The organism is Aminobacter sp. J41, from assembly GCF_000526635.1.
Classification (GTDB): Bacteria; Pseudomonadota; Alphaproteobacteria; order Rhizobiales; family Rhizobiaceae; genus Aerobium.
The window spans coordinates 168,494-225,612 of sequence record NZ_JAGL01000001.1 but is presented as its reverse complement, the minus strand read 5'-3'; the positions used below and the strand labels follow the sequence as shown (position 1 = coordinate 225,612).

Genomic DNA, 57,119 nt, shown 5'->3' with positions numbered 1-57,119 from the left:
ATCAATCTCGACCTGATCGCCACCGTCGAGCGCCTGCCGCGTCCGGGCGAGACCGTGCCCGGCGAGACCTTCGCCACCGCACCCGGCGGCAAGGGCGCCAACCAGGCGCTTGCCGCACGGCGGGCGGGCGCGGAGGTGAAGATGGTCGGCGCCGTCGGCAACGACGCGTTTGCGGGCGAAGCGCTGGCGCTGCTGCGCGATGGCGGCGTTGATCTTTCGAAAGTGCGCACGACGGAGACGGCAACCGGCATCGCCTCGATCCTTGTTGGGGCCGACGGCGAAAACATCATCGCCGTGGTGCCGGGCGGCAATGGCGAGGTGAACGAGGATGACGTTGCCGCCGCCGGCCTTGCGGCTGGAGACTATCTGCTGCTGCAGCACGAAATTCCGCTTGGGACCGTCGAGGCGGCACTCACAGCCGCGCGGCAGACGAGCGCGATCTCGCTCCTTAACACGGCACCGTTCCGGAAGGAGGCGGCAGGCCTTCTCGGCAAGGCCGACTATGTGATCGCCAACGAGACGGAGTTTGATCTCTATGCAGAGGCGCTCTGCCTTGGCGGCGCCGACCGCGAAGCTCGAATGCGCGACTTCGCTGAAACGACCGGGCGCACGGTGGTGGTCACACTCGGCGCCGAGGGCGTGGTGGCCGCGACGCCAACCGACTTCCTGCGAGCCGAAGGACTCACGATCGATCCGGTCGACACCGTGGGCGCGGGCGACACCTTTTGCGGCTACCTTGCCGCAGGCCTTGCCAGCGGACTCAACCTTGCCGATGCGCTGCGCCGCGCGGCGGTCGCTGGCTCGCTTGCATGCCTCAAGCCCGGCGCGCAACCGGCGATTCCGTTTGCCAAGGACGTCGACGCGGCTGCCTGACGGGGCCGAGACTTTCAGAAGCGCTGCCGCTCGGATCCTCCCCCGCACCGCGGGGAGGGGAACCACCGAAGGTGGTGGAGGGGGCTCGTGGAGCGCGGCGTTGAAGATGTCCGGCAGACCCTTCCATCAACAGCGCGGTAGTTGACAACTGGCGGGGTGGGGCGGAAGCCCTCAAAAATCCCGAAGGAGACCTGTTACTGCAGCACTGGCAATGTCAGTGAGACAAGTCCTGCCCGCACCATTGCGCCTTGCGGCCGGCCCAGCGCTGGGCAAGGCCCTCGCGCACGAGGATCTCGCCCGCCTCGCCGGCAGACGTCTTCACCAGCGCCAGCGTGCGGCCGTACTTGTCCTTGCCGTGGCGCTCGAGCCGGAAATTCCGGCTACCGAGGATTTCGGAAAGCCGCTCGGTCGCGCGGCGGGCGAGCTCGCGCTCGCGCTGGCATGAGCCGTTGATCTCCGGCGCGTCGATGCTCTCGATGCGCACCTTCTCGCCATCGATCCAGAACGTGTCGCCGTCGACGACACAGGTCACGCGCCTGCCGCCGCCGCAGATCGGCATTGGCCGCATCAGACCGACCAGCGTCACCTGTTGCTCGCCATCACCCTTGCCGCCCGTCGGCTGCAGCGACAGATCCGTCACCGTCCCGGCGTAGCGGTCCCACAGCGCGGGGCCCGCCAGCACCGCGATGCCGAGCGCCAGCCCGACGAGCCGCGACCACAGCCGTGACCGGCGGCGCGAACGATACGAGCCCAGCCGGGACGCCCGGCGATTTTGCTTGCCTGCGCGCATGGATCGCTCCCTGAGACGAGAGCGGTACCAGCACGAGGTTGCCCAAAGCTTATCCGGAGGATGAAAATTCCGCGCAACCGGTGCGGCAGGCGATAACTCCCCGCGCCCCTTGATTTTCCACCTGTGAACCTCGATATCGGGCGCAACTCTGTTAAATCATTCCAGAACAGGATCAGGCGATGAGCGAACAGCCAAAAGACGAACGCGCGCCCGAGGAAAACACTGCGGCGAAGAACGAGTACGCAGAGACGGCAGCGACCGGTGAGGCTTTTCAGGCCGGCGAGGCCGGGCAGGGCGAGGCTGCCGACTACGAGGTGGTCGTGCGCCTGGTGAAGGAGAACGAGGAGCTCAAGGACCGCGCGCTGCGTATTGCCGCCGAGATGGAAAACCTGCGCCGCCGCACCCAGCGCGACGTGCAGGATGCCAAGTCCTACGCGATCTCGAACTTCGCCCGCGACATGCTGCAGGTGTCGGACAATCTCGAGCGCGCGCTGGCGGCCATTCCCGCCGAGGCGAAGGAAAGCGGCGATGCCGGCTTCAAGGCGCTGATCGAGGGCGTGGAGCTGACCGGCCGCGCCATGCTGTCGGCGCTCGAGCGCCACGGCGTCAAGCGCATCAACCCCGAAGGCGAGCGCTTCGACCCGAACTTCCACCAGGCGATGTTCGAGGTGCCGAACCCGGAGATCCCGGCAAACACCGTCGTCCAGGTGGTCCAGACGGGCTACGTCATCGGCGACCGCGTTCTGCGCCCGGCCATGGTCGGGGTCTCCAAGGGCGGCCCGAAGCAGCCGGCTCCGGCAGCCGATCAGTCCGCAGGCGTCGAGCCGGGTCCGGTCAACGGCAACGCCGAAAAGGACGCCTAACTTTCCTTTCCGCGCGGCTTCCGGTAACCAGAACAGCAGGAGGCCGCGATGGACTGGATCACCCTGCTCGATTACGCCGGCATTGCCGTCTTTGCGGCCACCGGCGCACTCGCAGCATCGCGCAAGGAACTCGACATCATCGGGTTCCTTTTCTTTGCCGGGCTGACCGGCATCGGCGGCGGCACCATCCGCGATCTTGTCCTCGACGTGCCGGTATTCTGGGTGCAGAACCCCGACTATCTGCTCGTCTGCGGCGTCGTCGCCATCATCGTCTACTTCACCGCCCACCTGATCGAGTCGCGCTACAAGCTGCTGTTGTGGCTGGATGCCGTCGGCGTTGCCGCCTATTGCGTGTTCGGCGCCTGGAAGGGCCTGGTCGTCACCGGCTCGGCGCCGATCGCCATCGTCATGGGCATGCTGACCGCGGCTTTCGGCGGTATCCTGCGCGACCAGATCGCGGGCGAACCGTCCGTGCTGATGCGGCCGGAGATCTACATCACGGCCGCACTGGCGGGCTCGGTGGTGTTCACCTTCCTCGAGCTTGTCGGACTGCCGATCGCGGCCTCGACGACGCCGGCATTTTTGGTCGCGCTCGCCATCCGCGGCGGCGCACTCTGGTACGGCTGGTCGTTCCCGCCCTATCGCAGCCGCCCGGGCAGAAGGCCAGAGGATATTCCGTGAGGGTGAGCGCGGCGTGACGTCTTGCTCCCTTGGTCCGCTTCTTTTTTTCGAGGCGCTGCCTGTGGAATCGTTCCGGCATGGACCCTCGGGTCAAGCCCGAGGGTGACGATGGGATAAGCGTTTTGGAACAGCGCCGTACCGCTGTCACGATGCCCGCAGCGTTTCAGTTCGCGGGACGTCCGCAATTTCGCGAAACCATCCAAGCTTCGTCATCCTCGGGCCTGACCCGAGGATCCATGCCTGAACATTTCCCGTAGAAACGAGCCGTCACCACCTGCACGCCCGGATCCTCCCCCGCTCGCGGGGGAGGGGAACCACCGGAGGTGGTGGGGGGGGCTGCTGGCGGAGCGTCAGAGGCTTGGCGGGCACGACGGGGCGCAAAGGTGGTTATGTTGTCAGTGCCATTGCGGCGCATGTTGCGTCGGGAAGGCGTATGGGAGCAGCTGGCGCTCCGTGAGCCCCCTCCACCATGCTGCGCATGGTCCCCCTCTCCCATAAATGGGGGAGGATCCAGGGCGTGCCAGTGGGATTACCGGTGCCCAGACGAAGGGATTGTCACCCTGTACAAGATCGCGAATTCGGTCTGCGGATCTTCTTGCAGCAACCAGCGCAACCCAAGTTGAGCGCCAAGCGCCACAGCGTCTGGCCCCTTCTACAGCAGCCCGCGCTGTTGTGCTTCCTCGCGCAAATTCTGCATCGGGCGCGGGCCGACCTGCTGGATGACGAGGCCGGCGGCCAGCGAGCCCAGCGCGCCGCAGTCGGCGAGGCTGCGGCCCGTGGTGTAGCCGAACAGGAAGCCTGCCGCGTAAAGGTCGCCGGCGCCGGTGGTGTCGACCAGCTCGTCGATCTCGAGCGCCCTGACCTCGACCGTCTCGTCGCCGCGCACGACGACCGAGCCCTTTTCGGAGCGCGTGACAGCGGCAAGCTTGCAATCCTTGCGGATCGCATCGAGCGCGGCTTCGAAGGATTCGGTCTGGTAGAGCGACTTCAGCTCGCTCTCATTGGCAAAGACGATGTCGACGATGCCTGCGCGCATCAGGTCCAGAAACTCGTCGCGGTAGCGGTCGACGCAGAACGGGTCGGACAGCGTCATCGCCACCTCGCGGCCGGCGGCATGCGCGTGGGTGGCGGTGAGGCGAATGGCATCCTTGGCGCGCGGCGGATCCCACAGATAGCCTTCGAAATAGGTGACGAGCGCGCCCTTGGCCTTTTCTTCCTCAACATCGTCCGGACCAAGCTCGACGCAGGCGCCAAGATAGGTGTTCATCGAGCGCTCGCCGTCGGGCGTGACGAAGATCATCGAGCGCGCCGTGGGCGGCTCGGCCGTCAGCGGCTTCGTGTCGAAGGCAACGCCTTGCGCGCGAATGTCGTGGGTGAAGATGGTGCCGAGATGGTCGCTGCTGACCTTCCCGAAATAGGCGGCGCGGCCGCCGAAGCTGGCAACGCCCGCCGCCGTGTTGCCGGCGCTGCCGCCGGACGTCTCGATCGCCGGGCCCATGCGGCTATAAAGCAGTTCGGCGCGCTCGGCATCGATCAGGTTCATGGCACCCTTGATGATGCCGTTGTCTGCGAGAAAGGCTTCATCGCAGCGGGCGATGATGTCGACAATGGCGTTGCCGATGCAAAGCACGTCGTACTGGCTCATGTAGCTCTCCGGGAATTCCCGCAAACGGCCGTTTGAGGGCATGAATTACCTGAGCGGGTTTAAACCGTGATCCCGCAATTGCAAGGTTCCTGCACCTGAAAGGTTCCGGGGCGCGTCATTCCGCATGGTTATGCGCAACGCGCAAAGACTATGCGGCGCGGCTCTTCCGTTGAGGAAGGAGGCTTGCTGCCCTTATCCGGGCACCCAAGCACGACGGCCGGCACGCATCCTCCCAAGGTCAAGCCGCAGCCGCGATCTCCCCAAGGGCGCTGTGAACCTCTGCGGCGCCCGCTTGGCCGGCCCGCAACGAGCCTGAGCGCGGGCCGGCCGGCACCGGGATCCCGCAAGCCTGCCGGCCAAGTGCGACCAGTCCCGATCCACCCCATCTCAAGGGATCAAGATGAAAGCCTTAATCATCAGCCTTGTCCGGCCGCTTCGCCTGCTGCGCCTGAAACAGCGGAGGCCGCAATGAGAGCCGCCGCCATTCTTGTCCTGTGCGCGTCGCTTGCCGCGTGCAGCCAGACCGCCACCGAGTCGGCCGCCTACACCAGCGAGCCGGCAAAGCCTGCCCGCACCGCCGCTGCGGAAAAGCCCAAGCCTTCACCCGTTGCCGCAAAGGCAGCCGCCTGCGATGAAGCCATCAAGCGCCAGAGCAGTGCCCAGATGATCGGCGGCGCGCTGGGCATGGTGGGCGGCTTCGGCGGATGGGGTGGGCGTGGCGGCGCGGTAGCCGCAAGCGTTGCCTCCAGCGCCGGCGGCATGATCGCCAATGCGCAGGCGCGGCAGGCGGAAGCTGCCGTCATGCGCGACTGCAACCTCTCCTATCAGGGCTACTAGCATGCGCTGGCTGATCCCGATCGCCGCCATGGTGGCGCTGGCTCTACTGCACTCTTCGCCAGCACTCGCCTTTTCGAGCCGCGAGGCCGGCCTCGTTGTCGAGGTGCTCGAAGAACTCGCGAGAGCGCGCGGCGAAAGCGTCTATTACGATGAGGAAGCCGCCGACGACTGGTACGAGTTCGACAGCGAGGAAAGCGGGCTCATCCCGGCGGCCGGCTTTTCTCGGCCAAGCTGGCGCGAGGCGTATGAGCGGACGCTGAAGGGCCTGATCGCGCTCGTCCCCGAGGACGAGTTCGAGGAAATCAGCAGGGGCCTCACCGAAAAGATCGGGCGCATTGGCGGCCTTAGCGACAGCCAGCGCGCGGAGATCGTTGCCGAGATGAAGCAGGCTGCCGAACGGCTCGCTGGCGTCCGGGCGGAAGGCGCGGCCTATGCCGAGGCGGTGAAACCCTACGAGCAGCGCATGCGCGATCTCGCGGGGTTCTAGACAGGCACTGCAACCTTGCCGGGAGGGGGCGGGCCGCCTATCTCCTTTCCGACAAAGGAGAGCCCATGATCGTTGAAGCCGCGAGCGCCGCCGCCGCCCGACTCTTCACCCGCGAGTTCCGCGCCGTCCTCTGGAAGTCGCTCGGCCTGACGATCCTGGCGCTGATTGGCCTGTGGTTCGTCATCACCGGCGTGTTCGAGGCCTTCGCGCTGCCTTCGCTGCAGAGCCTGCTGCCGGATCTGCCCGACTGGACGAGCTGGTTCGGCTGGATCGCGGCGATCCTCGCCGGCATTGCGCTGGCGCTCGGGCTCGGCCTGTTGATTGCGCCGGTAACGGCCCTGGTCGCGGGCCTCTTCCTCGATGATGTCGCCGAGATCATCGAGAAGGAGGATTATCCGCAGGACGGACCAGGCCGCGCGCTCCCCCTCGCAACCTCGATCCTGGTCTCGACGAAGTTCCTGTTGCTGGTCGTCGCCGGCAACCTGTTTGCGCTGCTGCTTCTCCTCATTCCCGGCATCAACTTCATCGCCTTCTTCGTCGTCAACGGCTACCTGATCGGCCGCGAATTCTTCGAGTTCGCCGCCATGCGCTTCCGCAGCGAGGCGGAGGCAAAGGCACTGCGCCGCCGCAACGCAGGCACCGTGTTCCTCGCCGGTCTCATCATTGCTGGCGTTCTGTCGGTGCCGGTCGTCAACCTGATCGGCCCGCTGTTTGCGGCGGCGATGATGGTGCATCTCCACAAGGCCGTTTCGGCGCGTGAGGCGCGCGAGGTCAGGCCCGGCGGTTGAACGGCTGGGCTTTCGTTGCTAGCCTCATGGAGTCAGAAAAGGAGAGGCTGGTGCGGTTGGCCCAGCCCCCACAGGCGGAACCTGTGGGTCCTGGCAGCCTGATCGGGCGAGCCCCATGACCCTGGACGCAGCCGCAATTCCGCGGCGGCGAATGGAGGTTATGGCCATGCAGCAGCAAATTTCTGTCATCACCCTCGGCATTGCCGAACTCGCGCGCTCGCGCCGCTTCTACACCGAAGGTTTTGGCTGGCAGCCGGTGTTCGAAAACGAGGACATCATCTTCTACCAGATGAACGGCTTTGTCCTCGGCACCTTCCTGATCGCCTCGCTCGAAGAGGACATGAACCGGGACCGGCTCTCCACCCGTGGCGCCTTTGCGCTCGCTCACAATGTCGCCACCCGCAACGAGGTGGAGGCGGTGATGCGGCGCCTGCTGGACGCCGGCGGGACGCTGCTGCGCGCGGCCGACGCGCCGCCGCACGGCGGCTTTCGCGGCTATGTCGCCGACCCCGACGGCCACGCCTGGGAGGTTGCCTACAACCCGGCATGGCGGATCAGCCCGGAAGGGTTCGTCACCTTTGGCGTCTAGGGCGCATCTGCCCGCCTGAGTTGACGCAGGGGAAGAACTGCGGGAACCTCCCGTCCGCGCAACGGACGGGAGGAATGGCCGTGCTGACGGACCTTGGCCTTGCAATCCTGCATCATGTCGTCGTCTTTTCGATCTTCGCGGTTTACGCAGTCCGCGTGGCCTTCGTTCGTCCCGGCCTCGACGGCGAGGGCACTGCGCGGCTGGCGAAGTTCGATGCCGCCTATGGCGGGCTCGCGATGCTCGCGCTCGTCGTCGGCTTTGCCCGCGTCTTCCTCGGCCTCAAGGGCTGGGACTATTACGGCGGCTATTGGGTTTTCTGGGCCAAGGTCGCCTCGTTCGTCCTCGTCGGGCTGTTTTCGATCAAGCCGACCCTGCGTTTCCAGAAGTGGCGAAAGGCAAATCAGCCTGTTTCTTCTTCCCAAATCGCCCTTGTCCGTCCCTGGCTTCGCGCCGAAGGCGCCGCCCTGCTGGCAATCCTCGTCTTCGCGGCGATGATGGCGCGCGGGGTGGGTTATTAGGTGGATAGGGGCGTAGTGGAGTAGGGGCTTAGGGGCTTTTAGGGCGAGAAGGTACCTCCTGTTTTCCCAGCAAGCACTTCCGCCGAAGACGGCCGCAGCCCCGGGATCCTCCCCCATTTATGGGGGAGGGGGACCATGCGAATCATGGTGGAGGGGGCTGATGGGCACGCCGCATCCACGACGAGGGCATCGCCGAGCACCGCCCGGCCGAGCAAATCTCCGACGATCCGCTGCCGCGCGAGCACCGCCCTCGGATTGCTGTTCGTTTCAATACGAGCGCGGGCTTTGTCACCAACGATCCCGCCGGGGATCGCGTGGTCGATATCCGCTTTTGCATCGCCCTGCGGCTGCAACGTTCACGCATGGATGCCACGGTCGAGCCGTGGCATGACGACCTTGAGAGGTCTCGAACGGACATTGGCGTCCCGCCCGCGCCACCGCTTCGCTCTCACGCTTCAACTTCGTCATCTCCGCTAAGCCCGCGAAGCGGGCGCGAGCAGGGGATCCATGCCTGAACGTTGAAGCCTGGTGCGGCGGGCACTGCTTGCACCGCCGTGTTACGGAGGTGTTCAGGAGTGGATGCCACGGTCGAGCCGTGGCATGACGACCTTGAGAGGTCTCGAACGGACATTGACGTCCCGCCCGCGCGGCTGCTGCTTTGCTTAACGCTTCAGCTTCGTCATCCCCGCCAGGCCCGCGGAGCGGGCGCGAGCAGGGGATCCATGCCTGAACGGTGAAACGGAACCGGCGGCGCAGGACTACGCACTCAACGAAACCTCGTCTCGTCGCCTCCTAAACACCGCCCAAAACCAAGAAACCGGGCATTGCTGCCCGGCTTCTTGTTGCGACGTCAATGTGTTGCCTAGACGGTTCGCGGTAGATTCCTGTCAGATGACGACCACCTTCGCGCCGATCTCGACGCGGTTGTAGAGGTCGATGATGTCCTGGTTCATCAGGCGCACGCAGCCGGAGGAGACGTTGCGGCCGATCGAGTTCCATTCCGGCGTGCCGTGCAGGCGGTAGCCGGTGTCGCCGCGCTTGTTGAAGAGGTAGAGCGCGCGGGCGCCAAGCGGGTTGCTGAGGCCGCCCGGCTGGCCGTTGCGCCACTTGGCGAGTTCCGGCTGGCGCTTGATCATCTCGGCGGGCGGCGTCCAGGTCGGCCACTCGCGCTTCATCGCGACGCGCGTGGTGCCGCTCCACTCGAAACCTTCGCGGCCGACGCCGATGCCGTAGCGCATCGCCTTGCCGTCGGCCATGACGAGGTAGAGGAACTTGTCCTTGGTGTCGACGATCACCGTGCCCGGCTTCTCGTCCGTCCTGTAGCGGACCACCTGGCGATGGTACTGGCGCGGCACCTGGTGAATCGGGATCGACGGCAGCTGGTAGCCGGCATCGCGCTTTGCACCGTATTCTGCGGTAAAGATGCTGAGTTCGCCAGCGGTGCAACCTGCCAGTGCAGCAGTCGCGCTCAGCGCTCCCAAAAGAAATGTCCGTCTCGACTGCATGTGTCGCCTGAATGCGTAGGGCCAATTTGCGGCCCGATTCGAGCCACATTCCTGTCATGGTTTCCATATTGCGGGCGCCAGAAATTGCCAAGTGACAGCTGCGTCGGTCACGCTCCGTGACGCATTGTTTCTTTCGCGCTATTGCAAAATAGCAACTATTGCGTGCGGTAAGGGGCTCTCGCGGAAAGTATTTCCTGACGCTGCGTCATTGTTCGCCCCTGACGGGAAGTGGCAGTTTTTCACCTCAGCCCGGCTTTGCAACGAAGGCCCGCCAGTGGCATGTTCGGGCCATGCCGATCATTTCACCTGTTCCCGTCAATCCGCTTCTCGACGGACGCCAGTCCGAGCGCGCGATGCTGGTGCGCCGGGGCGTGCAGCGCCTGCTGCTCGAGATGAGCATCACCTCGCTGCCGGAGCTTTGTCTGCCTAACGGCCGCCGCTCCGACCTCCTCGCCATGACGAGAAAGGGCGAGATCTGGATCATCGAAATTAAATCGTCGGTCGAAGATTTTCGCGTCGACCGGAAGTGGCCGGAATACCGCGACTATTGCGACCGCTTCTTCTTTGCCACGCACCCGCAGGTTCCGGCGGAGATTTTTCCGGAAGAGTGCGGCTTCATCCTCTCCGACGGCTATGGCGCCGAGATGCTTCGCGAGGCGCCGGAACATCGCCTGCCGCCGGCAACGCGCAAGTCACTGATGCTGCGCATAGCCCGCGCCGGTGCGGCGCGGCTCACGGCAGCCGAAATGGCCGGGGTGTCGATCCCGGCCCTGGACGATGAGGATTGAGCTCTAGCGCGGCGCGCGCTTGGCAAGGATGCGCTGCAGCGTGCGGCGGTGCATGTTGAGCCGGCGCGCCGTTTCCGAGACATTGCGGTCGCACATCTCGTAGACGCGCTGGATGTGCTCCCAGCGCACGCGGTCGGCTGACATCGGGTTTTCCGGCGGAGCAACCTTTTCCGCTCCGGTGCGGGTGAGCGCCGCGTAGACGTCGTCGGCGTCGGCCGGCTTCGACAGGTAGTCGATGGCGCCGAGCTTTACGGCGGTGACGGCCGTGGCGATGTTGCCATAGCCGGTCAGGATGATCGCGCGGGCATCCTCACGCTTTTCGCGAAGTGCCGCCACCACGTCGAGGCCGTTGCCGTCGCCAAGCCGCATGTCGACCACGGCATAGGCCGGCGGGGCGGCCTTAACCTTGGCGATCGCGTCTTCGACCGACTCTGCGGTGTCGACGATGAAGCCGCGGCCTTCCATGGCCCGTGCCAGTCGCGTCAGGAACGGCCTGTCATCTTCGACGATGAGCAAGGTCCGGTCCTCGCCCAGGATCTGCGTCACGTCGGGGGATACTTCCTCAGTCATGCCTGCCGCTCCGATCTTCCTGTTCTTTAGGCGATCTAGCGCCTCTTCATGCTTTCGTCCAACTCAATAGCTCGCTTCGGCCGCGGGGGTGCGCGACAGGAACGCTTCGCGCGGCCAGGTAACCCTGACCACCGCGCCTTTTCCGGGTTCGCTCGAATTGCCGAAGCTGACGCTCGCGCCCGAGCGCTCCAGCAGCGTCTTGGCGATGAACAGGCCGAGGCCGAGCCCGCGTCCGCCCTCGGCGGGCGACCGTCTTGACATGTAGGGTTCGCCGATGCGGTCGACAATCTCGGCTGGGTAGCCCGGCCCGTCGTCGACCAGCTTGAGCTCGACGCGCCGCTCGTTCCACTGCCAGCTGAGTTCCACCTTCTCGCGGGCAAAGTCGACCGCGTTCTCGACGAGGTTGCCGAGGCCGTAGATCACGCCGGGATTGCGCCGTCCGACCGGCTCGGAACCCTGGCAGTTGCCCGGCTGCAGCACGATCTCGATGCCGAATTCGCGGTGCGGCGCAATCACCTCCTCGATCAGCGAGGTCAGCGGCAGGCGCGCCATGTGCACCTCGCCCTCGCTCGACAGGCTGGTGAGGCGCTTGAGGATGTCGCGGCAGCGTTCCGATTGGCTGCGCAGCAAGGTCACGTCCTCGCGGAAACGGTTATCGTCGCCGAGCGCGCGCTCCATTTCCTTGGCGACCAGCGCGATGGTGGCGAGCGGCGTGCCGAGCTCGTGCGCGGCGGCGGCGGCAAGGCCGTCGAGCGCCGACAGGTGCTGCTCGCGTTGCAGGATGAGTTCGGTCGCGGCGAGCGCGTTTGCCAGCAGGCGCGCTTCCTCCGCCACCCGGTAGGCATAGACGGCGGTGAACGCGATCGACGACACCACCGCCACCCACATGCCGAAGATGTAGATGAACGGCATCTTGAGCGTTTCGCCCGGCGTCCACGGCAGCGGCAGGTGGAAGAACATCAGGATCGTCGCCATGCCGACGACGAGGAGGCCCAGCAGCATCGTCCAGCGCGCCGGCAGCGACGTCGCCGAAATCACCACCGGCACCGTCATCAGCAGCGAGAACGGGTTGGTGAGGCCGCCGGTCATGTAGAGGAGGCCCGCCAGCTGCAGCGCGTCGAATAGCATGATCGCGAGCGCAGCTTCCGGAGGCAGGCGATGCGTCGCCGGATAGCGGAAGGCGAGGAACAGGTTGAGCCACGCCGACAGCGCGATCAGCGCGAAGCAAAGACTCACCGGCAGCGGGAATTCGAGCAGGTAGGCGACGAGGAGGACCGCGGCGCTCTGGCCGACGATCGCAAGCCACCGCAGCCGGATCAGCGTGTTGAGGCGCAGATGGTGTATCTGCTGGGGGTCTGGCTTGCCCATATTCGTCAGCATGTCCAAGGGTATACGCGTGCGCCTCGGCCACGCCAAGTGCGGAAACGTTACTGGCCGCGCGGTTTTGCCCGCGCTGTCGGGGCTGCCTCCAGCGGATTTTCCGGCCACACATGCTTCGGATAGCGCCCGCGCATGTCCGCGCGCACGTCGGCCCACGAGCCGCGCCAGAAGCCAGGCAGGTCCTGGGTCGTCTGGATCGGCCGGTGCGCCGGCGACAGCAGCTCCAGCGTCAGCGGCACGGTCCCGTTGGCGATCGAAGGATGCTTGTCGAGGCCGAACAGCTCCTGCACGCGGATCGCCAGCACCGGCCGCTCCTCGTCGTAGCGGATCGGCAGCGAGTTGCCGGTGGGTGCGGTGAAGTGCGTCGGTGCGAGCTCGCCGACCTTGCGCTGCAGCTCGTAGGGCACCAGCGACATCAGCCCGTTGGTCAGCACCTGCTGGTCGATCCGGGCAAGCGACGCTTCGCCGGACAGGAACGGCAGCAGCCAGTCGTCGAGCTTTTCGATCAGCGCCGCGTCGCTCATGTCAGGCCATGGGTCGCCCAGGCCCTTGTGCAGCCAGGCGAGGCGCCGGCGCAGCGTCTCCGCGCCCTTGCCCCATTCGAGGATGGCGAGCCCGTGGGTTCGCACCGCCTCCACCACCGCCTTGTCCGCCTCCGGGCCCTTTGGCGGGGGCAGCTGCCTTTCGGCGAGCCGGATCGCGCCAAGACGCGTCGTCTCGCGTACGCGCACCGAGCGGCGCTCCGGGTCGAACACGCTTTCGGTCACGGTTTCCAATCGGTCGGCCAGCACCCGCCGCACCTCGTCTTCGGTCACGGCGCAGGCGGCGGCGATGCGTGCATTCTGCGCCTTGCCCTGCAGGTCGGCGACGACGAGAAACTCCTCGCGCGCCAGCGGCTCCGTCGGGTCGAGCATCGCCCCGCGCCCGTTCGCCAGCACGAAGCGGCCATATTCGCCCCGCGCCTTCGCGACGCGATCGGGATAGGCGAGGAGCAGGACCGCGCCGGCAGAGGTTTCCTGGCTGGCGCTGTTGCGGGCAGCAGCGTCCCTGGTACCCCCACCCCTAGCCCCTCCCCACAAGGGGGAGGGGGATTTTGAGGTACCACCTGAACCCGTTACGTTACCCGTTTCGGCGGGCCCACCTGATAAGTTCTCTCCGTCCGCACCTTGCGGTGACGATTGCCAACGTTCCCCTCCCCCTTGTGGGGAGGGGTTCGGGGTGGGGGTATTTCCCCGCGCCGACGCCTCCGCGCCTCGCGCCAGCTTCTCCGCCATGCCCTTCGCGGCCTGTGCGCGCGGACTGCGGTCGTTGCGGAACGAGGAAATCCGCCGTTCGAGATCAACCGAATTGCCGCCAAGGCCACGCTCGGTCAGCAACACCGCGAGCTGCGCCGCAAGCCTCCCGTCGGGCGCTTCCGTCACCATGTGCGCGAGACGGGCGGGCAGGGCGAGCTTGCGCATTGCTTCGCCGGTCGGCGTGATGCGCCCGTTTTCGTCGAGCGCGCCGAGTTCGCCAAGCAGGCTGCGCGCTTCGGCAAGAGCCGGCGCCGGCGGCTTGTCGAGGAAGGAAAGCGTCGCCGGATCGCTGACGCCGAACGCTGCCGCGTCCAGCACCAGCCCCGACAGATCAGCCTCGAGAATCTCCGGCGGGCTGAAGGCAGGCAGTGCGGCCGTCTGCTCCGCACGCCAGAGCCTGAGCGCCACGCCCGGCTCGGTTCGTCCCGCACGTCCGGCGCGCTGGTCGGCTGAAGCGCGCGAGACGCGCACGGTCTCAAGCCGCGTCAGTCCTGTGGCGGGCTCGTATTTCGGCAGCCGCGCAAGGCCGGAGTCGATTACCACCCGCACGCCGTCGATCGTGATCGAAGTCTCGGCAATCGAGGTGGCGAGCACCAGCTTGCGGCGCCCCGCCGGCGCCTTGCGGATCGCCGCGTCCTGCGCCTTGCCGTCGAGCCCGCCAAAGAGCGGCGTGATGTCGACATTGGCGGGAAGCCTGCCTTCCAGCAGCTCCGCCGTGCGCTCGATCTCGCGCTGGCCCGGCAGGAAGGCGAGCACGCTGCCTTCCTCCTCGGCAAAGACCATGCGGCAGGCCTCCGCCATTGCATCTTCGATGCGCTGGTCGGCCGGGCGCTCGCGGTAGCGGATCTCGATCGGGAAGCTGCGCCCCGCGCTTTCGATCACGGGAGCCTCGCCGAGTAGGTTTGCGACCCGCGCGCCGTCGATGGTGGCCGACATCACGAGGATCTTGAGTTCCGGCCGCAGCGCCGCCTGCACGTCGAGGGCGAGCGCCAGGCCGAAGTCGCCGTCGAGCGAGCGCTCATGGAATTCGTCGAAGAGGATGGCCGAGACGCCGGTGAGTTCCGCGTCGTCGAGGATCATGCGCGAGAGGATGCCCTCGGTGACGACGAGGATGCGCGTCTTGGCCGAGACGCGGCTGTCCATGCGCATGGCATACCCGATTGTTTCGCCGGGTTCCTCGCCGAGCATTGCCGCCATGCGGCGCGCGGCGGCGCGTGCGGCGAGCCGCCTTGGTTCGAGGAGAAGGATCCTGCCGTCCCCCCGCCATGCTGCATCGAGCAGGGCGAGCGGGACGAGGGTGGTCTTGCCGGCGCCAGGCGGCGCGACGAGGACTGCGGATTCGCGCTCAGACAGAGCGTCGAGCAGCCGGGGCAGAACTTGCGATACGGGCAGGGACGGTAGTTGCTTCGCCATGACGCGCCGGTATGCCCGAAGTCGAAGCCGCCTTCCAGCCATTCTGGACGCCGCGGTACCACTCGATGTACCAGGCAACGGCGAACTGCAGCACGATGCCGGCAGCAACGATCGCGATGTCGACCTCGAGGTTGGTCACGAACACCATGCGCCAGGCCTGTGCCGCCATCGACAGGATGGTGCCGGTGACGAATACGGGAAGCGCGTGGCGGCCCATGATCGACAGCGGATTGTTTTCCGGCAGGCGGGCAAGGCCGTTCACCCACGGCAGGCTGACGACGAGATAAGCGATCGACAGGACGTGCAGCAGGCGCGGCAGCGACAGGTAGGTCTTGTCGAAGCCGGTGAGCACAGCAGGCAGGCCCATAGAGATGTCGACGCCCCACAGCGGCAGCTTCACCCAGACGAGCGCCAGCACGGCATAGGCAGCGGCGATGCCGATCAGCAACGGGTTGCGTGGCAGCTTGCCGCCGCGCTTGACGTAGGTCATGCCGGCAAGGCCGATCACGAACAGGAACTGCCACGACAGCGGGTTGAGGAACCACACGCCGTCGTTCGGGTAGTTGAGTGGGCCGACCTTGTAGATGCCGGCGAGCAGCCAGACGAGGCCCGAGGCGGCCACCATCGCCAGCTGGCTGAAGCGGCCGATGATCAGGAAGACCGGCAGGAGCACCAGCACTGCCGCGTACATCGACAGGATGTTGTTGTAGCCCAGCTGGTGACCGAGCGTGACGATACCGAACAGCGCCGCGGCGGTGTCGTCCATCACCGGACCGATGTTGATCTTTTCGAGCAGCTCCGGCGCGGCAAATTGTAGCGCGAAGTAGGAGAAGATGCCGAGCGTCGCCATCGTCGTGCCGAGCTGCGCCATGTAGAGGACGCCCGCCCGGCGCCACATCTTCAAGGTCAGCGGCAATGCGCTCTGCCAGTTGAACTTCAGCCCATAGGCGAAGGCGGCGGAGATGCCGGAGATCAGCACGAAGGCTTCGGCGGCGTCCGAGAAACCGAAGTTCTTCGTCGTCAACGATTCCAGTGGGTTGCCGGGAACGTGATTTATGAAGATGGTGATCAGGGCCACCGCCCTGATGACGTCAATCCGGGTATCTCGCACGCTTCTCTTCCAGTTGTTCATGCCCGTAAATTGGCGGGCATTGATATGGTTCCGGCTGAACAACTTTGTCGCAGTCGGGGCGAACTTAGAATCGTTCTAAGTTATTGATCTATGAGTGTTTTCATCAGCTTTTGATTGACAGCGGCGTGCCGCGGGGCTTTTATGGCGGCGCGTCAGACGACGCAACCCTTTGATGTCCGGGCCTTGAACCCGGTTGATTGGAGGTAGCAGTGATGGATCGCGTAATGGTGCGGCAGCGCCGCATCGCAGCTCGGCTTTCGCCCTTCCTTGCAACGCTGGCTTTGACAGCCGCGGCCTTCCTCCTTCCTCCCGCTGACGACGGGAAGTCAGCAAATGTCGCAGCTGATGCAATTCGGCTTGCGGCAACTTATATCCCGGCCGACGCCGCTCCGGTTCCTGCCGGACAGCACTGAGTGTATTGAGCCCGGCCGCGCCATTGCGCGGCTCAGCCATGAGTAGGCAAATGCTGGTCTGCCACTGCAATCTCATTACCGCCAAGGAAATCGAGGAGACGATCGTCGCCCTCCTCGACGAGGACCCATGGCAGCTCATCGTGCCTGCAAAGGTGTACCATCGCCTGAAACAGCGTGGACGCTGTTGCGGCTGCTTCCCAAATGTGGTGGAAACGATCATTCGGGTCACCGAAGAGTATCATCTGCGCCATGGCGCGGGTGAAAGTGAGATCGTACCATTCCTGGACCGTGTACGTGGATTGCGCGGCCAATTTGGAGGCATGAGCCATGAAGGGCGAAAGTCAGATCATCGAGCGGCTTAACGAGGCGCTTTTCCTCGAGCTCGGCGCAGTTAACCAGTACTGGCTGCATTACCGCCTTCTGGAAGACTGGGGTTACCTCAAGCTTGCTAAGAAGGAGCGCGAGGAATCGATCGAAGAGATGCACCACGCGGATAAGATCATCGCGCGCATCATCTTCCTCGAAGGCCACCCGAACCTGCAGAAGGTTGGACCGCTCCGCATCGGCCAGAACGTCAAGGAAGTTCTTGAGGCGGATCTTGCCGGCGAATACGACGCCCGCACCTCCTACAAGCGCTCGCGCGAAATCTGCAACGAGCTTGGCGACTACGTCACCATGAAGCTGTTCGAGGAACTGCTTGCCGACGAGGAGGGTCATATCGACTTCCTCGAGACGCAGCTGCAGCTCCTGGAAGAGCTTGGTGAAAAGAAGTACGGCCTGCTCAACGCATCCTCCGCGGACGAAGCGGAATAAGAGACCGGCTTACGCCGCCTCGGGCGCAAGTTCCGGGGCGGCGTCAAGAACCACAGGCGCGCCCTGTGGCTCAGTCAGGGCGCCGAGGCCGCCCGCACGTAGCAGCGATGCAAAGCGCCCGCCATCCCGCTCGGCAAGCTCGCGGAACGCGCCCATCTCGACGATGCGGCCCTTGTCCATGAAGATCACCAGGTCGGCGTCGCACACGGTCGAAAGGCGGTGGGCGATGACGAAGGTCGTGCGGTTTGCACGCAGGCGGTCGATTGCCTCCTTCACCTTCATTTCCGTCTCGACGTCGAGCGCGGACGTCGCCTCGTCGAGGACGAGGATCGGTGCGTCCTTCAGGATCGCGCGGGCGATTGCGATGCGCTGGCGTTCGCCGCCCGACAACTGCGATCCGCGCTCGCCGACCATCGTGTCGTAGCCCTCGCTCTTGGCGAGGATGAAGTCTTGTGCTGCGGCCGCGACGGCAGCGGCATGGACCTCGCCATAGCCGGCATCCTCGCGGCCGAGCCGGATGTTCTCCTCGATCGTGCGGTTGAGCAGGCCCGCGTCCTGAAACACGGTCGCGATCTGGGCACGCAGCGAAGCGCGCGTGATCGTGCGCGTGTCCATGCCGTCGACACGGATCGTGCCGGACTTGGGATCGTAGACCCTCTGCAGGAGGTTGATGAGCGTCGACTTGCCGGCGCCGGTTGGGCCGACGATGGCGACGGTCTTGCCGGCCGGAACGTGGAACGAGATGTTCTCCACGCCCGAGCGCGAGTCAGGGAACTGGAACGAAACGTTCTCGAAGGTAACGTCGCCGGCAACGCGGCCGATCGGGCGGGTACCCAGCGGCTCGCGGCGCTCCCCGCTTGCATCTTCCATCGCATAGAAGGGCTCGAGCTTTGCGCGGGCCTCGAACACCTGCGTGACAAACGCGGTGATCTGGTCGAGGCGGCCGATCAGCAGCGTCGCAAAGCCCGCAAAGGCGACGATGTCGCCGATGTTGAGCTGGCCCTTTTCGACCAGCAGCGCGCCGATGATCAGCACCACCATCATCGAGATGGTGGCCGACAGGCGGTGCAGGGCGCTGGCCAGGGCCCACCAGTTGAGCACCGGGAACTGCGCGTTGATGAGCTCGGCCGTGTAGGCGCGCAGCGACTGCGTCTCCTGCGCAAGACGGCCGTAGCTCTGCAGCACCGAGACATTGCTGATCGAGTCGCTGACATGCTCGAACACGCGGTGGTAGTGGCGCTCGACCTGCGCCTGCCCGTCACGGGTCTTCTCCATCACCAGCCGGCCGATCATCACATAGGTGACGCCCAGCGCAACCAGCACCAGCGCCATCCGCCAGTCGAGCGTGAGCGCGGTGGGGATGAGGAACAGCAGCGCGACTGCCGTCGACAGATGCTGGCGCATGAATTCCAGCCACAGCGAGAACAGCGTTTCGAGCGCGCGCAACAGGGTGTGGAGCGAATTCGAGGTGCCGTGCTTGTGATGCCACGCCAGCGGCATGTTGATCACCTTCTCGAAGGACGCGGCCATGACCTCGGTGCGGCGGCGGTGAGCCAGCCGGTCGGCGGCACGCGCAACCAGAACGAAGGCAACGACGTTGAATACGCCGAGACCCGCCCACAGGCTGATCTCGGACATAACGCTCCGCTCCTGGGCAATGGACTCGATCACACGGCCGAACAGGATCGGCTCAGCGATCATGATCGCTGCCAGTACGACATTGGCGATGCAAATGGCCGTGACCTGCCGCTTGTCGGCGGCGAGATAACTCAGGGCTCGGCTATAGATTTGCAGGAGTGTCACGCAAAGAACCTCGTGTCTTGCTGCATCGCAGCATCGGCGGCGGACGCTACGCCTTGGCACATTCGGCCACAATGCGAAAAGCGCGATTCCGTTGCGTCATCTCCAACAACAACGGCGACACGTCTTTACGTTTCGTGATCTGGTAACAAACTGAAATCGTTATGAAAATGGCAAGATTGCGGCGGGCATCAGCCCGCCGAGGTCACAATTGCCTCATGCACGCCGCTCTTTTCGAGCCGGATAGTCTCCACGGCGTGCTTGTTGACCTCGATATGAGGCTCTTCACCTTTTCTTACCGTGATGCGGTAGACGGCATCGGCAATGCGAAGACGGACGCTGAATCCCTCCCAGCTCGCCGGCATCGACGGATTGATCGTGAGCTCGTCGCCGCGCCGCTCGATGCCGAGGATGCCTTCCACCGCCGCGCGGTGCAGCCAGCCGGCGGAACCGGTGTACCAGGTCCAGCCGCCGCGCCCTGCCTTGTCGCCCACCGAGTAGACGTCGGCGGCAACGACATAGGGCTCGACGCGATAGCGCTCGGCTTCTTCCGGCGTCAGCGCGTGGCTGACCGGGTTCAGCATCTCGAACACCCGCCAGGCCTCGTCGGCCCGTCCAAGGCGGGCAAGCGCGATCACCAGCCAGGTGGCGGCGTGCGTGTACTGGCCGCCATTCTCGCGCACACCCGGCGGGTAGCGCTTGATGTAGCCGGGTTCCTTGTCGGTGTTCTCGAACGGCGGCGTGAACAACTTCGCGATCCGCAGCTCGCCGTCGACCAGCAGTTCCACTGCCTTACCGACCGCCTTTTCCGCGCGCTCGGGATCAGCCTCCCCGGAAATCACCGCCCAGGACTGCGCGATCGAGTCGATCATGCACTCGTCGGCTTCTTTCGAGCCGAGCGGAGAGCCGTCGTCGAAATAGCCGCGGCGGTACCATTCGCCGTCCCAGCCGGCGTCTTCCAGTGCCTGCTTCAGCCGCCCGGCATGCGCCTCCCAGGCGTCGGCGCGCGCCTTGTCGCCGCGCTCGGCCGCGATTGGCGCGAAGTCGCGCAGCGTCTTCAGCAGGAACCAGCCGAGCCAGACGCTGGTTCCCTTGCCGGCCTCGCCGACACGGTCCATGCCGTCGTTCCAGTCGCCGCCGAGAATCAGCGGCAGCCCGTTCTCGCCGGTGCGTTTCACGGCAAGGTCCAGCGCCCGCGCGCAATGCTCGTAGAGGCTCGCGCTCTCGGCCGAAGGCTCCGGCGTGAAAAAGGCGTCGTGCTGGCCTTCCTTGAGTTGCTGGCCCTCGATGAAGCGAATGTCCTCGTCGAGGATCGCCCGGTCGCCGGTCGTCTTGATGTAGTGCTGGGTCGCGTGCGCCAGCCACACCACGTCGTCCGAGATCATGGTGCGCACGCCCGCGCCCGTGCGCGGCAGCCACCAGTGCTGCACGTCGCCTTCCGGGAACTGCCGCGAGGCCGCGTTGAGGATCTGCTCCCTGGCCAGCGATGGGTCGTAAAGCAGCAGCCCCAGCGTGTCCTGCAGCTGGTCGCGGAAGCCGAACGCGCCGCTTGCCTGGTAGAAGGCCGAACGCGCCCGCAGGCGGCAGGCCAGCGCCTGATAGGGCAGCCAGACATTGACCATGGCGTTGAACGCCGGGTCGGGTGTTTCGACCTGCAGCGCGCTCGAGAACTGCTCCCAGGCGTCACGGTTGGCGCTCACCCGTTCGTCGAAGTCGACGCCAAGGTGGCGCTGTGCCAGCGCGACCGCTTCCTCCTGCGAACCGGCATCGCCGAGCACGAACATCACCGAAGCGGTGCCGCCCGCCGGCACCTCGACGTCGCACGAAAGTGCCGCACAGCTGTCGGAACCCGCCTCGACCGCGCCGGAAAGCTCGGCGCCCGCAAGCGGTGCCGCCGGCATGCGGCTAGAGCCGCCCGCGCCGATGAACTCGGCCCGGTCGCAGGTAAAGCGTTGGTCCTTGCCGTTGGTGGCGAGAAACGCCACCCGGTCGCCGAAGTCGAGGTGATAGGGGTTGCGCGCAATCACTGTGCCCGTCCCGCTGTCATGGCCCGGCACGATCAGCGGCGCGGACTTCGCCCGGTTGGTGCCCATCACCCACTCGGCATAGGCATAGACGCGCAGCTTCGCCGGCGACGAACCCGTATTGCGGATCGTCAGCCGCTGCACCTTCACCGGATCGGTGGGGTCGACGAGCTGCGTCAGTTCCGTCGCCAGCCCGCCGCGGTGGACGCTGAAGCGCGACATGCCGCGCGCGTGCCGTGCCTCGCAGACGAGGGCCGGGTCGCGCAGCACGCAGGCCAGCGGCGAGAACGCTTCGCCGCTTTTCAGGTCGTGGATATAGATCGCCTCGCCGGGGCGGTCGGTCACCGGGTCATTCGACCACGGTGTCAGCTGGAAGTCGCGGCTGTTGCGGCTCCAGGTGAACGACGAACCGTCCGCCGAGGTGTGGAAGCCGAACTCGCGGTTGGCGATGACGTTGATCCAGGGCTGCGGCGTCGTCTGGTTGCCGGACAGGCGCACGACATATTCGCGGCCGTCATCGGCAAAACCGCCGAAGCCGTTCCAGAAGGCAAGGTCATCGCCGCTCGCCCGCTGCGGCAGCTTGGCGGCGCGGACGATTGCCGGCACGCGTGCCGGTGCCATCAGCCGCGCATTCTGGCCGGCGCGCTCGATCTGGTCGAGGATCTGGCCGTTGCGCGTGTGCATGACGACGCGCGCCGCCGCGATCAGAGTCTTGTACGACCAGTCGTCCATCAGGTCGCGGCGCACGGCGAAGATGTGCTGGCGCGGGCCAAGCTCGCGGCCGCGCAGCCTTGCGTTCTCGCACAGCTGCTCGATCGCCTGCTGCAGGTCCTGCACGTAGGACGAGGCCTGCTCGTTGACGATGACGAGGTCGACGACGACGCCGTGCGCGCGCAGGTATTCCTGCATCCGCAGCGCCGAGGCGACGATGTTGAGGTCCGCGAGCTCGCTGATGCGCAGCGCGAAGATCGGGAAGTCGCCCGAAATCGCCATCGGCCACAGGTTCGACTGCGAGCCGAGGCCGGAGGCGATGTTGTCGGCTGTTGCGCGCAGCGTCGGGTCGGCGAACAGCAGGTGACGTGCCAGCTTCTGCACGCCCGCGGCTTCGGCGAGGCTCAGGCCGACATGGCGCGTCTGCACCTGCGAGCGCGTCCAGGCCAGCATCGCCTGGCGCTGGTAGCTGTCCGGCTGGCGGAAGCGCAGGATTTCGCGGCCGATGTCGGTGCGGTTCGCTGCCGTGATCGTCCAGAAGGTCAGCGCCACCTTGCGCCGCGCGGGAACGCGCACCTTGGCGCGCAGCGCAACGATCGGGTCGAGCGTGTAGCCGGCAGCGCCGGTCAGCCTTGCGCCCGGATCGAAGGCCGCAGCATTGACGATCGAGCGGCCGCGGCCGATGAAGTTGCGCCGGTCGGTCTCCGCCTCCACCTCGCGCGCGACCCCCTCGACCGAAGTGACGAAGTGCGCCAGCGCGATGGTCGGGTCGGAATTCGAGCGCCGCTGCCGCTCGGCGAAGATCGTCGACGTTGCATGGTCGATCTCCGTGCGCACGAACATCTTCGAGAACGCCGGATGCGCGTTGTCGGCGGCGTCAAAGTTCAGCGCCAGTTCGGCAAACGAAGTGATCTCGACATGACGGTCACGATCGCTCTCGTTGAACAGGGTGAGGCGGCGTGCCTCGCCGTTGCCCTCCTGCACCGCGATGCACTCCACTTCCGAGCGCAGCGTGCCGACCGACTTCATGAACACCGCCTTGTCGTCGTGGAAGGTGGTGACGCAGTTCTCGCCGTCGATCCGCTTCGGCGCTGGGGTCGCCGACCACCATTCGCCGGTGTCGGGATCGGAGATGAACAGGAACGTGCCGGTCTGTTCTTCGAGCGCGTCGCCGTTCCAGCGCGTGACGGCAACCTCGTCGGCGCGGCTGTAGCCCGCGCCGGTCGAGGTGACCATGACGTGGTAATGGCCGTTGGACAGGAGGCCGACTGCCGGCTGCGCGTTGATCGGGTCGATGATCGTGCGCGAATCCGGCCGTTCGTCGACCAGCGCCGGCTTGATGCGCTCGGCCGTGTCGGCGCGGATTGGCATCTCCGGCACGTCGCGCGGCGCCTTTTCCTGCAACAGCAGCTCGGCTGCCTTAATGACCGGGTCGGAGTGGAAGCGCTCGCGCATCCGCCCCTCGAACACCACGTTGTCGACCGCGACGATCGACATGCCGTGGTGGTGGGCAAAGTAGTTGCGCACGACGGCGCGGCGATGGCCTTCCGGCACGCGTTCCGGCGTGAAGTCGACGGCGTCGTAGTAGCCGTAGCGGCCCATCGCGCCCAGCGCCTTCAGCCGCTTCAGGTTCGCGACCGCATCGTCAGGCCGGAACTGCGCCGCAAGCAGGCTTGCATAGGGCGCGATGACCAGATCCTGCGCGAGGCCGCGCTTGAGTCCCAGGCCCGGCACGCCGAAATTGGTGTACTGGTAGGTCATCTCGCGGTCGCGCGCGTGGTACGCGGCTTCCGAAATGCCCCACGGCACGCCGCGCGAGCGCGCATAGGACATCTGCTTGGCGACGATCAGCCGATTGGACTGGGTCAGCAGGCCGCCGGCAGGCTCCTGCATCACCAGCGGCGGCATCAGGTACTCGAACATCGAGCCCGACCACGACAGCAGCGCGCCGGAGAAGCCGATCTCGGTGACCGGGCGGCCGAGCCTGAACCAGTGCTCTGTCGGCAGGTCGCCCTTGGCGATGCCGAACAGGCTGGTGAGGCGCGCTTCCGAGGCGAGCAGGTCATAGCAGGCCTCGTCGAGCTGGCGTTCCTCGACGCGGTAGCCGATCGAGAGCAGCTTGCGGTCCTCACGCAGCAGGAACGAGAAGTCCATCTCGAACGCGAACTGGCGCGCGCGGTCGCGCAGCGAGGCGAGCTTTTCGCGCAGGCGCGGGGTGCCGTTGCCGGCCGTGTGCGAGTCGTTGAGATGCGCCTCGCAGACCTTTTCCAGCTTTCCGGCCCATAGTGACAGTTCCTGCGATGCCGGCGAGCCGATCTCCTCGTCGAGGCCGCGCGCCAGCCGCACGATGTCGGCGGCGAGAACCGTCAGGTTGATGGTGCGGATGGCAGCCGTCTCCGGCTCCGAGCGGATCGTGTTGACCGCGCGGCGCATGCCCTCGATGCGCTCGGCAAGGCGGTGGCGCAACGGGCGCAAGAGGCGCCGGTCGTCCGGCAGCCTCTCGAGTTTTTCCTCGAGGATGCGGGTGACGTCGATGATGCCCTCGAAGTCGCCCTGAAGGTGTGCCGCCAGCGCATGGGTCCAGGCATCGCACGCCGCCGCCACCGCGATGAGGTGGCCGGCGAGGTTGCCGCTGTCGACCGAGGAAATGTAGAGCGGATGCAGCGGCTTCAGCGTCCGCGTCTCGTACCAGTTGAAGAGATGGCCCCGGTAGCGCTCCATCTTCTCCATGGTCGCCAGCGTTCGGTCGAGCCGGTCGGCGGTTTCGTTGAGGCTGATCCACCCGAAGTCGCGCGCCGCAACGGTCGAGAGCAGGTACATGCCGATATTGGTCGGCGACGTACGCGCCGCCACCACCGGCTGTGGCACTTCCTGGAAGTTGTCCGGAGGCAGCATGTTGTGCTCCTCCGTCACGAACGTCTCGAAGTAGAGCCAGGTTCGGCGGGCGGCGTCGCGCAGGAACGCCTTGTCGTCAGGCTGGACCACCAGCCGGTCCTCGGTCTCGGCCGACTGGCTGACGAACCAGGCGAAGGCGGGCGAGCCCACCCACATCAGCGCGAAGAACGCCGCGATCCACGCGCCGGTGGTGCCGCCGAGCAGCGGTATGACCGCCGCGATCAGCGCGACGGGAACCGCGCCCGACATCTGGAAATAGTGGCCGATCAGTCCCTTGCCGCTGGCGCTGCGCGCTACGCTCGATGCCGTGCGCCATTCGAGCAGCTGCTTGCGCGAGACGAACAGGCGGTAGAGCGTGCGCACGATCGCGTCGGCATAGGACGAAGCCTGGTGCGCCATCAGGATGATCTTCGAGGCGACCAGCGCGCTCGAGAAGCTGATGTCGCGGCCAAGCGAGGCAAAGTGCGCCTTGATCCTGGATTCCGTGTCGCGCGGCACCAGCGAGTCGACGATGTGGTAGGTCGCCGACAGGAACAGGCTGAGGATCAACAGCGCCTGCCACTGCGCGGCCTGCGTGAACGGCAGAACCGTCCAGCCGGCAATCGATGCGGCCACCCACAGGATTGGCAGCAGCGAGCGGCGCAGATTGTCGATCATCTTCCAGCGCGACAGGCCGGAAATGCCCGATGCCGGGTTGAAGATCCACGGCAGCAGCTGCCAGTCGCCACGCACCCAGCGATGGTGGCGAGCAGCATCGACCAGGTAGCGCGTCGGATAATCCTCGATCACCTCGACGTCGGTGACGAGGGCGGCGCGCGCGAACGCGCCTTCGATCAGGTCGTGCGACAGGATCGCGTTTTCCGGGATGCGGCCGTCGAGCGCCGTTTCCATCGCGTCGATGTGGTAGAGGCCCTTGCCGGTAAACGTACCTTCGCCGAACAGGTCCTGATAGGTGTCGGAGACCGCGAAGACATAGGGGTCGATGCCGCGGTTGGCCGAAAACACCCTCTGGAAGAAGGAAGACTCCTCGCCGCTGGTGAGCGAGGCGGTCACGCGCGGCTGCATGATGCCGTAGCCCGTCACCACGCGCTTCAACTTGGGGTCGATCACCGGCCTGTTCAGCGGGTGCATCATCTTGCCGACGAGCTTGGCGACCGCGTCGCGCGTCATGCGCGTGTCGGAGTCGAGCGTCATCACGTGGACGACGTCCGACGGCAGCGGCGAGGCGGGCGGGAAGAAGGTGGTGTCCTTGTCGCCGCGCAGCATGGCGTTCAGCTCATGCAGCTTGCCACGCTTGCGCTCCCAGCCCATCCAACAGCCTTCCGACGGGTTGTAGAGCCGCTTGCGGTGCAAGAGGTAGAAGCGGTCGTAGCCCTCCTTCGGGTAGCGCGCGTTCAGCGCGGCCATCTGGTTTTGCGCATGTTCCAGCAGCGCCTTGTCCGCCGGGCTCTGCTCGTCGTCGCTGTCCGGCCAGTCCGACAGGATCGCGAAGTGCAGCTCGCCGGTCATGTTGGCGAGGTAATGCACCTCGAGGTCGCGCACCGCCTCATCGACATCGTCACGGCTGCCGAACATGGTCGGCACGGCAACCAGCGTGCGCGCCTCCGCGGGCACACCCTGCTTGTACTCGTATCCGATCAGTCGCGTTGGCTTAACGAAGGTCGAGACGATGGTGTTGAAGAGGCCCATCGCCGCTTCGGAAGCGGGCAGGGCAAAGAGCAGGACAAGGAGGGTGGTGGTGCCGGACGAAAATCCCGCCGAGGTGAGCGCCCAGGCCGTCGCGGCGAGCAGCACCAGCGTGATGATGGCCACCGGAGCGACCATTCCAAGCCAGCCGATCCGTCGGTAGGCGCGGTAGAACTTCAGTGAAAGAGGGGGCTGGTATCCGACCCGCTGCTCGAACTCCTCGAGGTCCGGCCCGGCAAGCACCGAGCCAACGTCGACGTTCTTCTCGCCGGCGAAGTCGAGCGCGGCGCGGGTGATCGTCGCCTCGTCCTTGCCGGAGCGCTTGGCGAGTTCCTCGATCGCGCGGCGGTAGGCATCGCGCGACTGAAAGTCGAGCGCGTCGAAATCGGTGTGCTCGCGCAGCAGGCGGTCGACGCTGGACACCGTCTCGAACCAGTCGGTCCAGTCGATGTCGTCGATCAGGCGCAGGCCCTTGATGATGTTGCCGGTGGTGACATTGCCGGCGGAAAGGTTGGCGTGCTCGGCAAGCGTTGCTTCCTCGGCGTCAGTGCCGGAAGCCTCCAGCTCGTTCTCGAGCCAGCCGAGCGCCGCGCCCGACGAGACGGAGCCGTCGCGCAGGCGAAACAGCAGCTGCGTGGCGAAAACCCGGTCCTTGGCGTACTGCCTGTGGTTGTTCAGCACCTGCGTCGAGTGCTCGGCCGGAAGCACGGCGATCTGGTCGGCAAGCGCATTGGCGGCAAGGCGCATGTCGCGCGCGCCCGCGACGCGCAGCGCCAGCCGGCGCAGGTTTTCTACCAGCACGAAGCGCAGGATCGACGGCAGCGCCCACAGTTCGCCGATGCGCAGCGGCTGCACGTCCTGAAAGCCCTCGACGATCTCGCGAAAACCTTCGAGCGAGATCGCGCTGTCGGTATGGGCGACATAGGCCCAGGCAATCGCCAGCACGCGTGGGATGCCTGCACCCTCGAGTTCCGGCAGCTCCTGATAGAAGCGCGGCGGTAGATCGCGGCGAATGCCCGCGATCGCGGCTTCCACCACGTGCGAGTTGTCGAGCAGCCAGTTGGCTGCCGGCGTCAGCTGTTCGCCGGCCTGCTGCGCGCGCGCGAGCGTCTGCGCGACCTCGCGGATATGGCCGGCATTTTCCTTGGTTCTCTGTCGTGGATCGAAGTTCTTGACGCCAACGACCAGCGCCGAGCCCCCTTCAGCGACAGCGCGGCCGAGAGCCCGCAGGTCGCCCTGGTGCTGGAAGCTGGATCGAATTGGTACCTCGCCCCGCGTGGACGAGGGAACGGTTTCCTGCCCTTGTACAGGACCGGCATGCATGTTCATTGACAATAACTCTCGAAACCCGTGGCCCACCGCGGCCACCAGCCTGCATCGCTCACACGACTACGGAACGCCCTTTAAACGATTGATTGGGTCAAGTGTTCCGCAGGCGGAATGGGCCGCCATCAATTTCGATTACGTGGTCTTTTACGATGCGTGAGCTTTCGTGCGCATGCTTCTCATCCCCATCCGAGTCTTGCCCCAAACTTGGAAAAGCAGGCGTTAAAGCCTATATTCAGTGCGGTTCAGGTGCGCGATTCGACCGTCCACAGCGCACCTTTTTTATGAACGGCACGATTGGATTTATATGAGCGACCAGACCGAGAACGTCAACGGCGGGGCAGCCGAGTACGGCGCGGATTCCATCAAGGTTCTCAAGGGCCTGGACGCCGTCCGCAAGCGGCCGGGCATGTACATTGGTGACACCGATGACGGCTCCGGTCTCCACCACATGGTCTACGAGGTGGTCGACAACGCCATCGACGAGGCGCTGGCGGGCTACGCGACGCGCGTCACCGTGACCCTCAATCCCGACGGTTCGTGCACCGTAACCGACAACGGTCGCGGCATTCCGACGGATATTCACTCCGGCGAGGGTGTTTCTGCGGCCGAGGTCATCATGACGCAGCTGCACGCCGGCGGTAAGTTCGACCAGAACTCCTACAAGGTGTCCGGCGGTCTGCACGGCGTCGGCGTTTCGGTCGTGAACGCGCTGTCGACCTGGCTTAAGCTGACCATCCGCCGCGGCGGCAAAATCCACTCAATCCAGTTCTCGCATGGCGTCCCTGACGCGCCGCTCGCCGTCATCGGCGAAGCCGGCGAGGAAACCGGCACGGAAGTCACCTTCCTGCCGTCGCCGGAAACCTTCACCAGGACCGAGTTCGACTATACGACGCTGGAAAACCGCTTGCGCGAGCTCGCCTTCCTGAACTCGGGCGTGCGCATCATCCTCACCGACGCGCGCCATGCCGACGTCAAGCAGCAGGAGCTGCACTACGAGGGCGGCCTCGAAGAGTTCGTGAAGTATCTCGACCGCACCAAGAAGCCGCTGATCGCCCGCCCGATCTACATCACCGGCGAGCGCGACGGCATCACCGTCGAGGTCGCGATGTGGTGGAACGACAGCTACCACGAGAACGTGCTGGCCTTCACCAACAACATCCCGCAGCGCGACGGCGGCACCCACCTTGCCGGCTTCCGCGGCGCGCTCACGCGCCAGGTCACCGGCTATGCCGACTCCTCGGGCATCTCCAAGAAGGAAAAGGTCTCGCTTTCGGGCGACGACTGTCGCGAGGGCCTGACCGCCGTTCTGTCGGTCAAGGTGCCGGACCCGAAATTCTCGTCGCAGACCAAGGACAAGCTGGTCTCGTCGGAAGTCCGCCCGGTCGTTGAAAGCCTCGTCAACGAGGCGCTCAGCACCTGGCTTGAGGAGCATCCGACCGAAGCGAAGGTGCTCGTCGGCAAGGTCGTCGAGGCTGCCGCCGCGCGCGAGGCCGCCCGCCGCGCCCGCGAACTTACCCGCCGCAAGGGCGCGCTCGACATCGCATCGCTGCCCGGCAAGCTCGCCGACTGCCAGGAGCGCGATCCGGCCAAGTCCGAACTCTTCATCGTCGAGGGTGACTCGGCAGGCGGCTCGGCCAAGTCCGGCCGCTCGCGCAAGAACCAGGCGATCCTGCCGCTGCGCGGCAAGATCCTCAACGTCGAGCGCGCGCGCTTCGACCGCATGCTGTCGTCCGACATGATCGGCACGCTGATCACCGCGCTCGGCACCGGCATCGGCAAGGACGAGTTCAATCCGGAAAAGCTGCGCTACCACAAGATCATCATCATGACCGACGCGGACGTCGACGGCGCGCACATCCGCACGCTGCTCCTGACGTTCTTCTTCCGTCAGATGCCGGAGCTGATCGAGCGCGGGCACCTCTATATTGCCCAGCCGCCGCTCTACAAGGTGACGCGGGGCAAGAGCACGCAGTACATCAAGGACGAGCGTTCGTTTGAAGAATTCCTCATCAACACCGGCCTTGAAGACGCGGCGCTTGAGCTCGCCGGCGGCGAAGTCCGCGCCGCTCAGGACCTGCGCAGCGTCATCGACGACGCACTCTCCGTCCGCACCTTGCTCAACGGCCTGCACACGCGCTACTCGCGCCAGGTGGTCGAGCAGGCGCTGATCGCCGGCGCGCTCAATCCGGAAATCCTCCACAATCCGAGCCGCGCCGCCGACGCCGTCGCCCATGTCGCCGAGCGTCTCGACATGATCTCGGAAGAAACCGAGCGCGGCTGGTCTGGCCGTGTCAGCGTCGGCGCCTCCGGCAACATCGATGGCCTGATCCTCGAGCGCACCGTGCGGGGCGTGAAGGAGACGGTTACGCTCGACGCCGCGCTGCTCGGCTCCGCCGACGCGCGCGCGCTCGACCGCTACACCGCGCGCCTGCAGGAAATCTACGAGCGCAGCCCGCTGCTTCGCCGCCGCGACGCTTCGGCCCAGATCTCCGGTCCGTCGGCCCTGCTCGACTTTATCTTCGCGGTCGGCCGCAAGGGCCTTACCATGCAGCGCTACAAGGGTCTTGGCGAGATGAACGCCGAGCAGCTGTGGGAGACGACGCTCGACCCGAACGTCCGCTCGCTGCTGCAGGTGAAGATTTCCGACGCGACCAACGCCGACTCCCTCTTCGCCCGCCTCATGGGCGACGAGGTCGAACCCCGCCGCGACTTCATCCAGGAAAACGCGCTGTCGGTGGCAAATCTCGACGTGTGATCGGGGCGGGCTGCGGCGGCCTTCTTCTCTGCCGCTGCCATCTCCTGCCGCTTCTCCGCCTTCCGGAGATCTCGATATGCAAGCGGGCTCCTCGGAGCCCGCTTTTGTTTTGGGCTTGTGGCATCAGGCCAATTCATTCGGTTGGTACCCCGCGCGAGCGCACACGCTCTGCTACCCGCGTGTTCGGGCTCCGGTGGTTCACGACATGTGGCACGAACCTTCCCCGGAGCCCCTTGTTCTCCGGAACCGCTCCATGAGCCCCCTCCGGCGCTTCGCGCCACCTCCCTCGCGTTGCGGGGGAGGATCCGGGTCGTGCAGGTGGAAATGACGGCCCCTTGACTGGAAGCTTGGCCGATCACCGGTACCTCAGATCAGGATGAACACAGCGCTGCTCAATAACTCGGCCTGAGGATCCTCCCCCATTTATGGGGGAGGGGGACCATGCGAAGCATGGTGGAGGGGGCGTCGTGAAGCGCTGCGTTCCCAATTCCCCGCCGTCGAGCACCGGCGCTCTCGCCGAACACTCTTTCTTCTTGCCCGTCTACGCCGCTGTGGCGTTCCGGCATGGATCGTCGAGGCAGGCCCGGCGATGACGAAGTGGGAGATGTAGCGGATCGATGACGACCGCCCGCGAGGCGGCGATGGCGTTTGTGGGGAGCGGTCAGGTCGCTCGCGATCTGCCTGGGAGATCCCATCTTCGCCAGGAGGAAGGGCCCGGGGGGCGAAGGAGGAGGGGTCGGGGGCACAGGAGGGTGACGGAGGGGAAGGAGGGGGTACGGGAGACGCCGGCACAGCCTAGACGAACGCGCACACCATCTCAGCTTCGTCATCCTCGGGCTTGACCCGAGGATCCAGGCCTGAACGGCTCCGCTTACGCGGCGGGGGAGGACTTGGCGCTAACGCCGCCCAATGCTCCCGTTCCTTCCGTCCCCTTGCAGCCTCCTTCCGCCACTGCACCACCTGCCCGCTTCACCCCACCCTGAGCTCCGACAACACCTCGATCGAGCGGTCCTCGCGGACTTCCTCGAGCGGGCGGCCGTCGGCGCGAAGGCGCTCGTCGCGGGCAAGGTTGAGGTGGACGATCTCGTCCTCGTAGCGGGTCAGCACCGCCGTCAGCCAGCGGTTCACGAGATAGTCGGGCGTTGCCATCTCGACATTGAAGCGGTCGAGCAGCGCGTTGGTGGCATTGGCATCGCGCCAGTCACCGCCCACCACCCAGTGGTTGACGGTAAACAGACGCGTCAGCTTGCCCTGGCCGGTGACCCCCACGGCAACAAGGTGCACCGGCTCGCTGTCGCGCCCTTGTGGGCGCACGAAGCAGTGAAAGTGCCCGTGCTCGCCGAGCCGGGCACTGTCGTCATGGCAGTGGTAGTACCACTGCGCGCCGGTTGCCGGATCGAACACGTCCGGTTGCGGATAATGCTTCCAGGTGACGAGCCCTTCGGCGGGCAGCGTGCGCAGCAGGACCGACGTGCCCGACTTGGCAAGCACGTGCTCGCAATAGGCCATCTCCTGCGCCGCGCGCTGCTTCGCCTCGTCGCTCATCAGAGCACGCCTGCCGAGCAGGGGTTGATGTCGGAAGCCGGTGCCGGCTCGGGGGCAGGCGCGGCCGGAGCCGCCGAACCGCCGCTGAACTGGTCGGCAAGGTCGTCATAATTGCGCTGGCCGGGCGCCGGAGCAGGCGCCGCGGCCGCGCACGGGTTGAACGACTCCTGCGCCGCGGTCTTCGGGGCAGGCGCCTCGCTGGTCGCATAGTCGGCCGCGACGGCGCCGACCGCCACCAGCAGCGCACCGGCGAATAGGGCAGTGTTCTTGGTGTTGCTCATCTTACTTCTTGAACCCGTCGAGACCGAACAGCGGGCGGGCAGCGATGCCCGCAAGGCTTCCAATATAGGCCATCACGAACCAGACCCAGCCATGCAGGCTGCCGGAGGCGATGCCGCTGAACAGGGCGCCGATGTTGCAGCCGAACGAAAGGCGCGCGCCATAGCCCATCAGCAGGCCGCCGATGATGGCCGCCAGCCACGAGCGGAACGGCACCTTGACCTTCGGCGCGAACTTGCCGGCAAGCGAGGCAGCGAGCGCCGCACCGAGGATGACGCCGAAGTTCATCACCGAGGTGACGTCGAACAGCACGCTCTGGCTCAGCACCCGCGCTTGCGCCGGAGCCTTCCAGAACGTCCAGGAGGCAACGTCGATGCCGGCGGCCTGCGCGAGCTTTGCGCCCCACAGGCCAAAGCCGTAGGTCACCGACCACGGATGGCCGGCAAGCAGCAGCGTGAAGATGTTGCCGAGCGCGAGCACCAGCGCCGCAAGCACCAGCGGCCACGGGCCGTGCAGGAAGGTCGACGGCGTCAGGCTGGCGAGGCCGGAGAAGATCGACTCGACATTACCGTGGCGGCGCTTTTCGATCAGCGCCAGCACGCCGACGATCAGCGCGATGCCGATGAGCGTGACGGCAACGCCGCCGATCGGCCCAAAGGTTTCGCCGAAGCGGATGACCGGGAGCGACGGCAGGGTCAGCCAGTAGGGCAGGTGCAGCGTGCCGATGGTCGCGCCCGCGATGAAGCCGATGAGCGTCACCAGCATGCGCGCGCTGCCGCCGCCGACGGTGAACAGCGTGCCCGAGCCGCAACCGCCGCCGAGCTGCATGCCGAGGCCGAACATGGCGGCGCCGAGGATCACCGAGACGCCGACCGGCGCCCATGCACCGACCACGCTCTTGTCGAGCGGCACCAGTCCGCTCATCAGCGGAATGAAGACGATCGAGGTCAGGCCGATCATGATGAACTGCGCGCGCATCGAGCGGCTGCGCTTTTCGGTGGCGAAGCGCTTCCAGCCGCCGGTGAAGCCGAACGAGGCCTGGTAGAGCGCAAGGCCCAGCATGCCGCCGACGAGGAACAGGAGCGCCTGCGTCGTGCTGACGATCGAGGACAGCACCGCAAAGCCGGCGACGATCGCGACTCCGATTACCAGGAGCGGAGAAATGTCGACCCTTATGCCCTGCGGCTTGGTGTCGAGAGTTGCATATGCCATGTGAATATCGGCCCGGTTTTAAAAGAGCGCTGCTTATCCCACGCGCGGGCGTCAAGTTGAACGAAACTCCTACCCGCATTTTCCACGATAGCGAAAATCCGCACCGGAAAGGCGAGGTTTCGAGGAATGGATTTTCTTCTTCCCGCCTGCGCTCTCGTCTAATTTGCGGGACGACAAGTAACAGCCGAGGCTCCATCGTGAAATTTCAGTTCGTCCGTCCGGCGCTTCTCGCGCTGTCTTTGCTCGCCGGTTCTGCTCCGCTGACGGCCGGGCGCGCCCTTGCCGCGTCTGACACGCAGGCGCCCGCGCAGGCTGAGGAAAACCGCGCGCAGCTGATCCAGTACGCGGCCGGAACGGACCTGAAGAAGATCGCCGCCGAGAACGACAAGACGGTCGTCTTCTTCTTCGCCTCCTGGTGCCCGAACTGCATCCTGACGCTCACCGAGCTGTCGCAGAAATGGTCGGAGGTCGAGCCCGACATCACGCTGGTGATCGCCGACTACGACACCGAGACCGCGCTGAAGGCCGAGTACGGCGTCACCTATCAGGACACCTTCGTCCTCCTCGACAAGGAGGCAAAGGGCGTGAAGCTGTGGAATGCGGGCGGCATCGCCGGACTGAATTCCAACACCCGCTAAATGAGCCTCTTTTTCGCGTTCATCGCAGGCATCGTGACGATCCTGTCGCCATGCGTGCTGCCGCTCTTGCCCGTTCTGCTGGCGTCCTCGTCGATCGAAGGACGCTGGCGGCCGTTCGGCCTCATCCTCGGCTTTGCCACCTTCTTCACTGGCATCACGCTGCTGCTCAGCCTGCTCGTGCGGCAGGTCTCGATCTCGCCTGATACGCACCGCACCGCGGCCGCCGTCATTTTCGTGCTGATGGGGCTGGTGCTCGCCATTCCCGCGCTCAAGGCGCGGTTCGAGCTCGCCGCATCGGGCGTCACCTCGCGCTTCAGCGGCGGCTCAGGCCGCCGTTCCGAAGGCTTCTTCGGCGGCCTGCTTGCCGGCGCCGGCCTCGGCCTTGCCTGGACGCCATGCGTCGGCCCGATCATGGCTGCGGTTATAACGCTCGCGCTCAACCAGCAGACGACGCTGTGGTCGGCGCTCACCGCCATCTCCTTCAGCCTTGGCACGGCCCTGCCGATGGGCACGGCGGTGCTGCTCGGCCAGCGGCTCTATTCCAGGATCGGCTTCCTCAAGAAGAACAGCGCCCGCATCCAGCAGGTAATGGGCATCCTCATCCTGCTCGTCGGTCTCGGCATCTGGTTCGGCGTCGACCGCTCGATTCAGGTCGCCCTGTTCAAGGCATTCCCGGGCTGGGAAGCCACCCTGACCGGCTGGGAAAGGTCAGTCGTTCCGTGATTTCCGGGACGGTCTGAGAAAGAGAAAAATTTTCTCCTTCCCACCCGGCAATTGGCAATCGGTTGATTGTTTCATTCCCCGGCTTCTGAGATTTTCAAGCCATTCAATTTTCTGGAGTTTTCTTCATGCTTCGCACCTTCACCCGCCGCCTTCTCGCTGCCGGCGCTCTGTCCGTCCTGACGCTGACGGTTGCTGCCCCGACGCTTGGCACCGGGCTTTCAAACTCCATCGTCAGCATCGCCGCGCAGGCTCAGGAAGCCGCGCTTCCGATCATCGTCAACGTCGACCAGTTCAACGAGCTCGTCGGCAAGGGCGCCAAGGTCGTTGACGTCCGCCAGCCGGCCGCCTTCGAGGAAGGCCACATTCCGGGCGCTGTGAACCTGCCGTGGGCGAAGCTGAACGTCTCCGAGCGTGACGGCATCCGCAACGAGTTCGAAGCAGACGAAGTGATCGAGAAGATCATCAGCGACGCCGGTATCTCCAACGGCGACACGCTGGTCATCTACGACACCAACTCGCTGCCGGGCCGCGCCTTCATCGCCCTCGAATATGCGGGCTTCAAGGACAAGATCCACGTCCTCGACGGCGGCATCGGCGCTTTCGCCGGTGAGCTCGAGAAGGGCGCTGTCGAAGTCGCCAAGTCGGACTTCAAGATCACCGACAAGTTCGACATGCGCGTCGATAAGGCCTATGTCGAGACCAAGCTGAAGTCGAACGACTCCGTCATCGTCGACGGCCGCAACGCCGATGCCTATGTCGACGGTCACATTCCGGGTGCGAAGTCGCTGACCGCGGCCCGCCTGCTGACCGAAGACAAGAAGGTGCTGCCGGAAGACGTGCTGAGCGGCCTTCTCGCTTCGCGCGGCATCGACAAGGAAAAGGAAATCCTGTCCTACTGCGGTTCGGGCGTGGCGGCAGCCAACAACTACATCGCGCTTCGCAACCTCGGCTACAAGAACGTCCGCATCTACGACGAGAGCTGGGATGAGTGGAGCCGCGACCCGAAGGCTGGCCAGGCTCTGGCTCTGAATAACTACGCATTCTCGGGTGAGAACGTCGCCGAGGAAGGCCCGAAGTTCCTTTCGGCCGACGAAGTCAAGCAGCTCGCTTCCGATCCGAACGTTGTCGTCGTCGACGTCCGTTCGCCGTCCGACTACAGCGCCGGCCAGATCCCGGGCTCGGTCAACGTCTTCTGGGATGCGACCCTCGACGAGAACCGCGTCCTCAAGAGCGCCGACGAGCTGAAGAAGCTGTATGAGGAAGCAGGCGTTACCCCGGACAAGAAGGTGATCCTGTTCACCCGCGGCGGTGTCCAGCTGACCCACTCCTACACGGTCCTGTCGCTGCTCGGCTTCAAGAACGTCGACTTCTTCACCGGCAAGTTCGAGGGCTGGGAAAACGGGGCGATGCGCCGCGGCTGATCCCTCGGATCATCGAACTTCTCAGAGGCGGGCGCGGAAAGCGCCCGCCTTTCTTTTTGGGCGGGTCGCTGCACCGGAAGATGTAGAACAACATCCGCAACTCTAACCTTACCTTGCGCGTTAAGGACGGCTGACTTCTTCCCGTCAGGTCGTCGCTGCAAGGAGGACCCCGGTGCTCGACAAACTCAAGACCGCGCGCCGGCGCCTCGATACGCACGAGGCCGCCGCGTTCGGCCCCTCGATTGACGTCGTCAAGATGGCGGCGGTCCTCATCTCGGCCTCGATCATCGTCGCCGCGCTCTACCTCGGTCGCGACGTGCTGCTTCCCCTCGCGGTCGCCTTCCTGATCGGCTTTGCCCTCAACCCGCTCGTCTCCTGGCTCGGCAATCGGGGCCTGCCGCGTATCCTCAACGTCATCCTTGTGATGACGCTGGTACTCGCTGTTCTCGGCGGCCTTGGCCTGCTGATCACCCAGCAGGCGCGCTCACTCAGCGCGCAGCTTCCATTCTACCAGACCACCATCCGCGACAAGCTCGGCGATCTGCGCGAGATGATGCAGGGCCCCGGCATCTTCGACGGCGCAATGCGCACGGTCGATGCCGTGCAGGAAGAGGTGAAGGTCGAGGACGCGACCGAAGTCGGCCCGCCGCCGCAGAAGGTCGAGCTCTACGTGCCGCCGCAGTCGCCGTTCAAAACCGCGATCGAATGGCTGACGCCGGCGATCGAGCCACTGACGACGCTCGGCATCATCTTCGTCTTTGTCTTCCTCGCGCTTCTCGACCGACGTGATCTGCGCGACCGGCTGCTGCGGCTACTTGGCGGCAATCTGCATCGCTCTACTGCGGCGATCGAGGAAGCAGGAGCCCGCATCAGCCGCTACCTGCTGATGCAGCTGCTGGTGAACGTCACCTACGGCATCCCGATGGCGATCGGCCTCTGGTTCATCGGCGTTCCCGGCGCGATCATGTGGGGTACGCTCGCAGCGGTCATGCGCTTCATTCCCTATCTCGGCCCCGCGCTCTCCGCCGTCTTTCCGATCGCGCTCGCCTTTGCGGTCGATCCCGGCTGGAACATGGTGTTGCTCACCGTCGCGCTGATCGTCTTCCTCGAGCTCGTCTCCAACAACATCGTCGAACCGCTGCTCTATGGCACCAGCACCGGCCTCTCCGCACTTTCCCTCATCGCCGCCGCGACTTTCTGGACACTGCTGTGGGGACCGGTCGGCCTGATCCTGTCGACGCCGCTGACCGTGTGCCTCCTCGTGCTAGGTCGCAACATTCCGCAGATGCAGTTCCTGGTGACGCTCCTTGGCTCATCACCTGCGCTCGACCTTCCGACCCGCATCTACCAGCGCCTGATCGCCGACGATCCCGAAGAAGCCGTCGAGATATCCAACGAGGCGATCGAGGAAACCTCGCTCATCGACTACTACGACGAGGTCGGGCTCGAGGTACTGCGCCAGGCAAGCGCCGACTATTCGCGTAACTCGACCGCCGAATATCGCCTGCGCATCGCCAACGGCATGGACGACCTTCTCGACGAACTGCGCGAGGATTATCCTGCCGCGCCCGAGGCAGCCATCGGCCCCCGCGTCGTCTGCATTGGCGGCAAGTGGGAGATCGACGCGGTCTCGTCCGAGATGCTGGCGCATGCGCTCTCCACCGAGGGCATCCGCGCCGAGTTCCGTGGCGCGAGCTCCATCGGCCTGCGCAAGGTGGCGAAGCTGGACCTCGCCGAGGTCGACACCCTCTGCATTTCCTATTTCAGCGACGCCCCGGACGTGCCGGCCCGCCAGATCTGCCGCCGCATCCGTCAGAACTGGCCGAATGTCCGCATCGTTCTCGCGCTCTGGAACTGCCCGGAGCACCTGACGGTCAAGGACGCGCACCAGATGCTCGGCGCCGATGCGCTGGTCACCTCCGTCCACGAGGCTGTGGCGCGCATCCGCCGCCTGCTCAAGCCTGTCGAGGCGCAGGCCGAGGTGCTGGCGGCGGCACCCGAGAATGACGAGGAACGCATTCGCCTTCTCCACGAGACGCATCTTCTCGACGGCCATGTCCGCGAGGATCTCGACCTTCTCGCAAAGCGCGCCGCTGATGTGTTCAAGGTCGGCTTCGCGGTCATCTCGGCAATCGACCGCGACAAGGAATTCATCGTCGGCCAGAGCAAGGACCTGCCGGGCGTGCGCACGAAGGACGGCACCGACATGATCGTCATGCGCCGCGACGATGCCGTCTGCAACCACGTCGTCTCGACTGGCGAGGTGCTGGTGGTGGAGGACACGCAACGCGACCCGATGTTCGCCGAGCATCCTGCGGTCGAGCTCTGGAACACCCGCTTCTACGCCGGCGCGCCGCTCAAGCTTCCGGACGGCCATGTCCTCGGCGCGCTGTGCCTCCTCGACAACGAGCCGCACGAGCTGACGGAAAAGGAAACCCAGCTTCTCGAGACCCTCGCAGCAGATGTGGTTGCCGTCATCACCGGCGAGGAAGCGGACGAGGTGAAGCTCGAAGACGAGAAGGAGCCAGCCAGCGCCACGGTCGGCCAGATGGTCCCCGACTAACCGCGCGGAACATATCGCCGTCTCCCGCATTGCGGATCATCATCGAGGGAGAGGCATTCATGGCGCAGGCCTATTGCGGACCGGCACCCGAACCGCAGCAGCTGTTGGCTGCCTGGAACGCGGACGCCATCGCCATTGCTGCCTCCGCCGCCGTCCTCGTCCTCTTCGTCCGCCGTTCCGGTCCTTCGCGTCCGCTGCCGCTAAGCCTGGCGCTTCTTCTTTTCCTCGCGCTATTCCTGTCGCCGCTCTGCGCGCTGACGGTGGCGCTGTTTTCGGCGCGCGTTGCCCACCATGTCCTTCTGGTCGCGGTTGTCGCGCCGCTCCTGGCGTTGGCCTTCCCAATTCAGCGCATCCGTGAGCGCCCGCCGCTTTCGCTGCTCGCCGCGCTCCACGCGCTGGTGCTCTGGTTCTGGCATGCTCCGCCCGCCTACGAGGTCGCGATCGCTTCCCCGCTGCCTTACTGGACGATGCAGCTGAGCCTCCTCGGCACAGCGTTCCTCCTCTGGCAGCGCGTCCAGGCGCCCGGAACGTCACTCGGCTCCGCGCTCCTCGCGCTTCTCGCCACTGGCGTGCAGATGGGCATGCTCGGTGCGCTGCTGACCTTTGCGCGCGAGTCCCTCTACGCACCGCACTTCACGACGACGCTTCCCTTCGGGCTGACGCCGCTTGCCGACCAGCAGCTTGGCGGCCTTATCATGTGGGTCCCGGCCGCTCTTCCCTACCTCCTCGTCGCGGCGCTGCTCGTCGCGCGCCGGCTTGAACGTCCATCGGCGCCGGCGCTTCGATGATCTGGCTGAAACTTCTCCACTTTGCCGCGATCGCGATCTGGAGTGCCGGGCTCATCTGCCTGCCTGGCCTCTACGTCCAGCGCGCGCATGTGCCGGATGAGCCGTCGAAGCATCGCCTGCAGGCGCTGGTACGCTTCTTCTACGTCGTGATCATCTCGCCTGCCGCCTTTGTTGCGGTCGGCAGCGGCACGGCGCTCATCTTCGTGCGCGAGCCGTTCGAGGCGTGGTTTTCGCTGAAGCTCGCCTTCGTCGGCGCGCTGGTGATGATTCACATCTTCACCGGCCTCGTCATCATCCGCCTGTTCGATGACGGCCGCACCTATCCGGTCTGGCGCTTTGCCGCCGCGACCACGCTCACGGTCGCCGTTGTCGGCGCAATCCTCGTCGTGGTGCTCGCAAAGCCTGACCTGCCGAACCTGACCCCGGAAGTCTTGAACCAGCCCGGCGGGCTGAAGCGGCTGGCCGCCAGCCTCAATCCTTTTCCGAGATGATGAGGCCGATGCCGTGATCGAACACCAGCTTGCCGCCATGCCAGCCCGCCAGCCCGGTGAAGATGCTCGCCAGCACCGAGAGCATCAGCCCGTGCGGCAGGACGACGTTCGGATCGGCCAGCCGGATTCCCCAGTTGAGACCGGCAACCGAGATCAGCATCATCGCGGCAACGGCATGCGTCCAGCTCGCCACTCGCGCGCGGATGCCGGGTACCATCAGGAGCTCTGCCGTTCCGATCGACCCGGCGGCAACGCCAGCCGCGAAGGCGAAGCCCGCCGCCCAGATGCCGGCGCGCAACCAGAACGGGTCGGCCGTCCACCAGTAGAACACGTCGCAGCCAAGCGCCGCGATCACGAAAGCAATCGGGAAGTGAACGCTCATCGCATGCAGCGGATGTCCGGCCACCGCGACCGCCGATTCGACCGGCTTGTCGGCAACCTTCTCGATGACGGGATTATGCCCTTGCGTGTCGGTCTCGCTCATGAAGATCCTCCCTTGCGAGCTGAAAGCGCGCCGCGCCCCGCATGGTTCCGAAGCGCCGCACTTTTCGCGCCGCTTCCCCTTCTCGCCGCTTGCGGCGGTCCGCTCTCAGCACTCGAACCCGAAGGTCCGTCAGCCAGCAGCACCGCCACCCTCTGGTGGGCAATGTTCTTTGGCGCAGCCCTCATCTTCGTCGTTGTCCTGGCGCTCGGCGCGCTCGCCATGCTCCGCCCGCGCGCTATCGCCAGCTTAGGCCCGAAGCGCACGATCCTCTGGGGCGGGCTCATCGTCCCGTCCCTGATCCTCACGATGCTCGTCATCGCGGCATTCGCGCTCGGCGAGCGGCTGCTTGCCGCCCCGCGCCCCGACATGCCGCTGCGCATCGAGGTCACTGCGCGCCAGTGGGTCTGGGATTTCCGCTATCCCGACGGCTCGGTCACCTCCGGCCATGTCCGCATGCCGGCGGGCGAGGATGTCGACTTCGTGCTTGAGAGCGCCGATGTGATCCACGGCTTCTGGATCCCGCGCCTTGGCGGCAAGCTCGACGCCATCCCGGGCCACCGAAACGTCATCCGCCTGCGCGCCGACCGGCCCGGAACCTATGGCGGCGTCTGCGCCGAATATTGCGGTTCGGGCCACGCCGTCATGCCCTTCACGGTCGAGGCGCTGCCGCGTGCTGAATTCGACGCCCTGTCTTCCGGACTGGCGGAGGCTCGCCGATGAAGGCCCGCCAGAAGCCTGAGCCGATCCGTCTTCACAAGGAGCTCTCGGCAATCTGGGAGACGCCTCCCGGCATCGCGCAGCTGTCGGCGGTCAACCACACCATCGTCGGCAAACGCTTCATCCTGACCGCCTTCGTCTTCTTCGCGATCGGCGGCCTTCTGGCGATGCTGATCCGCGTCCAGCTCGCCACCTCCTCGACCGCCTTCGTCGGCCCTGAGCGTTACTCGCAATTCTTCACCATGCACGGCACGGTGATGATGTTTCTGTTCGCGATCCCGCTGTTCGAGGGTTTCGCGATGTACCTGCTGCCAAAAATCCTCGGCGCGCGCGATCTCGCCTTTCCGCGCCTCTCGGCCTACGGCTTCTGGTGCTACCTCTTCGGCGGCTCCATCCTGATCGTCGCCCTGCTTCTGGGCGTTGCGCCCGAAAGCGGCTGGTTCATGTACACGCCGCTCTCTTCGTCGGTCTATTCGCCCGGCATCAACAACGACATCTGGCTGCTCGGCATCACCTTCGTCGAGATTTCCGCGGTGTCTGCCGCCATCGAGATCATTGTCACCATCCTGCGGCTGCGCGCGCCCGGCATGAGCCTCGAGCGCATGCCGATCATGGCCTGGTACCTGCTCATCACCGCGTTGATGATGCTGTTCGGCTTTCCGCCGCTGATCCTCGGCTCGATCCTGCTCGAGCTCGAGCGCGCCTTCGGCCTGCCGTTCTTCGATCCGGTGAGGGGAGGGGATTCGCTGCTCTGGCAGCACCTGTTCTGGCTGTTCGGCCACCCGGAGGTCTACATCATCTTCCTGCCCGCCGCCGGCGCGATCTCTATGATGATCCCGACCTTCGCCCGCCACGAGCTCGTCGGCTACACCGCCGTCGTCGTCGCTGTGGTGGCGGTGGCCTTTCTCTCGTTCGGCCTGTGGGTCCACCACATGTTCACGGTGGGCATCCCGCACCTCGCGCTCGCTTTCTTCTCGGCTGCGAGCGGCCTCGTCGCCATCCCCACCGGCGTGCAGATCTTCGCCTGGATCGCCACATTGGCCGAAGGCCGCCGCCCGCGCTGGGACGTGCCGATGCTCTATCTCGGCGGCTTCCTGTTCATCTTCGTGCTGGGCGGGCTCACCGGCGTCATGCTCGCCATGGTGCCCTTCAACTGGCAGGCGCACGACACCCACTTCGTCGTCGCGCATCTGCATTACGTGCTGGTCGGTGGCTTCGTCTTCCCGATGATGGCCGCGACTTATTACTGGCTGCCGCACTTCACCGGCCGCGTCAGCGACCACAAGCTGTCGGTCCCGGCCTTCTGGCTGATCTTTGGCGGCTTCAACCTGACGTTCTTCCTGATGCACCTCACTGGCCTGCGAGGCATGCCCCGCCGTGTCGACGTCTATCCCGCCGAAGCCGGGTGGGATTGGCTGAACCTTCTTTCCTCCGTTGGCGGGTTCGTCATGGCGGCGGGCTTTGCCCTGTTCGTCGTCGACCTGGTGCTCCAGGTGCGCTTCGGCACCGCTGCCCCCCGAAATCCCTGGGGCGCGCGCACGCTGGAATGGGCGATGCCGACCCCGCCACCCGCTTACGCCTTTGCCTCGCTGCCGCACATCGACGACCGCGCCGACCGTCTCGATCCCGATACGCTGGGGGCTGAGCTTTCTTCCGGCGACGGCTATCTCGGCCACGCCCGCAACGGCTGGATGGAAACGCTTGGCGTCGACATGGCAACCGGAGCGCCGAGCGAAATCGTCATCCTGCCGAACCGCACCTTCAAGCCGCTCATCAGTGGCGTTCTCACCCTCTTCTTCGTGCTCTGCCTGCTGTTCAAGTTCTACTGGCTGTCGCTGGTGGTTCTCGCGCTCGTCTTCGCCTCGCTGCTTGCCTGGAGCCACGGCATGGGCGCGCGCCGCGACTGCGAGGAGCTTGCCGCCGGCAATGGCCTTGTCCTGCCGCTGCACTGGCAAGCGGAACGTCCGCCCTCCTGGTGGGCGATGGTGCTCGCCTGCGCGGCCGATGCGACGATGTTCGCCTCGCTTCTGTTCGGCGGCCTGTTCCTCTGGCTGGTCGCGCCGCAATGGCCGCCGGCGTTAGTGGCGCGGCCTTCGGTCGTCCTTGCCCTCTTCGCCGCGCTGATGATCGGTGCTGCGGCCGTGTCGGGTCGTCTCGCGGTCAGGGCGCTGCAGGAGAGGGGACCCGTGCCGCTCTGGCTCGGCCTCGTCGGCGCAACCCAACTCGCCGCCGCCTTCCTCTTCCTGCTGATGGCTGCGCAGATCCCGGCTCCAACCTCGCACGCCCATCAGGCAACCAGCCTTGCGATCCTCGTTTATGCGGCGATCCACGCCGGCATCGGCGCGATCTTCGCGATGCACGGCTTCTGGCGCTGGCACGGCGGCTACCTGTCCGCCCTGCGCAGCCTTGACCTGCGCATTGCCCGGATCTGGCACGACTATGCCGCCGTCACGGGCCTCGTCTCGCTCGCCGCTACCTTCCTTCTCGCCTTCCTGGCCTCCGCCCCGGCAGAAGGAGCGCGGCCATGAACGTGTGGGCCATTCACGCGCGCAACCCGCTGCTACTCGGCGCCGGCTTCACCATCTGGGCGGCCGCCTTCGTTGCGCTCTATTCGATGCTGTCGGTGGGGTGCGCCTTTGGCTGGCAGCAGGTGGAGGTCCTGGGTCCGATCACGCTGCAGCGGCTGCAGCTCGTCGCGATCCTCGCCGTCCACCTCGCCGCCATCATCTTCCTCGTGATGGCGCTGCGCGCGCATGGGCAACGCTTTCTTGCCCGCGCCGCTTATTGGGCCGCACTGGCGGCCCTTGGCGCGAGCATCTTCAACTTCGCGGCGGTGTTCTTCCTGTCGGCATGCGTGTGAGCGGCGAAAGCCCGACGGAAACCGTCAGGCGGTGCGCTGCTGCGGCTGGGCGATGGTGCGCTCGTTGACGGTGCGCAGGCCCGTGGCCACCACCGACACCTTGAACGTCCCCTCGAGCGATTTGTCGAAGATCGCGCCGACGATGATGTCGGCCTCGGCATCGACTTCCTCACGGATGCGGGTAGCCGCCTCGTCGACTTCGAACAGCGTCATGTCCGGACCACCCGAGATCGAGACCAGCACGCCGCGCGCGCCGCCCATCGAGGCTTCGTCAAGCAGCGGGTTGGCGATTGCAGCTTCGGCGGCGGCCATGGCGCGGCCCGCGCCGCTCGCCTCGCCCGTGCCCATCATCGCCCGGCCCATGTCGCGCATCACGGAGCGGACGTCCGCGAAGTCGAGATTGATCAGGCCTTCCTTGACGATGAGGTCGGTAATGCAGCGCACCCCCGAATAGAGCACCCGGTCGGCCATCGCGAAGGCGTCGGCAAAGGTGGTCTGCGCATTGGCGACGCGGAAGAGGTTCTGGTTGGGAATGACGATGACGGTGTCGGCGCACTGGCGCAGCCGCTCGATGCCTTCCTCGGCCGCGCGCATCCGGCGCGTGCCCTCGAAGGTGAACGGCTTGGTGACGACGGCGACGGTGAGGATGCCGGCCTGGCGAGCCGCGTGCGCAATGACCGGGGCCGCACCCGTGCCGGTGCCGCCGCCCATGCCGGCGGTGACGAAGCACATATGCGTGCCGGCCAGCCGGTCCATGATCTCGCCGATCGATTCCTCCGCCGCCGCATAGCCGATTTCCGGCAGCGAACCGGCACCGAGACCCTCGGTGGTCAGCGCTCCCAGCTGGATCAGGTGCTGCGCCTTGGACATGCCAAGAGCCTGCGCGTCCGTATTGGCGGCGATGAACTCGACGCCCTCGAGGCCCTGCGCGATCATGTTGTTGACGGCGTTGCCGCCGCCTCCGCCAACGCCGACCACGGTAATACGGGGCTTCAGCTCAACGATATTAGGGTTGGCAGCCATCGCCAGTCTCCAGCAAATCAGTTTTCCCGCCCGGAATGGAGGCAGAAAGTATCCGAATCAAGGCAATCTCCGCCTTCTATAGGTGACCAGAGACGGAACGGCAGCGCAAGGTCTGCCGCAAGCGGCGACAGGCCGCCAGTCATCAACAATTGACACAGGGAGAAGCGCAGCGCGCTCCGGTGATGTGGGTCGTCGTGCGTTCGGGAGCACGCAGCATCTATGGCAGGCCAGGACCAGGCCAGCCGACCCCTTTCCGCCGGAGGCAGGTCCGGCAGAATTTCCTGGTCACCGGACGGTCGTGTCGGCTGTCACTGCGCGCGGCAGTTCAGGTTCCCAGTGACTCCGTCGGCATCATGATGCGGCGGCCGGTGAACGCCTCCATCAGATCCTGCTCCGTGGTTACGCCGCGCTGAAACTCGTGCACAAGCTGGCTTGCCAGACGCAGGCCTTCTTCGCCTTTGGGTGCGAGGCCCCGTTCCTCACAGACCGCTGCGTGAACACGCACGATCATGGACATGTCGTCGGGGGAGAGATGTTGCTGCGGGGAAGACATCGAAATCCTCCTTTCGGCCGGAAGGCCAGTAGCCGCGTCGTCCGCCGGGTGTAGGTCCCGGCAGCGGGGTTCATAAGAGGTAGTCTATCAGCGATCCCTCATGAATGCGAGGAGCAAGAGTCCCCCAAAAGGCGACCAAGGCGTCCACCGGCCAAACCGATTGCTCAAACGGCGCCGTGAATTGGAACATCTGTCCAACAGAGGAGACTGAGCCACCTCATGCCGGGTACCTCGCAACCGGCGGCTTCCCCGACGTCAAAATATTTCGCCGTGATCATTGCTTAATAAGCCTGCTTATAATATATGCTGCTTATGAAATCAGAAAATGACAGCCGGCTGGGCATGCTCCTGCATGATGCATCCCGTTTGCTCGCCAAGCGTTTTGAGGCGCGGGCGGCAGGCGAGGGCCTTACTGCGGCGCAGTTCCGGCTGATGGTGCATGTCGCTAAGGAAGAGGGAATTTCCCAGGCCCGGCTTGCCGAGCTGCTCGAGATCGAGCCGATCAGCGTCTCCCGGCTGGTCGACCGGATGCAGGACAGCGGCTGGGTCGAGCGCCGCTTCGACCCCAGCGACCGGCGGGTGCGCACGATCTACCCGACGGAGAAGGCCCGCGAGGCCTTCGGCAGGCTGAAGGCGATCGCCGGCGATGTCTATGAGGAAGCGCTGGCGGGGCTCGCCCCTGCTGAGCGCGATACGCTGCTGCACGGGCTGAGGGTCGTGGTCGCGAACCTCGCCGAACCCATACAAAGATGAAGAGAACACTCGCATGAACGCCCCCGCAAAGAATGTGGAAGCCGAGCAGGCTGCTCCCGCCAATGCCGCGCCGCTGTCGCCGGCCGCCAGCCCGAAGAAGGGCGGCGGCAAGCGTGTCGCGCTAATGATTGCCGTGCCGCTGGCGCTTGCCATTGCTGGCGGCTACGTCTGGCTCACCGGCGGCCGCTACCAGGAAACCGACAACGCCAACCTCAAGCAGGCGCGCATCACCATCACCTCGGAAATCCCCGGACGCATCGTCTCGCTCAACGTCCATGACAATCAGGAGGTGAAGGCGGGCGAGGTGCTGTTCGAGGTCGATCCCGAGCCCTACCGCATCGCGCTCGAGCAGGCTGACGCGGCGCTGGCCGCCGCACGCATCGGCGTCGAGCAGCTGCGCGCCGGCTACAGCCAGGCGCTGGCGCAGGAGCGCGCCAAGGCGGCCGAAGTCGCCTATCTCGAATCCGAATTGAAGCGCGCCCGCGCGCTGAACGGCAAGGGCGTCGGCAGCCAGTCGTCGCTCGATACCGCTCAGCGCGACCTCGACAAGGCGCGCGACGAGCATCAGGCCGCTGTCGAAAGCGTAACCGGCGCGCTTGCCGCGCTCGGCGGGGATGCCGGGATCGCGACCGACGATCATCCGTCGGTGCTCGCGGCACTCGCCGCGCGCGATCGTGCCGCCTACCAGCTGTCGCAGACGACGGTGAAGGCCCCGGCCAGCGGCGTCACCACCCAGGCTGCTTCGGTCAAGCTCGGCCAGTATGTTTCGGCCGGCACCAGCCTGTTCACGCTCGTTGAGACCGATGACACCTGGATCGAGGCGAACTTCAAGGAAACGCAGCTCACCAACATGAAGGTCGGCCAGGAGGCCGAGGTCGTGCTCGACACCTTCCCCGACAAGCCGCTCAAGGCCGTCGTCGAGGCGATCGGCGCGGGCACCGGCGCCGAGTTTTCGTTGCTGCCGGCGCAGAACGCTACCGGCAACTGGGTCAAGGTCACCCAGCGCATCCCGGTGCGCCTGCGCCTGACCGAGGCGGAAGCCGAACTCCTGATGCGCACCGGCATGAGCGCGACGGTCTCGGTCGACACAGGCGTCAGCCGCTCGTTTGCCTCGCTGTTTGGCGCGACGAGCGCCGCCGCCGCTCAGCACTGACCCAACCCTGACGCACCAACCGGGCCGCGCCTTCCGGGCGGCCCGCCAGCAATCGTCCGGCCGGCATGGCCGTCCTGCCCATAGCGGGCAGCGCTGAAGGTTTTTCCGATGGCAACCGCCGCCGCAACATCCCAGGCAGAATTTCCGCATCGCGGCCTGATCACCCTGTCGATCATGGCGGCAACGATCATGCAGGTGCTCGACACCACGATCGCCAACGTCGCCCTGCCCAACATGACCGGCGACCTTGGCGCCAGCCAGGACACCATCAACTGGGTGCTGACCTCCTACATCGTCGCCGCGGCGATCATGACCCCGGTGACCGGCTGGTTGTCCGACCGCTTCGGCAAGCGTGAACTGTTCCTCGTCTCCATCGTCGGCTTCACCATCACCTCGATGCTGTGCGGCCTGTCGTGGAGCCTGACCTCGATGGTCGTGTTCCGCATCCTGCAGGGCCTGTTCGGCGCGGCGATCGTGCCGCTGTCGCAGTCGTTCCTCCTCGACATCAACCCGAAGGAGCGGCACGGACAGGCGATGGCCGTCTGGGGCGCCGGCATCATGGTCGGCCCGATCATCGGCCCGACGCTCGGCGGCTGGCTGACCGAGGTCGCCAACTGGCGCTGGGTGTTCTTCATCAATCTGCCGGTTGGTCTGCTCGCGCTTGCCGGCTGCGCCGCCTATCTGCCGCGCGCGGCGGCGCGGCCCCGCGGCTTCGACCTGTTCGGCTTTGCGATGCTGTCGTTCGGCGTCGGCGCGCTGCAGATGATGCTCGACCGCGGCGCGGAGGTCGACTGGTTCCAGGCAACCGAGATCTGGATCGAGCTTGGCCTCGCCATCACCGGCTTCTGGGTGTTCACGGTGCATCTCTTTACCGGCAGGGACACCTTCATCGACCCGAAGATTTTCGCCGACCGCAACTTCGTCACCGGCCTGATCTTCATCTTCATCATTGGCATCGTGCTGCTTGCCTCGATGGCTCTGCTGCCGCCGATGCTGTCGCGGCTGTTCAACCACCCGACGATCCTGACGGGCATGGTCATGGCCCCGCGCGGCGTCGGCACGATGATTTCGATGCTGCTGGTCGGCAAGCTGGTGCGCCTCGTCGACGCGCGCATTCTCGTCGTGGCGGGCCTCGCGCTCACCTCGTGGTCGCTCTACGAGATGACCGGCTTCACGCCGCAGATGGACGACACCCTGATCCTCACCACCGGCGTGGTGCAGGGGCTGGGCCTGGGCCTCGTCTTCGTGCCGCTGTCGACGGTGGCGTTCGCGACGCTCGAGCCGCGCTTCCGCACCGACGCGGCCGCCCTCTTCAGCCTGGTGCGTAACATGGGCTCGTCGATTGGCATTTCAATCGTTACCGCGTTGCTCACCCGCAATCTGCAGATCAACCATTTGGAACTGTCGGCGAACATCAACCCGAACAATCCGGTGCTGCAGGCGCTCTCCCCGGCGGCGGCGCGCGGTGATCTCACTGCCCTGTCGACGCTCGACAACCTCGTCAACCAGCAGGCGCTGATGATTTCCTACATCGACGACTTCAAGCTGATGATGATCGTCACGCTCGCCGCGATTCCGCTCGCCCTGTTCCTGCGCAAGCCGAAGGCCGCGCCTGCGGGGGCTCCCGCCGCCGCTCACATGGACTGAGGCGGGCCCGAGGGCGGCCAGCCCTCAGTCGTAGCTGAGGTCCGTCGCCTTGCCGCCGAAGACGCGGTAGACGTAGAACGAGGCGCCGATCATGATCGGCAGGGTGATCGCGGTTCCTGCGAGGATGATGGCAAGGCTGCCTGGTGCCGCCGCCGCCTCCCAGATCGTCAGCCGGTCGGGCACGACATACGGGTAGAACGAGTAGGCAAGGCCGGCAAAGCCGAACGCGAAGATTGCCGCCAGCGCCAGGAAAGGCGTCAGCGCGTGCTGGTCGCCGGGCGCCGGCATCCGGAACGACAGCCGCCACAAGAGCAGAAAGACGATTCCGGTCAGGATCGGCAGCGGCGCCAGCAGCGCGATCTGCGGCCAGCTGAACCATTTTTCGTAGATGCGCGCGCTGGCAAAAGGAGTGGCCAGCGATACCGCCACCATGCCAACGACGGTGAAGATCAGCGCCTGGCGCAGGAACCGTACGGCCTTCAGCTGCAGCTCCCCTTCCGTCTTGTAGATCAGCCATGCCGCGCCCATCGCCGCGTAGGAAGCGGCAAGGCAGAGCGCGACAAGGAGGCCGAAGCCGATCGCACCCGCGCCCGTTTCCAGCCCCAGCACGTAGACGCCGAGCATGTAGCCTTGCGCCAGCGAGGCGATCAGCGAGCCGATGAAGAACAGCGTGTTCCAGCGACGCTTGTGGCGCAGCGGCACCTTGGCCCGGAAGTCGAAGGCAATCCCGCGCAGAATTAGCCCGAACAGCAGCGCGAAGACCGGAAGGTACAGCGCGGTCAGGATCACCCCGTGCGCCAGCGGGAACGCCGCGAGCAAAAGCCCGGCGGCCAGCACCAGCCAGGTCTCGTTGGCATCCCAGAACGGCCCGATCGCCGCGATCATCCGGTCCTTCTCGTCGTCCTCGGCGACCGCAAACAGGATGCCGATGCCGAGGTCGAACCCGTCGAGGATGACGTAGACGAGGATCGCCACGCCCATCAGCCCGGCGAATATCAGCGGCAGCAGGAAGTTCCAGTCGTAGGTCATGGGCTTACCCCTCCGCCTGCATCGGTTGTGACAGGGCGTGGTCCTCGACGCCCGGGAGCGGGGTTTTGTCGCCGTCACGCGCGGCCTTGACCGCAAGGTAGGTCAGCACGCCGAGATAGACCACCATCAGCACGATGTAGAGGAGCACGTAGACGGTCAGCGTGAAGCCGACATGCGCCGCCGGCACCGGCCCGACCGCATCGGCGGTGCGCAGAACGCCGGTCACCAGCCATGGCTGGCGGCCGATCTCGGTCGTGTACCAGCCGGCAAGTGTCGCCACCCATCCGGAAAAAGCCATCGGCGCATAGGCAAGTGCGACGGCGCGCGGCAGCGTGTCCCGGCGCCACAGGAAGAAGGCGGCCGTCCACGACAGGAGCAGCATCAGCACGCCGACGCCGACCATGACGCGGAAGGAGAAGAAGACGGGCGCGACCGGCGGGTGGTTGCCCTCGAAGTCGTTGAGGCCGGGCACCACGCCGTCGACATGGTGGCGCAGGATGAGGCTCGCGCCGCCGGGCACTGCGATCTCGTAGCGGTTTTCGCGCGCTTCCTCGTCCGGCCAGGCGAACAGCACCAGCGGCACGTTGCCCCGCGTTTCCCAGTTGGCCTCCATCGCCGCGATCTTCTGCGGCTGGTGCTCCAGCGTGTTGAGGCCGTGCATGTCGCCGACGAAGATCTGGATCGGGATGAGCGTTGCGCCGAGGAAGACGCCGGTACGCAGTGCCTTCCACATCGATTCCGAACGGTCGCCGGCGAGGAAGCGCAGCGCCGACATGCCGGCGATCAGGAACGAGACGGTGAGGCCCGAGGCCAGCAGCATGTGGACGAGCCGGTAGGGGAAGGACGGGTTGAGGATCACGTCCCACCAGTCGGTCGGATGGGCAACGCCGTCGATCATTTCGAAGCCGGCGGGCGTCTGCATCCACGAATTCAAAGCGAGAATCCAGAAGGCGGAAAGCGTCGTGCCGGCGGCAACCAACACCGTCGCCAGCGTGTGCACGAAGTTCGACACGCGGCGGAAGCCGAACAGCATGATGCCGAGGAACACCGCCTCGAGGAAGAACGCGGTCAGGATCTCATAGGCGAGCAGCGGGCCGGCGATGTTGCCGACATGCTCCATGAAGCCGGGCCAGTTGGTGCCGAACTGGAAGGTCATCGTCACGCCGGTAACGACACCGAGCGCGAAGGACAGCGCAAAGACCTTCACCCAGAAGAAATAGGCCCGCATCCAGGCGCCGTCGCCGGTCGCGTTGTAGCGCAGCTTGAAATAGAGAAGCACCCAGCCGAGCGTGATGGTGATGGTCGGAAAGAGAATGTGGAACGAGATGTTGGCCGCAAACTGCAGTCGGGAAAGCATCAGTGCGTCCATTACGGTGCTCCGTGTTCCTCATTCCGTAAGGGAACGATAGGGCGGAAGAACGACCGCGTCAAAGCGGGCGCTGTCGCAGGGGCGCAAGGTCGCACCCGGAGCGACCCGAAACATGCCCTCGCCACGCGGGCGCATTGCCTGCATGATGGCGCCGAGGAACGCGTTCAGGGAGGGGAAGATGATTGCGGTGATATTCGAGGTGGAGCCCGCCGAGGGCAAGGCGACGCCTATCTCGGCATCGCCGCGGATTTGAGGCCGATGCTCGACGGCATCGACGGCTTCATCTCGATCGAGCGGTTCCAGAGCCTTGCCGATCCGAAGCGGATCCTTTCGCTGTCATTCTGGCGCGACGAGGCGGCAGTCGCCGCCTGGCGCAACACGGAAGAGCATCGGCAGGCGCAGCGGGCCGGGCGCGGCGGCATCTTTGCGGGCTACCGGCTGCGCATTGCCTCGGTCATCCGCGACTATGGCCTGAACGAGCGCCGCGAGGAGGCGCCGCAGGACAGTCAGCTCGTCCACGGCGCCTGAGGCGTCAGTCGCCGTTCTGGCGAACGAGGCACCAGCCGCCGATATGCTCGTAGAGCGTATCGCGCAGCTGCTTGACCTCCTTGTTGAGCCTTGCGAGCTCTTCCGCCGATCTGCCGGAGGCTTCGAGCAGCGAGGCGCCGAGGCAGCCGGCCTGCAGGCGCATCGCGCGGCCCTGGTCGGTAAGGCCGATCACCACCTGGCGTTCGTTTTGCGGATTGCGGGTGCGGCGCACCAGTCCCGCGGCCTCGAGGCGCTTCAGGAGCGGCGTCAGCGTGCTCGATTCCAGCGCCAGCTGTTCGGCGATGACGCCGACCGTCTGTTCGTCGCGGCGCCACAGCACGTTGAGGACGAGATATTGCGGGTAGGTCAGTCCCAACTGGTCCAGCAGCGGCTTGTAGACGCGCTGGATAGCCATGCCGGCGGAGTAGATCGCATAGCAGAGTTGGTCGTCGAGTGGTGCCGGCCCCTTTGGCTCAATGCCCATTACGTGTTGCCTTTCCTTCCCTCGGCCCGAAGGCCGCCATTTCAGCAACACACATATATTACGATAAGAATTATTTTAAAGAGCTGTGCGTTGCGGCCGCTTCCCTACGGGAAGATTTTCCGCTGCGCAACAGGGCGATGCCGCTCAGGACGACGATGATGCCGCCAATATAGGTGAGAAGATCCGGGCTCTCGTTGAAGACGACAATGCCGAGGATGAAGGCAAAGAGCAGTCGCGAATAGCGGAAGGGTGCCACGACGGAAACATCCCCGGTGCGCATTGCCCGGGTGAGCGCGCCATAGGCGGCGCAGCCGACGGTGGTCGTCAGCGCAAGCAGGGCCCAGGCGCGCAGCGGCGGCCACACCATCTCGCCGCCGGTCCAGGCGATGAGGATGAGGCCGGAGACCGTCAGTACCACGAAGCCAAGCACACCAAGCTGCGCCGTCGACATCGAGACGGGGCTGGCGCGCGTGGCCAGGTCGCGGCCGGCGAAGCCGAGCGTGCCGAGCACGGCGAAGATAGAGGCGAAATCGAAGCCCTCACTGCTGGGCTTGAGGATCAGCAGGACACCGATGAAGCCGACGAAGATCCAGATCCAGCGGCCAAGGCCGACGCGCTCGTTGAAGAAGAGGACCGCGCCAAGCGCTACGATCAGCGGCGTTGCCTGCAGGATTGCCGAGACGCTCGACAGCGCGGTGAGCGCGATAGCGACGGAATAGAACAGCCGGCCGCAGATCTCGCTTGCCGAGCGCAGCAGCATCAGCCGCGAGGTAACGGCGGGATGAAACGGCTTCTGCGCGTTGGCAAGCGCGATCGCCATGAAGACGAGCGTGCCGGCGATGCCGAAGATCAGGATCGCCTGGCCGACCGGCACGTCGCGCACGGCGGCCTTGAGCGCCATGTCCTCCAGCGCGAAGAGGAACATGGCGAGCGTCATGTAGAGCGCGCCGCGATAGTTTGCCGTCATGGGTTTCTGCCGATCCCGGGTTTGCTCTGGCGTAGCGGCTTCGCCGCCCGCCGGCAATGGCCGGGATCGCAGCGAGCGCTAGGCCACCTTGGTGACCATTGCCTCCATCAGCTTCTGCTGGGTGAGCACGCCAAGCGGACGGCCGTCGCCAGAGACGACGGTGAGCCGGTCGGTATCGGACTGCAGCAGGATGCGCGCGGCATCCTCAAGCAGCGTTCCCTCGGTCGCCGTCACGCCCTGCGGCGCCTCGCCCGCTGCCAGCGGCGTCATGATCGTCTGTACCTCGACCACGCGGCCGCGGTTCACATGCTCAACGAAGCTCATGATGTAGTCGTTCGCCGGCTTCAGCACGATTTCCTGGCCGGTGCCCTGCTGGATCACCTCGCCGTCGCGCAAGATGGCGATGCGGTCACCGAGGCGCAGCGCCTCGTCGAGGTCGTGGGTGATGAAGACGATCGTCTTGCGGATCTCCTTCTGCAGGTCGAGCAGGATCGTCTGCATGTCCACGCGGATCAGCGGGTCGAGCGCGGAAAATGCCTCGTCCATCAGGAGGATCGGCGCGTCGTTGGTCAGCGCGCGGGCAAGGCCGACGCGCTGCTGCATGCCGCCCGACAGCTGGTTCGGATAGCTTTTCTCGAAGCCGTTGAGACCGACGCGCGAGAGCCAGTGCATCGCGGCTTCCACCTGCTTCGCACGCGGTACGCCCTGGATTTCGAGCCCGTAGACAGTGTTTTCGAGCACGTTGCGATGCGGCAGCAGCGCGAACTTCTGGAACACCATCGCCGTCTTGTGGCGGCGGAATTCGCGCAGCTCCCGCGGCGACATCTTCACCACGTCCTCGTTACCGACCAGCACCTCGCCGCGCGTCGGCTCGATCAGCCGGTTGATGTGGCGGATCAGCGTCGACTTCCCCGAGCCCGACAGCCCCATGATGACCTGGATGCAGCCGGCCGGCATCGCAATGTTGATGTCCTTGAGGCCAAGGACGTGGCCGTACTTCTCGTTGAGCTCCGTCTTGGTGATGCCCTGGTCGAGCAGGGGGGCGAGCTCGTTCGCTTTTGGCCCGAAGATCTTGGACAGCCCTCTGATCTCGATGCCGTGGTCGTTGCGCGGGTCAGCCATGTACGATTTCCAGATGCTTTTGCAGACGCTTGCCGAATGCCTGGCTGACGCGATCGAAAATGATGGCGATGCCGACGATGGCGAGGCCGTTTAAAATGCCGAGCGTGAAATACTGGTTGTTGATCGCGCGTAGCACCGGCTGGCCGAGGCCCTGGACGCCGATCATCGAGGCGATGACCACCATCGCCAGCGCCATCATGATGGTCTGGTTGATGCCGGCCATGATGGTGGGCAGCGCCAGCGGCAGCTGCACGTTCTTCAGCTTCTGCCAGCTGGAGGAACCGAAGGCGTCGGCGGCTTCCAGCACGTCGCGGTCGACGAGGCGAATGCCGAGATTGGTCAGGCGGATCATGGGCGGGATCGCGTAGATCACCACCGCGATCAGGCCCGGCACGCGGCCGATGCCGAGCAGCATGACCACCGGGATCAGGTAGACGAAGCTCGGCAGCGTCTGCATGACGTCGAGGATCGGGTTGATGACGTTGCGGACGCGATCCGAGCGCGCCATCAGGATGCCGATCGGAATGCCGAGGGCTATGGCCAGCACCGTGCACACCAGGATCATCGAGATGGTCCGCATCGTGTCGTCCCACATGTCGAACATGCCGATCAGCAGGAGCGTGATCATGCTGCCGAGGACGATCCAGATGCTGCGGCTGGCGAACCAGGCAATGGCGGCGATCACGAGGAGGACGATCGGCCAGGGCGTGTTGAGCATCAGCCGCTCGGCCCAGACAAGGAAGACGCGGAGCGGATCAAACACCGCTTCCAGCTGGTCGCCGTAGTTTCGTGTGAAGACGCGAAAGCCGTCGTCGATGGTTCGCCGCATATCGCGCAGGAAATTGTCGCTGAGATGCGGGAAAGACCAGAACCAGTCCATGAATATCCCCTCGGTGCCCTTCCGGCCCGCATGGCGGGCCGGACCAGTGCGCCAGTCTTGTATGCGAATGCGAGACGGCGGACTGCGCCAGGCACAATCCGCCGTCGGTCAGTTCGATCAGAGAGCTGCCTTGATCTTCTCGGCAACCTCCGGGCTCACCCACGTCGTCCAGACATCCTCATTGTTTTCGAGGAAGTGGCGGGCGCCGTCCTCACCGGTTGCCTGGTTGTCGGTCATCCACGCCATCAGCGCGTTGACGGTGGCGTTCTTCCAGGAACGGTTGTTGAGGTAGCCCATGATCTCCTCGCCGGCGCGCTCGGCGAACTTCGGCGTCACGAGGGTCTGGACCGTGTCTGCCGGCCACTCGTTCTTCTTCGGGTCAGGGCAGTCGGCAACGGTGTTGCAGCGCTTCCACTCAGCCTCGTCGAACGGCACGCCGTGGCCGAGCTTCACCATCTCGTAACGGCCGAGCAGCGCGGTCGGCTCCCAGTAGTAGCCGATCCAGCCCTGCTTGCGCTCGTAGGCGCGGGCGATCGAGCCGTCGAGGCCGGCGGACGAACCGGTGTCGACGAGGTTGAAGCCGGCTTCCTCGGCGCCGTAGGCCTTGTAGAACTGGGTGGTCACGAGCGTGCCGCCCCAGCCCTGCGGGCCATTGTGAACCGCGCCCTTGCTCGGATCTTCCGGATCCGGGAACAGTTCCGGATGCTTCAGCGCGTCGTCGATCGTCTTGATGTCGGGATTTTCGTCGACGATGAACTTCGGCACCCACCAGCCGGAAACGCCGCCGTCCGAAAGCGCCAGCGCAGCCTTGATGAGGCGGCCTTCAGAGACGCCCTTGTTGACGACTTCCGGGATGAAGTCGATCCAGCCTTCCGGCGCGATGTCCGGCTCGCCCTTCTCGATCATCGACGTGATGGTCGGAACCGTGTCGCCGACGATGATCTGCGCGTTGCAGCCATAGCCGTTGTTAAGGATGAACTGGTCGACCGCGGCAAGTACCTCGGCGCTCTGCCAGTTCATGCTGGCAATCGTCACGTCGCCGCACTCGGCGGACGCGCTCGATACCCCCATAACGCCCAGCCCGAGAGCCAGACAGGTGGTCGCCAGTAAATGCTTCATATTTCAGCCTCCTGATGCGGTAGTTCCCCGAAATCCTGCCCGCGATACCGCCCCCGCAAGCAGCATGACTCCTTCCCGGCACGATGGCAAAGGCTGCACCGTGCTCCGGCCATTCAGGCCGCGTTTTCCATCAGCGCCTCGATGCGGGCGGCCGGCTTGCGCATCCGCCGAGGCTTGTCGCTCCATGTTGC

General features: G+C 65.5%; 47 protein-coding genes and 1 pseudogene (2 of these 48 running past the window's edge). 25 read left to right on the top strand and 23 right to left on the bottom strand.

Annotation, left to right across the window (positions count from 1 at the left end; genetic code table 11):
* A protein-coding gene (locus tag L630_RS0101070; protein WP_024846438.1) for a ribokinase crosses the window boundary here: on the top strand, positions 1–873 show its 3' portion. The gene continues 21 nt to the left of window position 1, outside the view; only the last 873 of its 894 coding nucleotides appear in the window; its start codon lies off the left edge, out of view; it ends in the stop codon at positions 871–873.
* Positions 874–1,087: 214 nt separating this feature from the next.
* Here L630_RS0101070 and L630_RS23320 read toward each other — a convergent pair whose 3' ends face one another.
* On the bottom strand, positions 1,088–1,663 hold the full coding sequence (locus L630_RS23320) for a thermonuclease family protein (protein WP_024846437.1): 576 nt from the start codon (positions 1,661–1,663) through the stop codon (positions 1,088–1,090).
* 179 nt (positions 1,664–1,842) lie between these two features.
* Here L630_RS23320 and grpE point away from each other — a divergent pair, with 179 nt between their 5' ends.
* Both grpE and L630_RS0101055 read left to right on the top strand, forming a co-directional pair.
* Positions 1,843–2,526 carry a nucleotide exchange factor GrpE gene (grpE, locus tag L630_RS0101060; protein ID WP_024846436.1) on the top strand — a complete coding sequence of 228 codons (684 nt, stop codon included), beginning with the start codon at positions 1,843–1,845 and terminating at the stop codon, positions 2,524–2,526.
* Between the two features lie 48 nt (positions 2,527–2,574).
* A complete protein-coding gene (locus L630_RS0101055; RefSeq protein ID WP_024846435.1) occupies positions 2,575–3,207 on the top strand; it encodes a trimeric intracellular cation channel family protein in 633 nt (210 codons plus the stop codon).
* Between the two features lie 652 nt (positions 3,208–3,859).
* Here the strand turns inward: L630_RS0101055 and L630_RS0101050 are convergent.
* Positions 3,860–4,852, bottom strand: coding sequence for an adenosine kinase (locus L630_RS0101050; protein WP_024846434.1), 993 nt, complete (start codon positions 4,850–4,852; stop codon positions 3,860–3,862).
* A 468-nt stretch (positions 4,853–5,320) separates the two neighbouring features.
* Here L630_RS0101050 and L630_RS0101045 point away from each other — a divergent pair, with 468 nt between their 5' ends.
* The 5 genes from L630_RS0101045 (at position 5,321) to L630_RS0101025 (ending at position 8,071) form a co-directional block, all read left to right on the top strand.
* Entirely contained in the window at positions 5,321–5,689 is a 369-nt protein-coding gene (locus L630_RS0101045) for a hypothetical protein (RefSeq protein ID WP_024846433.1), read from the top strand.
* A gap of 1 nt (position 5,690) precedes the next feature.
* Positions 5,691–6,176: a hypothetical protein gene (locus tag L630_RS0101040; protein ID WP_024846432.1), complete on the top strand. Its 486-nt coding sequence runs from the start codon at positions 5,691–5,693 to the stop codon at positions 6,174–6,176.
* A 65-nt stretch (positions 6,177–6,241) separates the two neighbouring features.
* Complete coding sequence (locus tag L630_RS0101035; RefSeq protein ID WP_024846431.1) at positions 6,242–6,964, top strand: sulfate transporter family protein; 723 nt, start codon at positions 6,242–6,244, stop codon at positions 6,962–6,964.
* A gap of 166 nt (positions 6,965–7,130) precedes the next feature.
* Complete coding sequence (locus L630_RS0101030) at positions 7,131–7,553, top strand: VOC family protein (protein WP_024846430.1); 423 nt, start codon at positions 7,131–7,133, stop codon at positions 7,551–7,553.
* Positions 7,554–7,627: 74 nt separating this feature from the next.
* On the top strand, positions 7,628–8,071 hold the full coding sequence (locus tag L630_RS0101025) for a DUF2214 family protein (protein WP_034329075.1): 444 nt from the start codon (positions 7,628–7,630) through the stop codon (positions 8,069–8,071).
* 887 nt (positions 8,072–8,958) lie between these two features.
* Here the strand turns inward: L630_RS0101025 and L630_RS0101015 are convergent.
* On the bottom strand, positions 8,959–9,576 hold the full coding sequence (locus L630_RS0101015; RefSeq protein ID WP_024846427.1) for a L,D-transpeptidase: 618 nt from the start codon (positions 9,574–9,576) through the stop codon (positions 8,959–8,961).
* 290 nt (positions 9,577–9,866) lie between these two features.
* On the opposite strand from L630_RS0101015, the gene L630_RS0101010 reads away from it, so the two are divergent.
* Positions 9,867–10,364: an MmcB family DNA repair protein gene (locus L630_RS0101010; protein ID WP_024846426.1), complete on the top strand. Its 498-nt coding sequence runs from the start codon at positions 9,867–9,869 to the stop codon at positions 10,362–10,364.
* A gap of 3 nt (positions 10,365–10,367) precedes the next feature.
* On the opposite strand, the gene L630_RS0101005 is transcribed toward L630_RS0101010, so the two are convergent.
* The 4 genes from L630_RS0101005 to opgC all read right to left on the bottom strand — a co-directional run bounded on the left by L630_RS0101005 (position 10,368) and on the right by opgC (position 16,133).
* Positions 10,368–10,934: an ActR/PrrA/RegA family redox response regulator transcription factor gene (locus L630_RS0101005; protein ID WP_024846425.1), complete on the bottom strand. Its 567-nt coding sequence runs from the start codon at positions 10,932–10,934 to the stop codon at positions 10,368–10,370.
* 63 nt (positions 10,935–10,997) lie between these two features.
* The gene (locus L630_RS0101000) at positions 10,998–12,302 is read right to left on the bottom strand and encodes an ActS/PrrB/RegB family redox-sensitive histidine kinase (protein ID WP_245263627.1); all 1,305 of its coding nucleotides are present in this window, start codon (positions 12,300–12,302) and stop codon (positions 10,998–11,000) included.
* Positions 12,303–12,361: 59 nt separating this feature from the next.
* Positions 12,362–15,022, bottom strand: coding sequence for an ATP-dependent helicase HrpB (hrpB, locus tag L630_RS0100995; protein ID WP_024846423.1), 2,661 nt, complete (start codon positions 15,020–15,022; stop codon positions 12,362–12,364).
* On the bottom strand, positions 14,955–16,133 hold the full coding sequence (gene opgC, locus L630_RS0100990; protein WP_245263626.1) for an OpgC domain-containing protein: 1,179 nt from the start codon (positions 16,131–16,133) through the stop codon (positions 14,955–14,957). The genes hrpB and opgC overlap by 68 nt, the downstream gene beginning before the upstream one ends.
* Positions 16,134–16,617: 484 nt before the next feature.
* Between opgC and L630_RS22330 the strand changes: the two genes are divergently transcribed.
* Entirely contained in the window at positions 16,618–16,929 is a 312-nt protein-coding gene (locus tag L630_RS22330) for a (2Fe-2S)-binding protein (RefSeq protein ID WP_084465650.1), read from the top strand.
* Complete coding sequence (bfr, locus tag L630_RS0100980) at positions 16,895–17,380, top strand: bacterioferritin (protein WP_024846420.1); 486 nt, start codon at positions 16,895–16,897, stop codon at positions 17,378–17,380. Before L630_RS22330 ends, bfr begins: the two co-directional genes overlap by 35 nt.
* 9 nt (positions 17,381–17,389) lie before the next feature.
* On the opposite strand, the gene L630_RS0100975 is transcribed toward bfr, so the two are convergent.
* Together L630_RS0100975 and L630_RS0100970 are read right to left on the bottom strand one after the other, a co-directional pair.
* Positions 17,390–19,183 carry a glucan ABC transporter ATP-binding protein/ permease gene (locus tag L630_RS0100975; protein WP_024846419.1) on the bottom strand — a complete coding sequence of 598 codons (1,794 nt, stop codon included), beginning with the start codon at positions 19,181–19,183 and terminating at the stop codon, positions 17,390–17,392.
* A 188-nt stretch (positions 19,184–19,371) separates the two neighbouring features.
* Complete coding sequence (locus L630_RS0100970) at positions 19,372–27,825, bottom strand: glucoamylase family protein (RefSeq protein ID WP_024846418.1); 8,454 nt, start codon at positions 27,823–27,825, stop codon at positions 19,372–19,374.
* A 304-nt stretch (positions 27,826–28,129) separates the two neighbouring features.
* Between L630_RS0100970 and gyrB the strand changes: the two genes are divergently transcribed.
* Positions 28,130–30,580 (top strand): DNA topoisomerase (ATP-hydrolyzing) subunit B, encoded by a 2,451-nt coding sequence (gene gyrB, locus L630_RS0100965; protein WP_024846417.1) that lies wholly within the window; start codon positions 28,130–28,132, stop codon positions 30,578–30,580.
* A gap of 969 nt (positions 30,581–31,549) precedes the next feature.
* On the opposite strand, the gene L630_RS0100960 is transcribed toward gyrB, so the two are convergent.
* Genes L630_RS0100960 through L630_RS0100950 form a run of 3 tightly spaced genes read right to left on the bottom strand, consistent with a single transcriptional unit; the run spans position 31,550 to position 33,616 of the window.
* Complete coding sequence (locus L630_RS0100960) at positions 31,550–32,125, bottom strand: hypothetical protein (protein WP_024846416.1); 576 nt, start codon at positions 32,123–32,125, stop codon at positions 31,550–31,552.
* Complete coding sequence (locus tag L630_RS0100955) at positions 32,125–32,406, bottom strand: hypothetical protein (RefSeq protein WP_024846415.1); 282 nt, start codon at positions 32,404–32,406, stop codon at positions 32,125–32,127. Before L630_RS0100955 ends, L630_RS0100960 begins: the two co-directional genes overlap by 1 nt.
* A gap of 1 nt (position 32,407) precedes the next feature.
* Positions 32,408–33,616, bottom strand: a complete 1,209-nt coding sequence (locus tag L630_RS0100950; RefSeq protein ID WP_024846414.1) for a YeeE/YedE family protein — start codon at positions 33,614–33,616, stop codon at positions 32,408–32,410.
* A gap of 197 nt (positions 33,617–33,813) precedes the next feature.
* Here L630_RS0100950 and L630_RS22075 point away from each other — a divergent pair, with 197 nt between their 5' ends.
* From L630_RS22075 to L630_RS0100920, 6 genes are all read left to right on the top strand, one after another.
* A complete protein-coding gene (locus L630_RS22075) occupies positions 33,814–34,254 on the top strand; it encodes a thioredoxin family protein (RefSeq protein ID WP_024846413.1) in 441 nt (146 codons plus the stop codon).
* Positions 34,255–34,977: a cytochrome c biogenesis protein CcdA gene (locus L630_RS0100940; protein ID WP_024846412.1), complete on the top strand. Its 723-nt coding sequence runs from the start codon at positions 34,255–34,257 to the stop codon at positions 34,975–34,977.
* A 125-nt stretch (positions 34,978–35,102) separates the two neighbouring features.
* Complete coding sequence (locus L630_RS0100935) at positions 35,103–36,398, top strand: rhodanese-like domain-containing protein (protein ID WP_024846411.1); 1,296 nt, start codon at positions 35,103–35,105, stop codon at positions 36,396–36,398.
* A gap of 172 nt (positions 36,399–36,570) precedes the next feature.
* Positions 36,571–38,961, top strand: coding sequence for an AI-2E family transporter (locus L630_RS0100930; RefSeq protein WP_024846410.1), 2,391 nt, complete (start codon positions 36,571–36,573; stop codon positions 38,959–38,961).
* A 59-nt stretch (positions 38,962–39,020) separates the two neighbouring features.
* Complete coding sequence (locus L630_RS0100925) at positions 39,021–39,749, top strand: cytochrome c oxidase assembly protein (RefSeq protein ID WP_024846409.1); 729 nt, start codon at positions 39,021–39,023, stop codon at positions 39,747–39,749.
* Positions 39,746–40,240: a CopD family protein gene (locus tag L630_RS0100920; protein ID WP_024846408.1), complete on the top strand. Its 495-nt coding sequence runs from the start codon at positions 39,746–39,748 to the stop codon at positions 40,238–40,240. The genes L630_RS0100925 and L630_RS0100920 overlap by 4 nt, the downstream gene beginning before the upstream one ends.
* On the opposite strand, the gene L630_RS0100915 is transcribed toward L630_RS0100920, so the two are convergent.
* Positions 40,221–40,724, bottom strand: coding sequence for a DUF2231 domain-containing protein (locus L630_RS0100915; protein ID WP_024846407.1), 504 nt, complete (start codon positions 40,722–40,724; stop codon positions 40,221–40,223). The genes L630_RS0100920 and L630_RS0100915 overlap by 20 nt on opposite strands.
* Here L630_RS0100915 and coxB point away from each other — a divergent pair.
* Genes coxB through L630_RS0100900 form a run of 3 tightly spaced genes read left to right on the top strand, consistent with a single transcriptional unit; the run spans position 40,626 to position 44,301 of the window.
* Entirely contained in the window at positions 40,626–41,444 is an 819-nt protein-coding gene (gene coxB, locus L630_RS0100910; RefSeq protein WP_348601318.1) for a cytochrome c oxidase subunit II, read from the top strand. The two genes, L630_RS0100915 and coxB, sit on opposite strands and share 99 nt — an antisense overlap.
* The gene (gene ctaD / locus L630_RS0100905) at positions 41,441–43,969 is read left to right on the top strand and encodes a cytochrome c oxidase subunit I (RefSeq protein WP_024846405.1); all 2,529 of its coding nucleotides are present in this window, start codon (positions 41,441–41,443) and stop codon (positions 43,967–43,969) included. Before coxB ends, ctaD begins: the two co-directional genes overlap by 4 nt.
* Positions 43,966–44,301: a hypothetical protein gene (locus tag L630_RS0100900; RefSeq protein WP_024846404.1), complete on the top strand. Its 336-nt coding sequence runs from the start codon at positions 43,966–43,968 to the stop codon at positions 44,299–44,301. Before ctaD ends, L630_RS0100900 begins: the two co-directional genes overlap by 4 nt.
* 24 nt (positions 44,302–44,325) lie before the next feature.
* On the opposite strand, the gene ftsZ is transcribed toward L630_RS0100900, so the two are convergent.
* Both ftsZ and L630_RS0100890 read right to left on the bottom strand, forming a co-directional pair.
* Positions 44,326–45,324: a cell division protein FtsZ gene (gene ftsZ / locus L630_RS0100895; RefSeq protein WP_024846403.1), complete on the bottom strand. Its 999-nt coding sequence runs from the start codon at positions 45,322–45,324 to the stop codon at positions 44,326–44,328.
* Positions 45,325–45,649: 325 nt separating this feature from the next.
* Positions 45,650–45,877, bottom strand: a complete 228-nt coding sequence (locus L630_RS0100890) for a hypothetical protein (RefSeq protein ID WP_024846402.1) — start codon at positions 45,875–45,877, stop codon at positions 45,650–45,652.
* A 303-nt stretch (positions 45,878–46,180) separates the two neighbouring features.
* Here L630_RS0100890 and L630_RS0100885 point away from each other — a divergent pair, with 303 nt between their 5' ends.
* The 3 genes from L630_RS0100885 to L630_RS0100875 all read left to right on the top strand — a co-directional run bounded on the left by L630_RS0100885 (position 46,181) and on the right by L630_RS0100875 (position 49,430).
* A complete protein-coding gene (locus L630_RS0100885) occupies positions 46,181–46,630 on the top strand; it encodes a MarR family transcriptional regulator (RefSeq protein WP_144701916.1) in 450 nt (149 codons plus the stop codon).
* A 13-nt stretch (positions 46,631–46,643) separates the two neighbouring features.
* Positions 46,644–47,783, top strand: coding sequence for an HlyD family secretion protein (locus L630_RS0100880; protein WP_024846400.1), 1,140 nt, complete (start codon positions 46,644–46,646; stop codon positions 47,781–47,783).
* A gap of 108 nt (positions 47,784–47,891) precedes the next feature.
* Positions 47,892–49,430 (top strand): DHA2 family efflux MFS transporter permease subunit, encoded by a 1,539-nt coding sequence (locus L630_RS0100875; RefSeq protein ID WP_024846399.1) that lies wholly within the window; start codon positions 47,892–47,894, stop codon positions 49,428–49,430.
* Between the two features lie 24 nt (positions 49,431–49,454).
* Here L630_RS0100875 and L630_RS0100870 read toward each other — a convergent pair whose 3' ends face one another.
* Positions 49,455–50,459, bottom strand: a complete 1,005-nt coding sequence (locus L630_RS0100870; RefSeq protein ID WP_024846398.1) for a cytochrome d ubiquinol oxidase subunit II — start codon at positions 50,457–50,459, stop codon at positions 49,455–49,457.
* Between the two features lie 4 nt (positions 50,460–50,463).
* Positions 50,464–51,828 carry a cytochrome ubiquinol oxidase subunit I gene (locus L630_RS0100865; protein WP_024846397.1) on the bottom strand — a complete coding sequence of 455 codons (1,365 nt, stop codon included), beginning with the start codon at positions 51,826–51,828 and terminating at the stop codon, positions 50,464–50,466.
* 178 nt (positions 51,829–52,006) lie between these two features.
* On the opposite strand from L630_RS0100865, the pseudogene L630_RS20870 reads away from it, so the two are divergent.
* A pseudogene (locus L630_RS20870) lies at positions 52,007–52,356 on the top strand (antibiotic biosynthesis monooxygenase).
* A 4-nt stretch (positions 52,357–52,360) separates the two neighbouring features.
* Here the strand turns inward: L630_RS20870 and L630_RS0100855 are convergent.
* The 6 genes from L630_RS0100855 to L630_RS0100830 form a co-directional block, all read right to left on the bottom strand.
* Positions 52,361–52,840: a MarR family transcriptional regulator gene (locus L630_RS0100855; RefSeq protein ID WP_024846396.1), complete on the bottom strand. Its 480-nt coding sequence runs from the start codon at positions 52,838–52,840 to the stop codon at positions 52,361–52,363.
* A gap of 70 nt (positions 52,841–52,910) precedes the next feature.
* Entirely contained in the window at positions 52,911–53,807 is an 897-nt protein-coding gene (locus L630_RS0100850) for a DMT family transporter (protein ID WP_024846395.1), read from the bottom strand.
* A gap of 78 nt (positions 53,808–53,885) precedes the next feature.
* Positions 53,886–54,929: a glycine betaine/L-proline ABC transporter ATP-binding protein gene (locus tag L630_RS0100845; protein ID WP_024846394.1), complete on the bottom strand. Its 1,044-nt coding sequence runs from the start codon at positions 54,927–54,929 to the stop codon at positions 53,886–53,888.
* Entirely contained in the window at positions 54,922–55,809 is an 888-nt protein-coding gene (locus tag L630_RS0100840) for a proline/glycine betaine ABC transporter permease (RefSeq protein ID WP_024846393.1), read from the bottom strand. Before L630_RS0100840 ends, L630_RS0100845 begins: the two co-directional genes overlap by 8 nt.
* A gap of 117 nt (positions 55,810–55,926) precedes the next feature.
* Positions 55,927–56,928, bottom strand: a complete 1,002-nt coding sequence (locus tag L630_RS0100835; RefSeq protein WP_024846392.1) for an ABC transporter substrate-binding protein — start codon at positions 56,926–56,928, stop codon at positions 55,927–55,929.
* Positions 56,929–57,041: 113 nt separating this feature from the next.
* Positions 57,042–57,119, bottom strand: the end of a protein-coding gene (locus L630_RS0100830; protein WP_024846391.1) for a GlxA family transcriptional regulator. The gene runs 993 nt beyond the window's last position; 78 of the gene's 1,071 nt are visible here — the last part of the coding sequence; its start codon lies beyond the right edge, outside the window; its stop codon occupies positions 57,042–57,044.

Excerpts from the sequence above, each read along its gene's own strand:
- gyrB (WP_024846417.1), top strand. The coding sequence starts at position 28,130 with ATGAGCGACCAGACCGAGAACGTCAACGGCGGGGCAGCCGAGTACGGC.
- bfr (WP_024846420.1), top strand. The coding sequence starts at position 16,895 with ATGAAGGGCGAAAGTCAGATCATCGAGCGGCTTAACGAGGCGCTTTTC.
- L630_RS0100970 (WP_024846418.1), bottom strand. The coding sequence starts at position 27,825 with ATGAACATGCATGCCGGTCCTGTACAAGGGCAGGAAACCGTTCCCTCG.
- L630_RS0101055 (WP_024846435.1), top strand. The coding sequence starts at position 2,575 with ATGGACTGGATCACCCTGCTCGATTACGCCGGCATTGCCGTCTTTGCG.
- L630_RS0100845 (WP_024846394.1), bottom strand. The coding sequence starts at position 54,929 with ATGGCTGACCCGCGCAACGACCACGGCATCGAGATCAGAGGGCTGTCC.
- L630_RS0100890 (WP_024846402.1), bottom strand. The coding sequence starts at position 45,877 with ATGTCTTCCCCGCAGCAACATCTCTCCCCCGACGACATGTCCATGATC.
- L630_RS0101035 (WP_024846431.1), top strand. The coding sequence starts at position 6,242 with ATGATCGTTGAAGCCGCGAGCGCCGCCGCCGCCCGACTCTTCACCCGC.
- L630_RS0100865 (WP_024846397.1), bottom strand. The coding sequence starts at position 51,828 with ATGGACGCACTGATGCTTTCCCGACTGCAGTTTGCGGCCAACATCTCG.
- L630_RS0100955 (WP_024846415.1), bottom strand. The coding sequence starts at position 32,406 with ATGAGCAACACCAAGAACACTGCCCTATTCGCCGGTGCGCTGCTGGTG.
- L630_RS0100925 (WP_024846409.1), top strand. The coding sequence starts at position 39,021 with ATGGCGCAGGCCTATTGCGGACCGGCACCCGAACCGCAGCAGCTGTTG.
- L630_RS0100870 (WP_024846398.1), bottom strand. The coding sequence starts at position 50,459 with ATGACCTACGACTGGAACTTCCTGCTGCCGCTGATATTCGCCGGGCTG.
- L630_RS0100840 (WP_024846393.1), bottom strand. The coding sequence starts at position 55,809 with ATGGACTGGTTCTGGTCTTTCCCGCATCTCAGCGACAATTTCCTGCGC.
- L630_RS0100875 (WP_024846399.1), top strand. The coding sequence starts at position 47,892 with ATGGCAACCGCCGCCGCAACATCCCAGGCAGAATTTCCGCATCGCGGC.
- L630_RS0101040 (WP_024846432.1), top strand. The coding sequence starts at position 5,691 with ATGCGCTGGCTGATCCCGATCGCCGCCATGGTGGCGCTGGCTCTACTG.
- L630_RS22330 (WP_084465650.1), top strand. The coding sequence starts at position 16,618 with ATGCTGGTCTGCCACTGCAATCTCATTACCGCCAAGGAAATCGAGGAG.
- L630_RS0100960 (WP_024846416.1), bottom strand. The coding sequence starts at position 32,125 with ATGAGCGACGAGGCGAAGCAGCGCGCGGCGCAGGAGATGGCCTATTGC.
- L630_RS0101025 (WP_034329075.1), top strand. The coding sequence starts at position 7,628 with ATGGCCGTGCTGACGGACCTTGGCCTTGCAATCCTGCATCATGTCGTC.
- L630_RS0100880 (WP_024846400.1), top strand. The coding sequence starts at position 46,644 with ATGAACGCCCCCGCAAAGAATGTGGAAGCCGAGCAGGCTGCTCCCGCC.
- hrpB (WP_024846423.1), bottom strand. The coding sequence starts at position 15,022 with ATGGCGAAGCAACTACCGTCCCTGCCCGTATCGCAAGTTCTGCCCCGG.
- L630_RS23320 (WP_024846437.1), bottom strand. The coding sequence starts at position 1,663 with ATGCGCGCAGGCAAGCAAAATCGCCGGGCGTCCCGGCTGGGCTCGTAT.
- L630_RS0100940 (WP_024846412.1), top strand. The coding sequence starts at position 34,255 with ATGAGCCTCTTTTTCGCGTTCATCGCAGGCATCGTGACGATCCTGTCG.
- grpE (WP_024846436.1), top strand. The coding sequence starts at position 1,843 with ATGAGCGAACAGCCAAAAGACGAACGCGCGCCCGAGGAAAACACTGCG.
- L630_RS0101015 (WP_024846427.1), bottom strand. The coding sequence starts at position 9,576 with ATGCAGTCGAGACGGACATTTCTTTTGGGAGCGCTGAGCGCGACTGCT.
- L630_RS0100835 (WP_024846392.1), bottom strand. The coding sequence starts at position 56,928 with ATGAAGCATTTACTGGCGACCACCTGTCTGGCTCTCGGGCTGGGCGTT.
- L630_RS0101050 (WP_024846434.1), bottom strand. The coding sequence starts at position 4,852 with ATGAGCCAGTACGACGTGCTTTGCATCGGCAACGCCATTGTCGACATC.
- L630_RS0100950 (WP_024846414.1), bottom strand. The coding sequence starts at position 33,616 with ATGGCATATGCAACTCTCGACACCAAGCCGCAGGGCATAAGGGTCGAC.
- L630_RS0101045 (WP_024846433.1), top strand. The coding sequence starts at position 5,321 with ATGAGAGCCGCCGCCATTCTTGTCCTGTGCGCGTCGCTTGCCGCGTGC.
- L630_RS0101030 (WP_024846430.1), top strand. The coding sequence starts at position 7,131 with ATGCAGCAGCAAATTTCTGTCATCACCCTCGGCATTGCCGAACTCGCG.
- coxB (WP_348601318.1), top strand. The coding sequence starts at position 40,626 with ATGCAGCGGATGTCCGGCCACCGCGACCGCCGATTCGACCGGCTTGTC.
- L630_RS0101000 (WP_245263627.1), bottom strand. The coding sequence starts at position 12,302 with ATGGGCAAGCCAGACCCCCAGCAGATACACCATCTGCGCCTCAACACG.
- ctaD (WP_024846405.1), top strand. The coding sequence starts at position 41,441 with ATGAAGGCCCGCCAGAAGCCTGAGCCGATCCGTCTTCACAAGGAGCTC.
- L630_RS0100855 (WP_024846396.1), bottom strand. The coding sequence starts at position 52,840 with ATGGGCATTGAGCCAAAGGGGCCGGCACCACTCGACGACCAACTCTGC.
- L630_RS0100920 (WP_024846408.1), top strand. The coding sequence starts at position 39,746 with ATGATCTGGCTGAAACTTCTCCACTTTGCCGCGATCGCGATCTGGAGT.
- L630_RS0100885 (WP_144701916.1), top strand. The coding sequence starts at position 46,181 with ATGCTGCTTATGAAATCAGAAAATGACAGCCGGCTGGGCATGCTCCTG.
- L630_RS0100915 (WP_024846407.1), bottom strand. The coding sequence starts at position 40,724 with ATGAGCGAGACCGACACGCAAGGGCATAATCCCGTCATCGAGAAGGTT.
- L630_RS0101010 (WP_024846426.1), top strand. The coding sequence starts at position 9,867 with ATGCCGATCATTTCACCTGTTCCCGTCAATCCGCTTCTCGACGGACGC.
- L630_RS0101005 (WP_024846425.1), bottom strand. The coding sequence starts at position 10,934 with ATGACTGAGGAAGTATCCCCCGACGTGACGCAGATCCTGGGCGAGGAC.
- L630_RS0100850 (WP_024846395.1), bottom strand. The coding sequence starts at position 53,807 with ATGACGGCAAACTATCGCGGCGCGCTCTACATGACGCTCGCCATGTTC.
- ftsZ (WP_024846403.1), bottom strand. The coding sequence starts at position 45,324 with ATGGCTGCCAACCCTAATATCGTTGAGCTGAAGCCCCGTATTACCGTG.
- L630_RS0100900 (WP_024846404.1), top strand. The coding sequence starts at position 43,966 with ATGAACGTGTGGGCCATTCACGCGCGCAACCCGCTGCTACTCGGCGCC.
- L630_RS0100935 (WP_024846411.1), top strand. The coding sequence starts at position 35,103 with ATGCTTCGCACCTTCACCCGCCGCCTTCTCGCTGCCGGCGCTCTGTCC.